The 56,852-nt window shown below is 44.5% G+C and carries 49 protein-coding genes, 1 riboswitch and 2 other annotated features; of the genes, 40 read left to right on the forward strand and 9 right to left on the reverse strand.

What is annotated here, in order from left to right:
• Positions 1 to 300: 300 nt before the first annotated feature.
• The 19 genes from ACIPK1_RS12430 (at position 301) to ACIPK1_RS12520 (ending at position 22,950) form a co-directional block, all read left to right on the forward strand.
• On the forward strand, positions 301 to 444 hold the full coding sequence (locus ACIPK1_RS12430) for a hypothetical protein (RefSeq protein ID WP_194199319.1): 144 nt from the start codon (positions 301 to 303) through the stop codon (positions 442 to 444).
• A gap of 13 nt (positions 445 to 457) precedes the next feature.
• Positions 458 to 1,060, forward strand: coding sequence for a DUF624 domain-containing protein (locus ACIPK1_RS12435; RefSeq protein ID WP_301389416.1), 603 nt, complete (start codon positions 458 to 460; stop codon positions 1,058 to 1,060).
• Positions 1,053 to 1,967 carry an acetylxylan esterase gene (locus ACIPK1_RS12440; protein ID WP_086316813.1) on the forward strand — a complete coding sequence of 305 codons (915 nt, stop codon included), beginning with the start codon at positions 1,053 to 1,055 and terminating at the stop codon, positions 1,965 to 1,967. The genes ACIPK1_RS12435 and ACIPK1_RS12440 overlap by 8 nt, the downstream gene beginning before the upstream one ends.
• The gene (locus ACIPK1_RS12445) at positions 1,964 to 2,743 is read left to right on the forward strand and encodes an endonuclease/exonuclease/phosphatase family protein (protein ID WP_301389415.1); all 780 of its coding nucleotides are present in this window, start codon (positions 1,964 to 1,966) and stop codon (positions 2,741 to 2,743) included. Before ACIPK1_RS12440 ends, ACIPK1_RS12445 begins: the two co-directional genes overlap by 4 nt.
• A gap of 6 nt (positions 2,744 to 2,749) precedes the next feature.
• A complete protein-coding gene (locus ACIPK1_RS12450; protein ID WP_005232371.1) occupies positions 2,750 to 4,900 on the forward strand; it encodes a glycoside hydrolase family 3 N-terminal domain-containing protein in 2,151 nt (716 codons plus the stop codon).
• A gap of 15 nt (positions 4,901 to 4,915) precedes the next feature.
• The gene (locus tag ACIPK1_RS12455; RefSeq protein ID WP_301389414.1) at positions 4,916 to 8,206 is read left to right on the forward strand and encodes a GH36-type glycosyl hydrolase domain-containing protein; all 3,291 of its coding nucleotides are present in this window, start codon (positions 4,916 to 4,918) and stop codon (positions 8,204 to 8,206) included.
• A 13-nt stretch (positions 8,207 to 8,219) separates the two neighbouring features.
• Entirely contained in the window at positions 8,220 to 9,179 is a 960-nt protein-coding gene (locus ACIPK1_RS12460; protein ID WP_005227180.1) for a LacI family DNA-binding transcriptional regulator, read from the forward strand.
• A gap of 633 nt (positions 9,180 to 9,812) precedes the next feature.
• Complete coding sequence (locus ACIPK1_RS12465; RefSeq protein ID WP_301389311.1) at positions 9,813 to 14,708, forward strand: hypothetical protein; 4,896 nt, start codon at positions 9,813 to 9,815, stop codon at positions 14,706 to 14,708.
• 14 nt (positions 14,709 to 14,722) lie between these two features.
• Entirely contained in the window at positions 14,723 to 15,091 is a 369-nt protein-coding gene (locus ACIPK1_RS12470; RefSeq protein WP_194199317.1) for an LPXTG cell wall anchor domain-containing protein, read from the forward strand.
• The gene (locus tag ACIPK1_RS12475) at positions 15,024 to 15,737 is read left to right on the forward strand and encodes a WxL domain-containing protein (RefSeq protein WP_016609549.1); all 714 of its coding nucleotides are present in this window, start codon (positions 15,024 to 15,026) and stop codon (positions 15,735 to 15,737) included. Before ACIPK1_RS12470 ends, ACIPK1_RS12475 begins: the two co-directional genes overlap by 68 nt.
• Positions 15,738 to 15,782: 45 nt before the next feature.
• Positions 15,783 to 16,583, forward strand: coding sequence for a WxL domain-containing protein (locus ACIPK1_RS12480; protein ID WP_301389310.1), 801 nt, complete (start codon positions 15,783 to 15,785; stop codon positions 16,581 to 16,583).
• A gap of 11 nt (positions 16,584 to 16,594) precedes the next feature.
• On the forward strand, positions 16,595 to 17,335 hold the full coding sequence (locus ACIPK1_RS12485) for a WxL domain-containing protein (RefSeq protein ID WP_016619635.1): 741 nt from the start codon (positions 16,595 to 16,597) through the stop codon (positions 17,333 to 17,335).
• A gap of 67 nt (positions 17,336 to 17,402) precedes the next feature.
• Positions 17,403 to 18,485: a DUF916 and DUF3324 domain-containing protein gene (locus ACIPK1_RS12490; RefSeq protein WP_061053665.1), complete on the forward strand. Its 1,083-nt coding sequence runs from the start codon at positions 17,403 to 17,405 to the stop codon at positions 18,483 to 18,485.
• On the forward strand, positions 18,475 to 19,275 hold the full coding sequence (locus ACIPK1_RS12495) for a class A sortase (RefSeq protein WP_275855272.1): 801 nt from the start codon (positions 18,475 to 18,477) through the stop codon (positions 19,273 to 19,275). The genes ACIPK1_RS12490 and ACIPK1_RS12495 overlap by 11 nt, the downstream gene beginning before the upstream one ends.
• A 44-nt stretch (positions 19,276 to 19,319) precedes the next feature.
• Complete coding sequence (locus tag ACIPK1_RS12500) at positions 19,320 to 19,811, forward strand: hypothetical protein (RefSeq protein WP_301389309.1); 492 nt, start codon at positions 19,320 to 19,322, stop codon at positions 19,809 to 19,811.
• A complete protein-coding gene (locus ACIPK1_RS12505) occupies positions 19,789 to 21,249 on the forward strand; it encodes a helix-turn-helix domain-containing protein (RefSeq protein ID WP_139959848.1) in 1,461 nt (486 codons plus the stop codon). The genes ACIPK1_RS12500 and ACIPK1_RS12505 overlap by 23 nt, the downstream gene beginning before the upstream one ends.
• A 208-nt stretch (positions 21,250 to 21,457) precedes the next feature.
• Positions 21,458 to 22,027: a TetR/AcrR family transcriptional regulator gene (locus ACIPK1_RS12510; RefSeq protein WP_005227190.1), complete on the forward strand. Its 570-nt coding sequence runs from the start codon at positions 21,458 to 21,460 to the stop codon at positions 22,025 to 22,027.
• Between the two features lie 3 nt (positions 22,028 to 22,030).
• Positions 22,031 to 22,489, forward strand: a complete 459-nt coding sequence (locus tag ACIPK1_RS12515; protein WP_005232347.1) for a low molecular weight protein-tyrosine-phosphatase — start codon at positions 22,031 to 22,033, stop codon at positions 22,487 to 22,489.
• 107 nt (positions 22,490 to 22,596) lie between these two features.
• Positions 22,597 to 22,950: a hypothetical protein gene (locus ACIPK1_RS12520; RefSeq protein ID WP_005232346.1), complete on the forward strand. Its 354-nt coding sequence runs from the start codon at positions 22,597 to 22,599 to the stop codon at positions 22,948 to 22,950.
• Between the two features lie 63 nt (positions 22,951 to 23,013).
• On the opposite strand, the gene ACIPK1_RS12525 is transcribed toward ACIPK1_RS12520, so the two are convergent.
• The 6 genes from ACIPK1_RS12525 to ACIPK1_RS12550 all read right to left on the reverse strand — a co-directional run bounded on the left by ACIPK1_RS12525 (position 23,014) and on the right by ACIPK1_RS12550 (position 29,990).
• Positions 23,014 to 23,373: an iron chaperone gene (locus ACIPK1_RS12525; protein WP_301389307.1), complete on the reverse strand. Its 360-nt coding sequence runs from the start codon at positions 23,371 to 23,373 to the stop codon at positions 23,014 to 23,016.
• A 360-nt stretch (positions 23,374 to 23,733) separates the two neighbouring features.
• Complete coding sequence (locus ACIPK1_RS12530) at positions 23,734 to 25,239, reverse strand: helix-turn-helix domain-containing protein (protein ID WP_005232342.1); 1,506 nt, start codon at positions 25,237 to 25,239, stop codon at positions 23,734 to 23,736.
• Positions 25,240 to 25,357: 118 nt separating this feature from the next.
• Complete coding sequence (brnQ, locus tag ACIPK1_RS12535) at positions 25,358 to 26,710, reverse strand: branched-chain amino acid transport system II carrier protein (protein WP_008376239.1); 1,353 nt, start codon at positions 26,708 to 26,710, stop codon at positions 25,358 to 25,360.
• A gap of 205 nt (positions 26,711 to 26,915) precedes the next feature.
• Positions 26,916 to 27,650, reverse strand: coding sequence for an amino acid ABC transporter ATP-binding protein (locus ACIPK1_RS12540; protein ID WP_005227196.1), 735 nt, complete (start codon positions 27,648 to 27,650; stop codon positions 26,916 to 26,918).
• Positions 27,651 to 27,661: 11 nt separating this feature from the next.
• Positions 27,662 to 29,251, reverse strand: a complete 1,590-nt coding sequence (locus ACIPK1_RS12545) for an ABC transporter permease subunit (RefSeq protein WP_008376235.1) — start codon at positions 29,249 to 29,251, stop codon at positions 27,662 to 27,664.
• A gap of 115 nt (positions 29,252 to 29,366) precedes the next feature.
• Positions 29,367 to 29,540: riboswitch (Lysine riboswitch) on the reverse strand.
• A gap of 147 nt (positions 29,541 to 29,687) precedes the next feature.
• Positions 29,688 to 29,990 (reverse strand): hypothetical protein, encoded by a 303-nt coding sequence (locus ACIPK1_RS12550; RefSeq protein WP_005232333.1) that lies wholly within the window; start codon positions 29,988 to 29,990, stop codon positions 29,688 to 29,690.
• Positions 29,991 to 30,296: 306 nt separating this feature from the next.
• Between ACIPK1_RS12550 and ACIPK1_RS12555 the strand changes: the two genes are divergently transcribed.
• The gene (locus ACIPK1_RS12555) at positions 30,297 to 31,214 is read left to right on the forward strand and encodes an ABC transporter ATP-binding protein (protein ID WP_301389306.1); all 918 of its coding nucleotides are present in this window, start codon (positions 30,297 to 30,299) and stop codon (positions 31,212 to 31,214) included.
• A 1-nt stretch (position 31,215) separates the two neighbouring features.
• Positions 31,216 to 31,977: an ABC transporter permease gene (locus ACIPK1_RS12560; protein WP_008376229.1), complete on the forward strand. Its 762-nt coding sequence runs from the start codon at positions 31,216 to 31,218 to the stop codon at positions 31,975 to 31,977.
• 73 nt (positions 31,978 to 32,050) lie between these two features.
• On the opposite strand, the gene ACIPK1_RS12565 is transcribed toward ACIPK1_RS12560, so the two are convergent.
• Positions 32,051 to 32,956: a sensor histidine kinase KdpD gene (locus tag ACIPK1_RS12565; protein WP_005232328.1), complete on the reverse strand. Its 906-nt coding sequence runs from the start codon at positions 32,954 to 32,956 to the stop codon at positions 32,051 to 32,053.
• Positions 32,957 to 32,970: 14 nt separating this feature from the next.
• Positions 32,971 to 33,639 carry a response regulator transcription factor gene (locus ACIPK1_RS12570; protein WP_005232327.1) on the reverse strand — a complete coding sequence of 223 codons (669 nt, stop codon included), beginning with the start codon at positions 33,637 to 33,639 and terminating at the stop codon, positions 32,971 to 32,973.
• 157 nt (positions 33,640 to 33,796) lie between these two features.
• On the opposite strand from ACIPK1_RS12570, the gene ACIPK1_RS12575 reads away from it, so the two are divergent.
• The 7 genes from ACIPK1_RS12575 (at position 33,797) to ACIPK1_RS12605 (ending at position 40,513) form a co-directional block, all read left to right on the forward strand.
• Positions 33,797 to 34,489, forward strand: coding sequence for an NAD-dependent protein deacylase (locus ACIPK1_RS12575; RefSeq protein ID WP_005232325.1), 693 nt, complete (start codon positions 33,797 to 33,799; stop codon positions 34,487 to 34,489).
• A gap of 13 nt (positions 34,490 to 34,502) precedes the next feature.
• A complete protein-coding gene (locus ACIPK1_RS12580; RefSeq protein WP_061053669.1) occupies positions 34,503 to 35,351 on the forward strand; it encodes a chorismate mutase in 849 nt (282 codons plus the stop codon).
• Positions 35,348 to 35,872, forward strand: coding sequence for a transcription repressor NadR (locus ACIPK1_RS12585; protein WP_016611442.1), 525 nt, complete (start codon positions 35,348 to 35,350; stop codon positions 35,870 to 35,872). The genes ACIPK1_RS12580 and ACIPK1_RS12585 overlap by 4 nt, the downstream gene beginning before the upstream one ends.
• Before the next feature lie 120 nt (positions 35,873 to 35,992).
• Positions 35,993 to 36,231 (forward strand) — a binding site (T-box leader).
• A gap of 51 nt (positions 36,232 to 36,282) precedes the next feature.
• Positions 36,283 to 36,523, forward strand: a binding site (T-box leader).
• A 69-nt stretch (positions 36,524 to 36,592) separates the two neighbouring features.
• A complete protein-coding gene (locus ACIPK1_RS12590; protein ID WP_008376218.1) occupies positions 36,593 to 37,669 on the forward strand; it encodes a methionine ABC transporter ATP-binding protein in 1,077 nt (358 codons plus the stop codon).
• The gene (locus tag ACIPK1_RS12595) at positions 37,670 to 38,350 is read left to right on the forward strand and encodes a methionine ABC transporter permease (RefSeq protein WP_008376215.1); all 681 of its coding nucleotides are present in this window, start codon (positions 37,670 to 37,672) and stop codon (positions 38,348 to 38,350) included.
• Between the two features lie 52 nt (positions 38,351 to 38,402).
• Positions 38,403 to 39,242, forward strand: a complete 840-nt coding sequence (locus ACIPK1_RS12600) for a MetQ/NlpA family ABC transporter substrate-binding protein (RefSeq protein WP_008376213.1) — start codon at positions 38,403 to 38,405, stop codon at positions 39,240 to 39,242.
• Between the two features lie 62 nt (positions 39,243 to 39,304).
• Positions 39,305 to 40,513: a M20 family metallopeptidase gene (locus tag ACIPK1_RS12605; protein ID WP_005232314.1), complete on the forward strand. Its 1,209-nt coding sequence runs from the start codon at positions 39,305 to 39,307 to the stop codon at positions 40,511 to 40,513.
• Positions 40,514 to 40,606: 93 nt separating this feature from the next.
• Here the strand turns inward: ACIPK1_RS12605 and def are convergent, their stop codons facing one another.
• Complete coding sequence (gene def, locus ACIPK1_RS12610; RefSeq protein ID WP_008376209.1) at positions 40,607 to 41,170, reverse strand: peptide deformylase; 564 nt, start codon at positions 41,168 to 41,170, stop codon at positions 40,607 to 40,609.
• Positions 41,171 to 41,416: 246 nt separating this feature from the next.
• On the opposite strand from def, the gene ACIPK1_RS12615 reads away from it, so the two are divergent.
• The 12 genes from ACIPK1_RS12615 (at position 41,417) to ACIPK1_RS12670 (ending at position 56,672) form a co-directional block, all read left to right on the forward strand.
• Positions 41,417 to 42,481 (forward strand): DUF871 domain-containing protein, encoded by a 1,065-nt coding sequence (locus ACIPK1_RS12615; RefSeq protein WP_301389305.1) that lies wholly within the window; start codon positions 41,417 to 41,419, stop codon positions 42,479 to 42,481.
• Entirely contained in the window at positions 42,474 to 43,382 is a 909-nt protein-coding gene (murQ, locus tag ACIPK1_RS12620; RefSeq protein WP_400451055.1) for an N-acetylmuramic acid 6-phosphate etherase, read from the forward strand. The genes ACIPK1_RS12615 and murQ overlap by 8 nt, the downstream gene beginning before the upstream one ends.
• Complete coding sequence (locus ACIPK1_RS12625) at positions 43,382 to 45,397, forward strand: glucose PTS transporter subunit IIA (RefSeq protein ID WP_301389303.1); 2,016 nt, start codon at positions 43,382 to 43,384, stop codon at positions 45,395 to 45,397. The genes murQ and ACIPK1_RS12625 overlap by 1 nt, the downstream gene beginning before the upstream one ends.
• Positions 45,398 to 45,526: 129 nt before the next feature.
• Entirely contained in the window at positions 45,527 to 46,558 is a 1,032-nt protein-coding gene (locus ACIPK1_RS12630; protein ID WP_142437174.1) for an LPXTG cell wall anchor domain-containing protein, read from the forward strand.
• A gap of 266 nt (positions 46,559 to 46,824) precedes the next feature.
• The gene (locus ACIPK1_RS12635; protein WP_005232294.1) at positions 46,825 to 47,493 is read left to right on the forward strand and encodes a TetR/AcrR family transcriptional regulator; all 669 of its coding nucleotides are present in this window, start codon (positions 46,825 to 46,827) and stop codon (positions 47,491 to 47,493) included.
• Positions 47,486 to 49,213, forward strand: a complete 1,728-nt coding sequence (locus ACIPK1_RS12640; protein WP_008376197.1) for an ABC transporter ATP-binding protein — start codon at positions 47,486 to 47,488, stop codon at positions 49,211 to 49,213. Before ACIPK1_RS12635 ends, ACIPK1_RS12640 begins: the two co-directional genes overlap by 8 nt.
• Complete coding sequence (locus ACIPK1_RS12645) at positions 49,210 to 51,090, forward strand: ABC transporter ATP-binding protein (protein ID WP_061053672.1); 1,881 nt, start codon at positions 49,210 to 49,212, stop codon at positions 51,088 to 51,090. The genes ACIPK1_RS12640 and ACIPK1_RS12645 overlap by 4 nt, the downstream gene beginning before the upstream one ends.
• A 204-nt stretch (positions 51,091 to 51,294) precedes the next feature.
• Positions 51,295 to 52,440: an acetylornithine transaminase gene (locus tag ACIPK1_RS12650; protein WP_301389301.1), complete on the forward strand. Its 1,146-nt coding sequence runs from the start codon at positions 51,295 to 51,297 to the stop codon at positions 52,438 to 52,440.
• A gap of 146 nt (positions 52,441 to 52,586) precedes the next feature.
• Positions 52,587 to 53,609 (forward strand): N-acetyl-gamma-glutamyl-phosphate reductase, encoded by a 1,023-nt coding sequence (gene argC / locus ACIPK1_RS12655; protein ID WP_005232288.1) that lies wholly within the window; start codon positions 52,587 to 52,589, stop codon positions 53,607 to 53,609.
• A 78-nt stretch (positions 53,610 to 53,687) separates the two neighbouring features.
• Entirely contained in the window at positions 53,688 to 54,878 is a 1,191-nt protein-coding gene (argJ, locus tag ACIPK1_RS12660; protein ID WP_034878112.1) for a bifunctional glutamate N-acetyltransferase/amino-acid acetyltransferase ArgJ, read from the forward strand.
• 35 nt (positions 54,879 to 54,913) lie between these two features.
• Positions 54,914 to 55,675, forward strand: coding sequence for an acetylglutamate kinase (gene argB, locus ACIPK1_RS12665; protein ID WP_005232286.1), 762 nt, complete (start codon positions 54,914 to 54,916; stop codon positions 55,673 to 55,675).
• A 175-nt stretch (positions 55,676 to 55,850) separates the two neighbouring features.
• Positions 55,851 to 56,672 carry a VOC family protein gene (locus ACIPK1_RS12670; RefSeq protein WP_005232279.1) on the forward strand — a complete coding sequence of 274 codons (822 nt, stop codon included), beginning with the start codon at positions 55,851 to 55,853 and terminating at the stop codon, positions 56,670 to 56,672.
• The last annotated feature ends 180 nt before the right edge of the window (positions 56,673 to 56,852 follow it).

A 56,852-nucleotide genomic window follows, 5' to 3' on the forward strand; every position in this document is an offset into this window, starting at 1 on the left:
CACTGCGATTGGCTCACGTAGTGAGACAGAGCAGATGATGAAAAGTACTAGGCGACCGCAGGGAGCGTAGTGTCCATACAAAGAAGCACTGCGATTGGCTCGCGTAGTGAGACATGCAAGCTGCACTTAGTGTGTTTTACTTAGTGCAACTGTAGGCGAAGCGAAAGCGGAGACGAGCAGATGATGAAAAGTACTAGGCGACTGTAAGGAGCGTAGTGACCAACCAAAGAAACACAGGTTTTGCGCGCACTTTGCGCAAAATCTGATGTTTCAAAGTACTAGGCGACTGCAGGGAGCGTAGTGTCCGTACAAAGAATCACTGCGACTGGCTCACGCAGTGAAACCTGCAACCCAGAAAACCGTACGTTGAGAAACGACCCAAAATCACAAGAAGGCAAAAAACAGGTTTACGCAGCACCCGCAGCACAAATCAGCAAGTTTTGATTGGAGGATCATAATGAATCGACTATTTTCTTATGAAGGATGGTACTATCGGGTCTTTGCTTTTCTAGCAGATATGATCATTGTTAGTTTTCTCTTTATGATTCCAGCAATGACGCTGATTCTCGCAGGGCCAGCATTGATCGCGCTGTATCGGACGATCGATCAATTGTACAAGGAACGAGATGTCCCGATTTGGCAACGATACAAGCAAGCATTCTTAAGCAACCTCAAACGTGGTCTCTTCTTAGAAGGTCTTGTTATTGCGTATGTCGCAGTCTTTGCCGGTTTGATCTATTCCTTGATGATGCTTACACCTTACTTTGGCGTTTTAGCCGTGATCCTCGTCAGCTTGGCTGCGCTGTATCTCGTCGTGTTCGTTCTCTTGTACAGTTTGTTTGCGCAATCATTGCAAGAAACAGCGAAAGAAACGGCATATGCGGTTCTTAGCAGTACGGCGAATGCGATCATTTTACTGGTGATCCCAATCATTGTTTTTGTATTGTGCAGCAAAGTAAACCTATTCTTATTTGTTTGTTTAGGCATTTCAGGCTCAGCCTTTGTACAGGTGTTGTTTTTCAATAAAGTATTAGCGAAGGGGGGAGAGGCAAATGACTGAATCGACCGCAACTGATCGATCCTGTTTTTGGGCTTCGGTCCAACAAGAACTTGACGCCCTTCCGCTAGCCTTTGAAAGAACCAAACAAACACCTTTGCTAAAAGGGATCGATTGTTTTACGATTTCTTTTCAAAGTCTTGGTAATGAAACGATCTATGGGCATCTGCTGCTGCCAGAACAAGCGGCAGATTGTCCAATCGTGATTGATTTTTTAGGCTATATGAATCATGTGCAAGAACCGTTCCAATTCGCTCATTGGTTACTGATCGGCTGCGGCTGTCTTGTCATCGACAATCGTGGACAAGGGGGACGCACGCAAGATCAGGTTCCCTATGAAACCACGCAGCATGAAGCACCTTTTGGACGCGGCATCTTGAAAAAAGAAGATTTTTATATGAAGCGATTGGTCGCAGATAGTTTGCGCACACTAGAAGTCCTTCAACAGATACCGGAAATCGATCCGCAGCGGATTATTTTAAGAGGCGGCTCGCAAGGAGGCGGCATCGCCTTATTGGTCAACGCATTAACGAACGTCCCGATTTTTGCGACGTTTGCCGATGTGCCAAGCCACTCCAATCTTGTCCATCGGATCGAACAAAAAACAGGAAGTTACCAGGTGATTCAAGAGTATATCGAACAATTTCCAGAAATGCGGGAAACGATCTATCAAGTCATGAGTTATTTTGATTTGAAGTATTTTGCTCATCAGATAACTGGTCCTGTTTATACATCGGTCGGCAGTGCTGATCCGATCTGTCCCATGGAAGATTTCTTCGTTTCCTATAAAAAGATTCCTGGACCGAAAGAATTGCGTATTTACTTAAATAAAGGGCATGGCGGCGGCGAAGCGAAACAAATCCGTCGTGAAATGCAGCAAATCAAAAAATTACTCAAAGGAAATGAATGAAGATGAAAGTAGCAACCTACAATCTACGAGTCGATACCGACTATGACCAAGAATGGCAATGGCACTATCGATCGGAGGCGGTTTGCTCCTTGATCGATTACTACGACTGGGATGTTCTGGCGATCCAAGAAGCTCGTCCCAGCCAATTTGCAGATTTAGCAAAGTTAGCGCAGTATGCTTCCGTCACGGCTGAACGAGATGGTGATGGCTTAGGCGAAGGCATCGGACTGTATTATCAAAAAGAGGCTTTCGAGTTATTAGCTTCAGGTTCGTTTTGGTTGTCATTGACACCGACTGAACCAAGTATTCATCCAGAAGCTGCCTATTCACGCTTATGTGTTTGGGCTGTCTTACAGGAAAAAAAGAATCCGCCGTTTCTTGTCATCACGACCCATTTAGATAATATTTCAGAAATGGCTCGTTTTGAAGGGATGAAAGTGATCTTTGAGCAGCTGGCAGATCAAATCGAACGCTATCCTGTATTGCTGATGGGCGACTTGAATGCGGAACCAACCGAGCGGGTGCATCGGTACTTAGAGCAGCGTTTTCGAAATGCCAAAGAACACGGACAAAAGCCTCATCACGGACCCAAAGGCTCCTATCAAAATTTTATTTATACGTTACCATGGCAAGAACTAGAAGAAATTGATTATATCTATACGAAAGGCTTCACGGTGGTCAAAACCGCCTGTCTAACGGATTCTTGTGATCGTCGTTTTCCTTCCGATCATTTCCCTTTAGAAGCAGAAGTCCAATTTGAAGAAAGCAAAGGATGAATAAAAATGGAACAGCAGAAATTAACCGAACTACTTTCAGAAATGACCTTAGATGAAAAAATCGATCAGTTGCTGCAACTGGCGGCGGCTTTTTATTCAGATAAAGCAGAAGAGAAAACCGGCCCAATGGGCGACTTAGGACTGACACAAGAGAACATCAACAATGCGGGAACAACGCTAGGTGTTTCTGGTGCAAAAGAAGCGATCCGCGTCCAAAAAGAGTATATCGAAAATAACCGCTTGAATATCCCGACGATATTGATGGCGGACATCATTCACGGCTTTCGGACGATTTTTCCGATTCCATTAGGATTAGGTAGTTCATGGGATTTGGCAGCAGCGGAGAAGATGGCGGAAGTATCTGCCAAAGAAGCAGCTGTTTCTGGCTTGCATGTGACCTTTTCACCGATGGTGGACTTAGTAAGAGACCCACGTTGGGGCCGTGTCATGGAATCGACGGGGGAAGATCCTTACTTGAACAGTCGCTTCGCTGAAGCATTTGTCAAAGGCTATCAAGGGGATGATCTGCGAACAGATTTCAACCGCGTAGCTGCGTGTGTCAAACATTTTGCGGCTTACGGTGCGGCTATCGGCGGTCGCGATTACAACACGGTCAATATGTCAGAACGCCAACTGCGAGAAAGTTATTTACCGGGCTATAAAGCGGCCCTTGATGCCGGTGCCAAACTGGTGATGACCTCCTTCAATACGGTGGACGGTATTCCAGCAACAGCCAATCGCTGGCTTTTCCGCGATGTTTTGCGAGAAGAATTCGGGTTTGAAGGCGTTGTGATCTCTGACTGGGCAGCAATCAAAGAAGTGATCGCCCATGGCGCAGCGGAAGATGAAAAACACGCCGCTGAATTAGCCATCAAAGCTGGGGTCGATATCGAGATGATGACGACTTGCTACACTGATAACTTGAAAGAGCTGATCGCAGAAGGCACCGTTGAGGAAGCCTTAGTCGATGAAGCCGTGCTAAGAATCTTGACCTTGAAAAATGAACTAGGTCTATTTGAAAATCCATACCGCGGTGCTGATGAAGCCGCTGAAGCAGCCACTGTTCTGTCTCAAGAACACCGAGAGATCGCCAGAGATATCGCAAAGAAATCAATGGTGTTGTTGAAAAATGAAGGTGTCCTGCCGTTGCAGAAAACCGAAAAAGTGGCGATTGTGGGCCCGGGTGCTCACTCCCGTGATCTATTAGGTGCTTGGTCTTGGCAAGGGAAACAAGAAGAAGTGGTGACGTTAGTGGCGGGGGCTCAATCCTTGGGTGCGGATCTGTTGATCGGTCAAGAGCCCTTTGATTATTTTGCGCCGTCTGAAGCAGCGATCCAAGAAGCGATCGAATTAGTGAAAGAAGCGGATAAAGTTGTCTTAGCGCTAGGAGAGCAAGAATGGATGAGCGGTGAAGCTGCCAGCCGCAGCGACATTCGTTTGCCGCAAGCCCAATTGTCCTTGGTTGAAACCTTGAAAGAATACAACGAGCAATTGATCGTAACCCTTTATAACGGTCGTCCTCTTGACTTGCAAGGGGTTGATGCAGCCAAAGCGATCGTCGAGGCTTGGTTCCCTGGAACCGAAGGCGGAAACGCACTTGCTCAGATCTTGTGGGGAGAATACAATCCAAGCGGCCGCTTGAGTATGTCATTCCCGGAAACCGTTGGACAAGTCCCTGTGTATTACAACGTTGACAATACCGGTCGTCCATATGAAAGTGCACCGGATGAAAAATATGTCTCAAAATATTTGGATGTCTCCAATTATGCCAAATATCCATTTGGCTTCGGCTTGAGCTATAGCCCAGTTGCGTATTCTACGGTGACGTTGGATCAGCCGACCATGACCAAAGATCAAACAGTCACGGCATCCATCACTGTTACGAACCAAGGAACAGCAGCAGTCTGGGAAACGGTCCAATGCTACATTCGCGATTTAGTCGGTGAAGTGGTTCGCCCAGTGAAAGAACTGAAAGGCTTTAAGAAAATTTGGCTAGAAGCTGGCGAATCAACAACCGTTCAATTTGAGATCACGGAAGAACTGCTGCGCTATGTCCACAGCAACCAACAAGCAAGCAGTGATCCTGGGAAATTCCACATCATGATTGGTGGGAACAGCCGAGACACCCAACAAACAACCCTGCAATTAGTTAGGTAAGATAGGAAGGTTTCTATGACGAAAAAAATAGTGATGAATAATGCAAATACGACCGTGACGTTTTTACCAAACGGTGATTTATATGAGATCCAAAGTCACGATGTGATGATCAATCAATTGAATGGGAATGCGCTAGATGGCAGTTTGAATCAAATCTATCTACGACTGCGTGAAGCGGGGGAATGGCACTTCATTCCCTTGATCGGCTCAAATGCTGACAGTGCCTTTGCTTACTCAGACAAACAGCTGACTTGGACTGGAACGTACCAGTCTATCAGTTACCAAGTAGATTTCCAATTGGCACAAGATTGCTGGTTCTGGCGAGTTCAATTGAGTGGTTCTGGGGAAGCGGAATTGGTTTACGGACAAGATCTTGGTAACGCAGCCAAAGGGGCTGTTCAATCCAATGAAGCCTATGTTTCGCAATATATCGACCATCATGTTAGCCATGATAAGGATCGAATCGTGCTATCTTCTCGCCAAAATCAACCACAAAATGGTCAATTTCCATTGGTGGAACAGGGCAGCTTCCAAGCCTTAAAAGGCTTCTCGACGGATGGCTATCAATTTTTCGGTCGCAGCTACAAAGAAACGAATCAACCAGCTGCACTCAGCCAAGAGACATTAGCCAATGAAGTGTATCAATACGAATTTGCCTATACGGCACTGCAAACGCAATGGTTGACAATAAGTGAGACACCTACGGAAATCGTTTTTTACGCAGCGGTCAAAGCCAATCAAGCGACGGCAGTCAATGAACCGCAGTTTGCACTTGAAACGTTGAAAGAAACGTATCAAGCCTTGTCCTTTGACTCGTTGCAGGCAACGGCGCAGGCTCGAAAAAACTTCGGTCGACCGCTCACAGGGCTGACATTTACCACAGAAGAAATCAACGAGCGATTTCCTCAGCAAGAAGCAGTGGAAATCGTTGACCAACAGCTTTATTCCTTTTTTACCCCTGATTATCACCATGTCGTGTTGAAGGAAAAGGAAGGGCAGATGGAACGCTCCCATGGGCATATTTTGATGAGCGGACAAGAGTTGATCGTCGATCAACCCATTTTGAGCACGACTGTTTACATGACGGGGATGTTTAACTCCCAAATCGTATTAGGCAATACGAACATGAACAAATTGTTGAGTAATAGCCGCAACTCATTGAATCTTTTCAAACGTTCCGGTCAGCGGATCTATCTGAAAGACGGCGATCAATGGCGGATTTTAACGATGCCATCTGCCTTTGAAATGGGCTTAAATTCGGCGACGTGGTACTACAAAACAGCGGATGATGTCATTCAAGTAACGACCTTCACGAAAGCAAATGGACGCACGATTGCAACCACCATCACTAGTGAACAAGGTCGTGCTTACACCTGGGCCATCACTAATCAATTTGTGATGGGGATCGATGAAGCGGTACCGACTGTTACCATTACGCAAGACCAGCAATTGCTCACCATCAAAGGAACAGCGGATTCACCGATTGCGGAAACTTATCCAGAATTGACGTATTATCTCCATGCAGCACAACCTTTTGAACTGACCGATGAAGCGATCTTCAATGTAGCAACCAGCGATAGCACGACCGTATTGACCTTCGCAGAACAGTCGACGGTTTCCTTCGTGATCCAAGGCACATTGACCGGTGAACCCTTTGTTTTGGAACCGTTAGATCGCCAGCAAGAAGACACTGCCTATACGGCCTTTGTCGATGATTTGTTGAATCAGTTTGAATTGAAACATTCGCAGGCGGACGTCGTATCCTTCAATCACTTGGCACGTTGGTACACCCACAATATGCTTGTTCATTACTTGTCTCCTCATGGCCTTGAACAGTACGGTGGTGCTGCTTGGGGGACTCGAGACGTTTCCCAAGGACCGACTGAGTATTTCTTAGCCCTCAATCGTCCTGAGATGGTGGCATCCATCATCGAGCATTTGTTTGAAAATCAATTTGCAGATGACGGCAACTGGCCACAATGGTTTATGTTTGATCGCTATGAGAAACAAAAAGCTGATGAGAGCCACGGAGATGTGATCGTCTGGCCAATGAAAGTCGTTAGTGACTATCTCGAAAAAACTAAAGATTTCGCGATTTTGGAAAAAGAACTGCCTTATACGGATCGCGCGACCTTCTTGAAAACCAAGACCAAAGCTTCTTTGTTTGATCATTTGAAAAAAGAAGTGGCGTATATCGAAGCGAACTTCTTGGAAGGAACGTACCTGTCTTGTTATGGTGATGGCGATTGGGATGACACCTTGCAGCCAAATAACAGTAAGTTAAAGAAACAAATGGCCAGCAGCTGGACCGTTGCCTTGACCTATGAAGTATTGAAAAAATTAGCCAGCCAGTTGCAGTCAGTTGACCCAGAGTATGCCAAACATTTAACGGAACTGTCTGCGGGAATCAAACATGACTTTGAAAAATACATGTTAGCTGATGGGACTTTGCCAGGATTTGTCTATATGGAAGATAGCGAGCACGTGGAACTGATGGTCCATCCGACTGACAAGAAAACCGGTATCCAATACCGCTTGCTGCCGATGCAGCAAAGCATGATCGGCGAGCTGTTATCTCCCGAACAAGCCGATCATCATGTGGCGATCATCAAGGAGCATTTGCAATTTCCAGATGGGGTGCGCTTGATGAATCGTCCAGCGACTTATGCGGGTGGTGTCAGCACCAACTTCAAGCGGGCAGAACAAGCAGCCAATTTTGGACGAGAAATCGGTTTACAGTACGTTCACGCCCACATCCGCTTTACAGAGGCCATGGCGAAATTAGGTCGAGAAGAAGAGACTTGGCAAGCACTTGGGGTCATTAATCCGATCCAAATCGCTCAACGGGTCGAAAATGCGGAAATCCGTCAAGCAAATGCGTATTTCAGTAGTTCTGATGGCGATTTCAAAACAAGGGTTGAAGCCCAAGAAAATTTTGGTAAACTTAAGGAGGCAACAGTCGGCGTCAAAGGCGGCTGGCGCATCTATTCTAGTGGACCGGGGATCTATATGAATCAGTTGATCAGCAATGTGTTAGGCATTCGTACCTTTGTTGATCACGTTGAACTTGATCCTGTCTTGCCAGCGGAATTAGCAGGATTGACTCTGACATATCGACTCTTTGATCGGCCAGTCGAAATCGTCTATCATTCGGCAAGTACGCCGAAAGTATTGATCAACGGGGAAGAAATGTCCACTGAGTTTACGGAAAATCGCTACCGTCAAGGTGCGTTTGTCCTGAAGAAAGCAGCGCTTTGCGCCCAATTAAACGAAAACCAAACCAATACGATCGATATCTATCGTTAAGAAAGGAGAAGCCATGGTAGGAATCAAAGATATTGCCCAAAAAGCGGGTGTCTCCATATCCACCGTTTCGTATGCATTGAATGGCAGTCCAAAAGTGACCGAGGAAACCCGTGCGCGGATTCAAGCGATCGCAAACGAATTGAACTATGTTCCGAACATGGCTGCTCGCACACTGAAACGCAGACAAACCAACATCATCGGTGTTTATCTCGCCGATTATGCCGGAAGTTTTTATGGGGAATTGCTAGATGGCATCAAGAAAGGGTTGGAACTTTTTGGCTATGAAATGATCGTCTGCAGCGGCAAGAAATCACACTTGTTTATTCCTGAGCGGATGGTGGACGGTGCCATCATTTTGGATTGGACGTTTCCAGCAAAGGAAATCGAGCAATACGCCCAACGAGGACATCAAATCGTCGTGTTAGACCGTGTCTTGTCTCATGAAAATATCCATCAAGTCTTGTTAGACAATAAAGGAGGGGCGGCGCTGGCGATCGATCGCTTGATCGCTGGACAAAGCCAAAAAGTCTTCCTCTTAGCAGGGCCAGAAAAAGGCTACGACAGTCGGGAGCGCTTGGAAGCCAGTACGAAAGAATTGACGCGCTTTGGTATTCCTTATGAAGTCATTCCTGGTGACTTCACGGAACCTTCTGGTTATCGAGCGGCAAAACAGCTCTTAGCAAATGATCCCCAGTTTCCCATTGATATCTTTGCCTTCAATGATGAAATGGCGATCGGTGTCTACAAATATGTCCGCGAGACCGACTATCGCATCGGAAAAGAGATCCGCATCATCGGGTTTGATAACACGGAATTAGGCGCTTTTGTGCAGCCGCGCTTAGCGACGATCTCCTATTCGAAACATCGATGGGGGATGGTTGCAGCTGAGAAAATCGTACAATCGATCCAAGGGGAACCAGTGGCGGACGAGCATATTTATACCACTTTTGTGGATGGTGGATCATTTATTTAATTGATCCATTAAAGGAAAAATAGTTGAAAAAGCCTCAAACAAGGTACGCTGTTTGAGGCTTTTTTTGCGTTATTTCAAACGATAACACTCCTTTTTTTATCGAAATCAGTGATTTATAAAAAAAATAATATTTTTTATTTTGTTATTTTATGTGTGCTGAATTTTTTAAATAACGTTTTTTATTCATTTTTTGATTATAACATTATCATTAGCTACGGAGAGAAGACGGGAAGCGTTCTTTTAACTTACTATTTTTGGCTTATATAAAAGACCTTTGGAACATTAGTTTTTGTCAAATATTTTAACTTTCTATTTATTTTTCTCATTTAACTTTAATTTTTAGTGTTGATTTATCCTTCGTTTTTTGTATGATTTATGAAGGAGAAATCATATTTTAGAAAATAATTGATTTTTATATTTATTATTTGGATTTTTTTCGATGGATTAGAAAAAAGTAACTGTAGGTTAAGTAAATCTCATAAATAGAAATTATGAAAAAAAAATTATAATCATAATTTTGAATGAAAGAAAAAAAGAATTATAATTCTCTTTCGTCAACTCGCTAGACTAAGAGTTGTAACACAGGGCGTGCACTGCGCGATACGTTTATTTTTTTTAGATAGGAGGGATAAAGTGAAACGGTTTTTAACAACTTTACTTGTTTTTCTACTAACATCAGGTCCGTGTTTTTCATATGCAATGGTAGTGGCACAAGCCGAAAGTGTTACAAAAACAAGTGAAGAACAAAGTATGTCTTCTTCTGACCCCGTCGTTTCATCGATCGACAGTCTGGAAGAGACGAAGGAAACGGAAGTGCAAGAATCTAGTGGACCTACTTCGACAGATTCGTCTACAGTAGCCACTGACACAGCTTCAGCTGAAACAGATGCTTCATCGGAAGCTGCAGAAGAAGTACAGGTGACCTTTCTGACAGACACGGAGCATGTATTTGCTACCGGGGAAACCCGCACTCAGATCAGCAAAAACAAAGGGGAAGCACTAAAAGAAAGTGATTTGCCAGTTTTTGAAGATGATACTGCTTTTGAAGGTTGGTCGTTAGATGGCACGGTCTATACAAGTCAAGTACTGACCGAATTGATTCTCACGGAGAATCAAACCTTGACTGCTGTTTTTAAACCGTCGGTTAAGGCAAGAGCGGCGAACATCTCGTTGGCAGAACAATCGATCAAAGAGATCATTGCAGAAGCCGATAAAACGAAAGTGATCGCTGTACCAAGTCCAGCTGGAGATGATTCAGCATATGCGGAATATACCAATAGTGCTGAAGGGATTCGTCAAGCGTTGTTTGATATGTATCAAAACGGCAATGGTCAAGAATTTGCTTTGTATGTTGGTTCGGGTGGATCGTTGTCACTGCCAACGAATCTGACTTCAAAGACGATTCCTGACACAATCGATAATACGAACATGACTTTTTATGCGCTACAAGGAAAAGTCAGCCGCTTGATCATCACAGGACATGGCGATGATCCCATCACAGATGCAACAACCGTTACTTCTGGAAGCCGAACGGTTGCACTTGGATCGGCAATCTACTTCGGTTCTGATGTAGTGATTCGAAACCTCATTTATACGGGTACGACTATGTACATGAATGGGCATAGTCTTTCATTGAACGGTGGTTCCACCGGCAATGGCCTTGCAATTTATGGGGGAAGCAACAATGGCGACCTTACTGGAAATCCGACGATCACTATAAATGCGACAGGTTCAGGAACTTGGAACATCTATGGTGGGAATCAAAGCGGTGGTACATTGACTGGGAATCCAACAATTGTAATCAATAACACTGTTTCTGGAATAAACACTATTACAGGTGGAGCAAATATCGGTACCGTTGTAGGAAATGTCACCAATATAATCAAGAGAATCAATGGGACATTGACAAACTTCTATGGTGGCGGTGTTGGTACCAATAGTTCGAATACTGCGAATGTAACAGGAGAAATCAAAAATACCTTTGAAATTGATAGTTTAGGTAGTTCATTTCGCTTTAGTAACTATTATGGCGGTGTTTTGTATGGCGATGTATCTGGATCAATAACCAATGACTTATCAGGTAGCGGTGGTTGGGCTAACAGAGGACCGTTTGTCGGCGGATCAGGTTATGGAAATATTGGTTCTTCCACAGGTGAACCTGCTATAACGAATCGATTAGATGCAAGTCAATATGCGACATATGGTCCTAATTTTGTTGGTGCTAATAGGTACACAGGAGTTGTTACTGGGAACATATCAAATACTGTTAAGGCAGGTCTCAATCCGACACAGGGCGGTATGGGGAATTTTGATGGTGGTGGTGGTACCGATGCATCAAGACTGACTAAAGCTTTGTTAGGCGGGTCTAATGAAACAATTTATGATGCATATTCACCACAAGAGCGTGCAATTTTAGCATTCAATAATGCACAGTACAAGATTATAGGCGATATTCACTCACATCTGGTAAGTGGGTCTTTTGGTAATCAAGATTTATGGCGAACGACAGCTGCTGGAGTAGGTGGTTATGTTGAAGGAAACGCCACCATTGAAGTAGGTTCCAGCAATGAAGATGGTTCTTTGGGCGGAGAAGGGCTTGTTTATACTGGAGCACAAAGAAGTGCATCGGAGTTATATTATTCATCAACCCGCAATAGTTTTGCCAATCAGAGAGACTTTGATATTGCTGGCGGCGGCTTAGTTATAGGTCGAGATACATGGACGATCTATATCAAAGGAGATACGCATACAGTAATCAACAATGCTATAGCCAGAAGAACCTATGGTGGTTTGTTTTCAGGTGTAGTTGAAGGGAATACGAATATTACGCTAAAAGCCGGGATCGTAGACACCTTGGAAGGTACAGGGTATGAAGGCGGCCGTGTATTTGGAAATGGAACTGCAACTGTATATGATGGACAAGTTGACTGGTTTTTATCCGGTGGTGGCTGGAATGACAAAAAAATTGTTGGAGATGTTTCTGTAACAGTCCATGATGGAGTTATCAATGCTTCAATGGGAGCGTCATATGGTTCTAGCTCAGATCATACGGTCACTGGAGACTCAAATATGTTTGTCTATGGTGGGGATTTTTCTGGCACGCCTAGAACTGGTTCCAATGGATTTTCAGGAGGAATCACCAGTGTGGGATCTTTACTTGGAAATGCCAATTTAACGATTGATTTGAGAAACTATCAAGGGCAGTTCCGCTTGCCTTCAGGAACAAATATTTCAGGTGGAAGACCACCAGGTAACAATACGACGTTAGGAACTGATGAGAATAATACGATTACTGTAAATATTCTTACCGCTGCTGGCTCTGATGTTTTAAATGGTGCGATAATCTTTGGTGATGGAGGACCAACAGGTTCAGCAGGGAACGGACGAAGTGGGAAGATTAATATGAATATTCAAGCAGAAGGGTCAAGTATTGGAACCCTTTATGCTACAAATTATCCCAATGTAGCTAATAGTCGTATCTTAAAAGATGTCCTTGTGAATGTTCAAGGTGCGAAAAGTATCAATGGTATCTCTGGTGGTAATTCTGCTACAGCAAGTGACTTAACGAATACCATCGTAAATAACAGTACGAATCAAATACGAATGAGCTTTGGTGAAAATGTTGATGGGACAGCTTCTTATCAAACTGATCCAATCGCTGTGACGGGTCTGGGAATCGTCAACTTTACCGAATTGAATGTGACAAACGGCATCAAGCTAATGGCCAATGGGGGAGACATCAAAAATGGCCGTTCAGCCACTGCTGCGAATCACGCAACGACCTATCATCAGTTCGGTGACATCCATCTTTCCAAGGATGCCGGTATCGGTATTTCTTCCGCAACGAATTTGATTTCAGGCGCGAAGTTAACGGTGGAAGACAAAGGGACGATTGAGTCACCGCCGGGAACGGGGCGAATCAATCTTTCAGATTTCGCAACACCAGATGCGGACAAAGATCATTTAACGTGGCTGAAAACGACGACCAATGATGCAGGTTCTCGAGTCAACAGTCAAGGGACGTGGTTTGGTGCGGTTAGTGCCTATCAAGTACTGACTATAAATCCAACTGCTGCTAATGCTGCAGCGATCACGCCAATCAACTTCAGCGGGATCGAAAAAGCGACTGGGAAAACCTTCATCGGGGACAACGATGTGACCAATGCAGCCAACGGGTACGGTATTGCGATACCAGGTTCGATCATTAACTACGAAGTCGAAACACCGGGAGTCGCTAACGGGATTGGCGCCATTAGTCACAATGTAACGGCAGTCAAAGAGAACAATACGCCGCTGACCTTGCAAGCATGGGGAACTGAGCAGGCGGGGACACAGGTGCAAAAAGGGCGTTTATTGATTCCCTACACGGTAACGGAATTGCCAACATTGACGTTTACACCAGAAACCCAAACGTCCGGTTCATGGGTCTATGCCGGTCAAATCAAATCCAGCAAGCTGGATAGCACGGATCAGCAGTTGACGGAACAACCAGATTCAGAACCAGTTGACTGGACGAGTCCTGATGGGGAGTATAGTTACGATATCAGTGTCCGCTACTCAAATAAGGCGGAAGTCCAAGCCCGCAATGTGATCATTACAGAACAAGAGGCACAATCGCTGACCAAAGAACAAGCCGTGACTTATCTCGAAGCCAGCGGGCGTCCTTTCTTTAAGGATACGCTGACAGATGAGGTCTTAGCTGCGATTCAAGAACCGTTAGAAACAGCGGTCTACCGCAAACAAGCGATCACTTTTTCAGTAGGGGAAAACGATCAGAATCAGGCAGAAACTACCGTGAATCTGGTGGTGGTCAAAAATGAAAGTGTCATTTCTGCTGATCGGCAATTTGCCGTCTATGCAAAAGATGTCCGTTTGACCTTACCAGAAGCAACGGCGCTGACAGATGAAGCCGCTTTGGCAGACTATACCCAAGCAACCACGATTTTTGCAGATAATCGGGCAAATGTACCACCGACTGTCGATCCGCAAGCTTTTGCCGCGATCCAGCAAGCAACGGAAGATGAGCTGTTGAAAAATGTATCAACGGCTTACCATTATGAAACAGGCAGTCAACGGGCAGAAAAAGTCGTCAATGTCGCAGTTGTCGGCGAGCTTATTTTAAGCAGTGTGCCAACAGACTTTGATTTTGGGCAGCAGAAAGTTGCCACAGAAACACAAGATTATTGGCCAACGATCACAGGCGAGCTAGCGGTGAAAGATACGAGAGGGTCCGAACGGAGTCCATGGCGCTTGACGGTCAAAGAGCAACAGCCATTAACGGATGGGACAGATCAATTAACCGATGTCTTCCGCTTTGTGGCAAACGGTCAAGAACAGATGATAACCAGTGGGGAAATGATCATCGAGGAAACGGAATTGACAGAAAATGGCACATACGTCGTGAATCAGCACTGGGGCGAAAGTCAGAATGAAGGAATCAAGCTTACCGTTCCAGTCGAACAGCAAAAAGTCGGGGACTATCAAGGAACCTTGAGCTGGCAGCTGGTTTCGGCACCTGGCAACCCATAAAGGCAGGAAAATAAATGAAAAAAATCATGATCGGTATTATTGCTGGCTGTCTATTAATGTTTCCTCAGCTCGTTTCAGCAGCCGAAGCAGGTGCCTATGACAGCAATGGCATTACTTCCTTTTTCGGCGTCTATGAAGAACCAGTTGAGGAGCCAGAAGAGCCCGTAAAAGAACAGCCAGGGAATAAACAAGTAAATCAAACAGGCAACAACATTCTGCCTGCAACAGGGTCGGATCACTTTAATAGCTATCAAAGCAGTGGTCTCGTCGTTTTGTTGGCAGCAGGAATCATTTTAATCAAAAGGAGAACAAAAAATGAAAAAACTTTTCTTGACGGCAGGCATTCTATTGATGAGCACTGCTCTGTTACCAACAACCGTTAATGCCGCTGAATACACCTCAAATGGAGCAATCACTTTTGAAGCGGACCCGAATCCAACCAATCCAGTTGATCCGACCGATCCAGAAAAACCAGTGGATCCCGTCGATCCAACCGATCCAGATGGACCAAACCCTGGAACAGCTGGACCATTATCGATCGATTTTGCTTCAAGTTTTCAATTTGGCAACCAACTGATCACTTCTGAAACAAAAGATTATTACGCACAGCTGCAAGAGTTCACAGCTGGCGCTGCTGGACCAAACTATGTGCAAGTAACAGATAAACGAGGAACACAAGAAGGTTGGTCATTGAGTGTTGTGCAAAACGGACAATTCAAAACGGCTGATGACGAAGAGCTAGTTGGCGCTTCATTGTCGATCGCCTCAGGTGCAGCAACTTCAGTCACCGATATGCAGTATGCACCAACAGTTACTGCAAGTCATACCTTTGTACCCGATAGTGAAATCACCTTGGTCAACGCACCTGTCGGAAAAGGAATGGGCACTTGGATCTACAAGTTTGGGAACGATGCAACGGAAGGGTCAACAGCAGTAAAATTAAACGTGCCAGGCAGTTCCGTAAAATTAGCCAAAGAGTATCGGACGACATTGACTTGGAATTTAAAGAATGTCCCTGAAAGCAATTAGAATCACTGATTTTCAGTAAAAAAGATAAAGGAGTGTCAAATAGAAATGAAAAAAACAGCATGGGTCTTTTTAAGTCTTGCCGTATTGGCAGCAGCGAGTGCAGCAACCGAGGTTTCAGCAGCCGAAGCGGCTTCTTACACCTCAAATGGGGCGGTTGATTTTATTCCAAATACCGATCCGACGAACCCAGTCAATCCAGAAAACCCAGATCCAGAAAACCCGGTCAATCCTGTGGATCCAACCGATCCCGATGGACCAAACCCTGGAACAAATGGCCCGTTATCGATCGATTATGCCTCTAGCTTAGATTTTGGTGTCAATAAAATCTCCAATAAAAACGAAGTTTATTATGCACGAGCACAAGGGTACTTGAATGACGATGGCACAGCTTCTGCATTAAAAACTGCCAATTATGTCCAAGTAACTGATAATCGCGGTAGTAATGCCGGTTGGCGGTTGTCTGTGAAGCAAAATGGTCAATTCAAAAATGAATCGACGTTGAATCAAGAATTGACTGGTTCTGTCATCACTCTAACAAGCCCTGCCGTTAAATCAAATGCGATTGGCGTCACTGCTCCAGTGGCAGAAGCAACGATCACGTTGGATGCAGCCGGTGCTGAATCAGTGGTGATGACCGCAGCAAATCAAACAGGTGCTGGGACATGGGTCAATGCTTGGGGAAGCGTTGAGTCGATCACTGAAATAGACAAAGATGATCAAGAAGTACAAGCCGATATTACCAAAGCAGTCGCACTTTCTGTACCAGGCAGCACCCCAAAAGATGCCGTTAGCTACACAACCACATTGACTTGGGTATTATCAGATACACCAGGAACGGAAGGATAAGGAGTATAGACATGAAAAAAACATTAGCATTTCTCTCAGTATTAGGCTTAAGCCTAGCAGCACCAGTGCTGGCACAAGCAGCGGACAGTGCAGATTACAACTCAAATGGACAAATCACCTTTGAACCAAATACAGATCCAACCAATCCAATCAGCCCAACAGATCCAGATCCAGAAAATCCGATCAAACCAGTGGATCCAACGGACCCAGATGGACCAAATCCAGGAACGAACGGACCGCTATCGATTGATTTTGCTTCAAGCCTTTACTTTGGCACACAAAAAATCACCTCAAAAACAGAGATCTACCATGCGGAAACTCAAAAATATGTGGATTCAGTTGGTGATAATCAAGAAGGACCGAATTTTGTCCAAGTGACAGACAATCGGGGAACAGAGAGCGGTTGGACATTGAATGTTCGCCAAAATGGTCAGTTCAAAACAGCGGAAGATCAAGAATTGACTGCTGCGCAAATTCGTTTGACGAAGGGAACTGTAGTAACTCCTTCATTGTCACCAAAACCATCAAATGTGAGCGCAACGATCACATTGAATCCAAACGGTGCCCAATCCTTAGTGATGAGTGCCCAAGATGGCGAAGGGGCAGGGACCTATTTAATGAGCTGGGGCGATAGTTTAGCTGCAGCCATGGATAGCATTGAGTTGGAAGTTCCAGGCTCAACGACGAAATATGCCAGCCAATACAACACCACGTTTACTTGGTTACTAACAGACACACCAACCAACCCATAAGTACCAGCTTTCTCCTTGAACCCTTTCGAGGTTCAAGGAGAATACATAGAAAGAAGGGACATCCATCATGAAAAAAATCAAACAGCTTTTGGCGCTCCTATTCGCAAGTATTTTCTTTTTTGTACCAACCATAGGAACCGCTTCTGAATTTAACTTTGCCGTCAATCCAGTGATTCCAGAGAATCAAATCGATAAAGAAAAGACTTATTTTGACTTGAAAATGGAGCCGGGAGCGGTTCAAACTGTAGAAGTCCAATTGCGCAATGACACCGATCAAGAGGTCGTCATCGCGCCAGTGATCGCTTCAGCTACCACGAATCTAAACGGGGTCGTGGAATATGGCGAAAACGACATTGAAGCGGACGAAACCTTGCCTTATGATATGGCTGATTTGATTGAAGTGGAGGAAGAGATCACGATCCCGAAACAATCCCAAATCACCTTGCCCTTAAAGATCACCATGCCTTCAGAACCGTTTGAAGGGGTTATTGCCGGTGGTTTGACCTTGAAAGAAACGACAGAGGAAACCGATACTGCTGACAGTGAAGAAGACCAAGGGTTAGCCATCAAGAATGAGTATGCCTATGTCGTTGCGATTTTACTCCGTCAAAATACAACAGAAGTCACGCCGGATCTAAAACTGCTGGATGTTGGACCGGGACAAGTCAACGCCCGCAATACCATCAATGTTACGTTGCAAAATCCTGAAGCAGCTTACTTAAATTCCTTGCGGTTGATCAATGAAGTGAGGAAGAAAGGTGATAGTGACGTCTTGTATGCTTCAGATACCTCACGAATGCAAATGGCACCTAATTCAAACTTCTCGTACCCAATCTCCTTGGAAGGACAACGTTTAGAAGCAGGGACCTATGTGTTGACTTCCGTGGCCTACGGTGGGAAAAGCGATGAAGGACAATACAAAGTGGAGAATGAAGAAGGCGAGGAAGAAAGCTATCTCTATAAATGGAGCTTCGAAAAAGAATTCACAGTGACGGGAGATGTCGCTCGTGATCTTAATAAGAAAGATGTGACGATCGAAACAGATTACACGTGGCTTTACTTCTTGATCGGCGGTCTGTTGCTGCTGCTCGCCTTACTGCTGCTTTTATGGTACCGACGAAAGAAAAAAAATGAAACGGATGAAGCGTGAGCACCTTGAGAAATACTTGATCGATGGCTTGATCATCGCAGGTATCCTCTTGTTGGCACTTCCTTTTTTAAAAGAAAGCATCGTCAGTTGGCAATTACGCACAAGCGAATTGACGATAGCGACCCAGCTGCCGACAACGATTCCAGAAGAAGAAACGATTCAAATGCCGGCTCTAGGGGATGTATTGGCTCCGCAGTCGGCAACGATCACCGGGTACGGCTTTGTTGCAATTGAAGCGATCGAGTTCCAGCAGCCGCTATTGGTGGGGATAACCAATCAGCAGTTGCTGAAAGGCGGTGTCGTGATGTTTCCGGAACGTTTGTTAAAAAATAACAATTTTGTCGTTTTAGGGCATCATCTCGGTAGACAAAGTTTGTTATTTGGTCAATTGCTAGAAGCACAGGTGGGGATGGAAGTGTCCGTAACCTACCTCGAGGAACGCCAGCAGTATATTATTATCGATAAAAAAGTCGTAGATGAATCCGACTTGTCGGTTCTAACAGATGACCAGACACCAAAGTTGACATTGATTACTTGTCCCACACCTACTCGAACAGAAGAACGCTACGTGCTGACAGCGATTCCTGTTGAGCAAGCAACTGCCGGACAGTCGCAAAACACAGCGACCATGGGCAGTACGTCACAAGACGCGAGAGTGATGGCTAAAAAACAAGAAATGCTATGGAGACAACAATCTAAAAAAAATTGGTTTCTTTTATTTGTTATTTTATTTATAATTAGTGGATGTCTGCTTGGCGTTCACAAACTGTTGAAACGTTCAGCGCCGTAGAAAGAGCATCAAAAAGAAGCTCTGTTGATAAGGAGGGTGAAGAAATGAAACGCAGATTTGGTTTTGTCATTGGTGCCTGCATGATTATTGGAATGATCGATCTTGTCACAGAACAAGTTGTTTTTGCGACTATCTATAATCCGCTAGACCCCTCAGAAGAAATCGTCCCAAAGGATCCGCCAGAAGAAATTACGGAGAAAGCAGATGAACCGCCTGCAGAAAAGAAAGAATCCAAAGAATCACCGGCTCCTGAACCGGAACCTGTTCCGAAAAAAGAACAGGAACAATCCGCATTTCCAGAAAGCAGTTTTTTGGAAAAACAGAAGCACTTAGCACAACGAGTCATGTTGGAAGATGTTTTTGCGTCGGATCGTTTGGCTGTCGATTTAGCACTGCCGGGAAATAATACGGATGGTGACGGGGATGACAAACCTTCGTATCTTGCCAGCTTATGCTATTTATTTTCAGGAAACGTTCTTTATGGCCAAAAAAATAACGGAGGCTTGAAAACGCATGTTTGTGACATTTTTGAATAAGGCGGACAAACGAAAATTGATGATGCTACAATATTTGGAAAACGCAGTCGCTCTTTCTGAAACGAAGGAAACATTGATGGACCAATTGACCATGTCGGAATTTCTGATCAACAAAACCGTTCAAGAATTGAATCTTGATTTTTATGAACTAGGATTGAATGAGGAATTTGAGATCGTGACCGATGGGACGGTCATTAAATTGAATGCCTCCGGGCTGGCAACTTCTGACACACTACTGACCTATTATCTAGATCAAGCGTTAAAATTTTCTATGTTGAAAGAATGCTTTTTTGAGCAATTGTCTTCTTTATACGAATTTGCTACCAATCACTATCTAAGTCATAATCCCGTCTATAAAGAATTTAAACAATTCAAACTGATCTTGAAAGAATACGACATTGAAGTGACGAAAGAGTTTCAGCTGGTGGGTGAAGAAAGTGAGATTCGGGAGTTTATTTTTCTCTTTTTTATGAAGGAATATTATTTGAACCATTCCCCTTTCCCAAAAGGTATCTTGGACAAAGAAAAGACGTTTGATCGATTCAATGAAAGTACTTGGCTGAATCCAGAACAGTCTGCCCGCATGCGGATTCGCAAGAAACATTATCTAGGCATTGTTTTGGCGCGGATGTCTAAAGGACATTACATGCAAAACAATGTGGAAAATGATTTAGTCTTACCCAAACATTTAGTGATTATTGAAGAATTGAAGCGCTGGTTACAAGAGATCTTGACGATCACCGATCAAGAAGTCCTAGAACGTGAGGCACGAGATATTTTGCGCTTCTTGATCGTTGAAGGCTGGTTGATCGACAACAATAGCTACATCGACCAAGAACAAACCTATATCCAACAATTAAACGAGCAGTTTATTCAGGCAGTCCAACAGCAGTTTTCGCTAACCACTGACACGTTGGCGCTGCTTCATGTCGAAACGACTACGATTCATTACCAGCTCTTGTCGTTTTCTTTTAGTTCTCGTTATGAATACCAATACATGGATGTCACATATTTTCTTGAGACGTATCCTGAATATGCTGCGTTTTGCCGCAACTATCTGGAAGAAAGTCGTAATCGACCGATCTTATGGAACAATAAAGAGTTTTTGTTTTTTAGATACCTAATTTTATTAGTTTCTACGATTCCACTAAAAGAGATTTTGGTTCCTTTATATGTCTGTGTTGATTTTTCGTTTGGTGATTCCTACAACCAGATGATCAAAAAGAATATTGAAAAAATTCTCGATTTGAATGTGCAATTCCAGAGTTACCCAGATGATCATACGCACCTGATTCTTTCAAACCTGCCATTTTATGGTGCGTTGGGGATCGACCATATTTTATGGCTAGCACCACCTAGACCCATCGATTGGGCCAATTTTACTGAAAAAATCAGCGTGATTCGCAGAGAACAATTTCAAACCAAAACGGCACAGTGAGCATCTTGCCGTTTAACTATCGAAAGCAGCGTCTGCCTCAAATGAAGGCAGGCGTTTTTTGCAGAAATCTACCATATGCAAAAAGCACACAGGGATCTATTGCCCTGATGAAGTGTTCGGATAAGGTCTGTGAAAAAGGACCATTTGATAGGATTTTTTTTTAGTAGAAAATTTGGTATGATAGAAAGAGAAGAAAAAGAGGTGCCCTATGATGGATGGGAAACAAACGAAGGCTGTGATTGGCCAGACATTGATCACCCTTTGTGAGACCAAAGAAGTGAATAAAATCAGCGTACAGGAGATCGCCGAAAAGGCGCAAGTCAATCGGCAGACGTTTTACTACCATTTTCCTGATAAAAAAGCTTTGATCCAATGGATCTATCGGCAAGATGCCCTGATTTTTTTGACGACAGAAGATGTCTCCCTTGATAACTGGGAAGAAGCCGCCTTGCGCATGCTGAAAGCAATGAAACAAGCGCCGGCCTTTTACCGCAAATCACTGGCTTATGACCGCGAGATCTTAATGAACGGTTTTTTACAGATCACAGAACCGCTTTTTCAGCGCTTGTTCTTGGAGGTCGATCAAGAGCAGCAATTGACGAAACAAGACATTCTATTTTATAGCCGATTCTTTTCCTACGGCTGCGGAGGCATTTTGGAAAATTGGATTCACAACGACTTTCCAGAGACCCCATTAGAGATTGCGACGCAATTGTTTCGTTTGGCGAAGGATGTGGAATTTTTTGGCCACCAAATCTATGAAAAAGAGGAGCAGTAAGCGATGACGAAAGTTTTATTTGTTTGTTTAGGTAATATTTGCCGTTCCCCCATGGCAGAAGCTATTTATAAAGCAGAAATAGCAAAACACAAGTTGGATTGGCAGATCGATTCGGCAGCGACCAGCTCATGGGAAGTCGGACATTCTGCTCATCCCGGAACCAAAAAAAGACTGCGTCAAGCAGGGATCTCTAGTGACGGTCTTATTTCACGGCAGATCACTGAAGCGGATTTTGCCACATTTGATTGGATCATCGGCATGGATGCGAACAATGTTGAAACACTTCAAGCGCTAGCACCTGCCGATACGACCGCAAAGATCCGTTCGTATTTGAGTGTTGTTCCTGGCAAAGAGGCTGAGGAAGTACCAGATCCTTATTATACAGGAGATTTCGAAGAGACCTATCAACTGCTGCAAGAGGGGATTCCTTATTGGCTAGAGGTTATTTCTTCTGAAAAATAAGGCGTGTTCGCTTGTATTTTATCAAAAATTTGCTAAAATAGAACCATGGAAATGCGAACGTATGTGTGGTTTTAGAAACTGCTGCAACGCGCAGAAAGGAATGTCCAATGGAAAAGAAACCATCGCCCATCAAACAATTGGGCAAACTCATTGTGATGACATCCACAACGTTGCTGGATACCTTTTTCAGTGATGATGCTGACAAGAAGAATCAGTCTGAGAAAGTCAAAGAAATCCGGCGAACGCTGCAAGAGGCAGCCGCTGCCAAGCATCTGGTCGTGCTGCAAGTAAAAACAGAGAAATTGGGTGGTTTTGAAACCGTTACCGGCTGGATCGTCGGCAAAACGGTAGCAAAAGAACAAGTTGTCTTGAAATTACAAAGCGACCGTCAGCAGCTGCGGATTATTCCCCTGCATCATGTGCTGAAAGTTAGCACCTTGAATACAAAACCCGGCTTGTAAACAAGCCTGTGCATAGCAAAAAAACCGCTGCGTCATTAGACATAGCGGTTTTTTAATTGCTAGTTACGCGTGCTTGTTTTTGACTTCTGCGAGTCGCCAAGCGGTCATCACAGCGATCAGTTCGTAAGGGATCGGCTGTGCAAAAGAAAACTGGACCGCCCCTTTACTGGTCTTGTATGGTTGTAAGTCCTCTTGGAAGGCCGTGATCGCAGAAGGCGTGGGATAAAAGCCTAGATGCTGTTTGGCGCAGGCAAAATGTACGATAGTTTCTCCCTGATGATAAGTAGGCATTTGATAACTGATCTTTTCAACCGCTTCAGGTAAAACGGCTTTGATGGTTTGACGGACCTTTCTTAAAATCGCTTGTCGTTCTGCTGGAGCTGCTGCAATGTATTGGTCAACTGTCGTAATGGCTGTTGTCATAGGCCACCTCCTGCCTTTAGTATACGGCAAACCCCGTAAGAAAAAAAGGAGCCTGTCAGTGGGTAGCTGACAGGCAAGGAGTAAAAATGAAAAGTGTTAGTTAGGGTTGTTTGTTGGGTTATGTATACTATACTGTCCAAATATGAATTTTTTGTGGAGAAAAGATTGGAAAGTGTTTAAGTTTGCTGGCTGCGAAAATAAGTAAAAAAAGACCCGTCGGTGGGTGGCCGACGGGAAGGAGTTAAAAATGAAAAAGTGTTAGTTAGGGTTGTTTGTTGGTATACATAGAGTATACGAGATAAATATGAATATTCTGTGACAAATCTTTTCGGAAGTTCTTAAGAAACCGTAACGGTTTGGTTACAGAGAAAGGTTCTTTTCATCAAAACGGTTTTTCAACGTACGATACAAATCAATGTATTGCCGATCGTCTGCCGCATAATCCCAAATATAACTCATTTTTTCTGGTTTGAGTTTTTTCATCAACTGATTGGAACTAACGATGACATCATAATTTTCTTGCTGGTTTAGATCATAAGGTTCTGCTGCTACGAAGGTCAAGTCATGTAGGAATTGATTCAATCCTTGAACGACTAAGAAATTATCTTCTAACGCAACCCCTACCCGTAAACGATTCGAATAACGGATTTGATCATAAAACGGCAGCAGGGCGTGGGTATACATCGTTGCCATCTGCTCTTGGTTTTCATCATTGATATAGTCCACCGCTGATTCTTCGCGATAGTTCGTTAAGAATTCATCGATTTTTTGCTGCAGCTGCTCTTCAGCAGACCCGCGATTGATCGAGGGTGTCAGCAAGCGATAGATATTTGGAAACGGCTGACGGAAAACGTAGTTGCCGAAAGTCACATTGATTAAATTACCCACGACCAATGGCTCGTCTAACAGGCCAGGCTGTGAAGCAAAGAAGGTTGCTTTCATCTCTGCTAACAAGTCTGCGACTAACGGATAAACTGGGTTTTGTTTGCTTGAAAAGAATTGCAAGGTTTGTTGCAAAGCTTCTTCTTCAGGACTCAAGTAGAATGGGAAGATTTGCGCCATCAAATAAATAAACCCTGATTCGCCTTTTAATTGTTTGTCTGTCATTGAAACTTCAGGATCAACGACTTGTGTCAAACGCTCAAAATCGAAATATGGATTATTTTTCATCAGGAAATTGTACCGCTTGTCGTATTTGGCAAAATTCCCTTTTTTGATTCGTAAAAGAATCAAGGCGGCGAAATACTTCAACTCTAATCGGCCAAGATAAGAATGAGTCATTGGGAAATACTCCGTGAATCGATCCACCATTTTTTCTGTCTCACTCTCAGCGATCGCAAATGGCCATTCTATTCCACGAGTACCTAACCAAATGATATTGAATAGGGAGAGCCGCACAAGACGCTCATCGCCCACTAAGTTTGATTCAGTGTACGTAAAGCGAAGCTGAAATTGCTTCAAATGTTTTTTTAGATGTTCAAATTTGCGAGACACCGTTGAACGACTGACATCGTATTTTGCACAAAAATCCGTGATCGTAGGATTGTCTTCATTCAGCATGTAAAGAACATATAAGAACGGAACGCTTTTATTCAATAAATAGAAGCGGTATTCATCGATCGTTACCGCGATATTCTGAGGCTGTAATTTACCGCCACGACCGAGTATCGACATATGATCCGGAGTTAACTCAGTTAGATCTTGGTCGATCTCAGTCAACTCTATAAAAGCTTGTTGGTAGCTTAACTCCATTTCCTTTGCCAATTGTGCGATTGGGTGGCTAGGGTTTTGCAGAGTCAGCATACGCCGGAATATTTTAAATTTAATTAATGTTTGCGGGTCCATCATAAGTTCTTCATAAAACATAGGTATCCTCCTTTGTGGCTCTATTGTATCTTTTTTTTACGAAACTGTCAGTCTTTTTAATCAAAAAAATAGCCTACCCTTTAAAAAAAGGTAGGTTATTTTCATCTTTTTAACTAATTTAGGCTGAAACAGGGTCTTTTTTGAACCACGACCATAGCAAACCGATCAAAAATCCGATCGCAGCTGGTACGACCCACCCCATCCCGATTTGGAAAAAGGGCAGATAATCTGACGCAAAAGACAAGATTCCTTGCACGAAAGCGTTGTTGGTAATCACTGCAGGACTCGCATTTAAGCCGTCGATGATTGCAGCGATCAACGTGAAGTATGTCGTCATTCGATAGACACTGGCACGATGGTTAAATAATGGACTGATGATCGCCAACAAAATCAAAGTGATCGCCAGTGGATAGATAAACATCAAGACTGGAATAGAAAACTCGATGATATTGGTCAAGCCGACATTAGCGAAGATCGCTGGTAAGATACTTGTCAAAGCGATAAAGAATCCGTAGCTTTGCTTTGGAAACAATCCAGCAAAGGTTTCGGAAAAGGCCGTGATCAAACCAATGGCGGTTTTTAAGCAGGCAGAGATGACGATCAATGCCAATAGCAGACTGCCGACAGTGCCAAGGTAATGGTTGGCGATTTGTGCCAAAGCGATCCCACCGTTTTCGCTGATGGGAAACTGGCCTAAACTTTTGGTTCCCATATAAGAAAGTAAGGTATAGATGATCCCCATCAACACGATGCTGACAGAGCCGGAAAGGATCGTGTCTTTTGCGACCGTCGCAGGTTTCTCAACCCCCATATTGCGAATCGTTGAGACGATGATGATCCCGAAGGCTAAAGATGCCAGCGCATCGAGAGTATTGTAGCCGTTTGTGAAACCAGTAAAGAAAGCATCGCTTTGATAGCTAGGATAGATCGGCGCATCGCTGATGGTTCCTAGTGGTTGCCAAAAGGCAAAAAAGAGCAAAACTCCTAGTAAGACCAGAAACAAGGGATTTAGAAACTTCCCTACATAATCTAAGATTTTGCTAGGTTTGCGTGAAAACCACCAGGCAGCTCCAAAAAATAGGGCAGAGAACAACGCCAATAACCAAGTTTGCATGTCTGATGAAACATGGGGAGCGATCCCGATCTCATAAGAAGTAGTAGCCAAACGAGGCAGAGCAAAGAATGGCCCAATCACTAAATAAAGCAAAATCGTAAATATCATTGCATAGCGGCGATTGATCCGAGAAGCTAATTCAAAAACACCGCTGCTTTGGGAAACGCCAATAGCAATGACCCCTAAAAATGGCAAGCCGATCCCTGTAACTAAAAAGCCAAGGTTGGCTAAGCCGACATTCGCGCCAGCTTCTTGTCCCATGTGAACGGGGAAAATCAGATTTCCGGCACCAAAGAAAAGACCGAAAAGCATTGATCCAACATACATGTAATCCTTAAACTGTAACTTTTTTTCCATAAATGAAAGCTCCTATAATTCCTTAGTTTTAAAAAAAAATAACAAAGTTTCTAACAAATAGCAATGGTTTTTTGTGATTTTTTGATAAATTCTGACAATTACTCCTCCTGCAATAAAAAAACACTTAGCATTGAATTCTTCCAAGCTTACTGAAAAAGGACGAAAAAGCTCGGAAGAAGACCGCTAAGTGTTTCAAGACAGAAAATTAATTCAACACACGGGAAAGGAATTCTTTGGTGCGTTGCTCTTTTGGATGAATAAAGATATCTTCAGGCGTCCCTTGTTCGGCAATGACACCTTGATCCATAAAGATGACCCGATCAGACACTTCTTTGGCAAAGCCCATTTCGTGGGTAACGATCACCATCGTCAAGCCAGTATGAGCTAACGTATTCATGGTCTTCAACACTTCACCGACCATTTCTGGATCTAGCGCAGAAGTCGGCTCATCAAACAACATGACATCTGGATTCATCGATAAGGCACGGGCAATGGCTACCCGTTGTTTTTGTCCACCTGAAAGCTGGGAAGGCTTGGCATTGGCATATTGAGCCATACCGACTTGCTCCAGATTTTCTTTGGCAGTCGCTTCTGCTTCTTTGCGATCACGTTTCAAAACAGTGACTTGGCCCGTCACGCAGTTTTCTAATACATTCATATTGTTGAATAGGTTAAAGGATTGGAAAACCATTCCTAGATGCGTACGGTATTTCGGCAAGTCATAGCCTTTTTCCAGCACATTTTCACCTAAGTAGATGATTTGCCCACTGGTTGGTTTTTCTAATAAGTTGATGCAGCGAAGAAGTGTAGATTTTCCTGAACCAGAAGAACCGATGATCGTGACAACTTCTCCTTTATTAACAGACAAACTGATGTCTTTTAAGACTTCGTTGTCGCCAAAACTCTTTTTTAAATGGTCAATTTCAATGATTGCTGACATGTTCTTCCTCCTTATTCGTTCGGGTTGATGTCTTCTAATTTGACATACGCACTGGGACCATCCATTTTGCGTTCAACAAAGCGCAAGATCTGGGTGGCACTGATGGTCAAGACTAAGTAGATCACACCGATGATCGCAAATGTTTGGAAGTATTGGAAGTTCGTTCCAGCGGCTGATGTACCTTGGAAGAAGAGGTCTGCAACACTGATGACACTTAAGACGGCAGTATCTTTGATATTGATAATGATCTCATTTCCGGTAGCTGGTAAAATATTGCGCATTACTTGCGGCAACACGACTTTGATCATGGTTTGCCAATGAGTCATTCCGATGGCTTGAGCTGCTTCAAATTGGCCGTCATCTACAGCAAAAATCCCCCCACGAACGATTTCAGACATGTAGGCACCGGTATTGATGGAAACGATCAGCACGGCTGCCAGCGTGCGATTCATGGAGACACCAAAGGCCAAAGCGGTTCCGTAGAAAATAACCATTGCTTGAACCATCATTGGGGTGCCGCGGAAAACTTCGATATAAATGGTCAGTAAACCATTGACGATGCGTTGGAAGAAACGTCCTACTGGATTTTCTGAAAGCGGCAATGTCCGGAAGATACCGACCAAAAGACCGATGATCAATCCGATGATCGTTGAAAGGATCGCGATGAATAAGGTCAAGCCAGCGCCTCGTAAAAAGAGCATGCCGTAATCATCAATGATTTTTTTAAAATCAGCGACCAGACCTTGATCCGCCGTTTCTCCGCTAGCATCTGCAGGTTGATCTAAGACTGCTTGATCCATCAGGGAAACCCGTTCTTCTTCAGAAATTCCTGCAAGAATCTCATTGACTTTTTCAACATCGGGATCGCCTTTGCGCATCCCGACTGCTACTTGGACGTCTTCTGGGTTGGTTTCAAAACCGGCGCCTTCATCGAACTCGACCATCTTCAAATCAGGATTTGCCCCGACGGCAGTGACGCCTTCTGGACGTTCGCTGACGTAGCCGTCAATGATACCCGAAGCTAAAGCAACGCGCATGGAGGAGAAGTCCCGCATGGCTTGTTCTTTTTGGACCTCAGGGATTTGATCTATGACCGTATAATGGAAAGTATTCAGCTGGGCAGTGATTTTTGCCCCCGAAAGATCAGCGAGGCTTTTGGCATCGGCGAACTCGCCATCTTTACGAACCACTACCACCAAATCTGATTCATAGTAAGGATCGGTAAAATCAATTTGCTCGCGACGTTCGGCAGTTGGTGACATACCAGCGATCACAGCATCGATAGTCCCCGCTTGCAAAGCTGGCGGCAAACCGTCCCATTGAGTTTTGACGATCACTAATTCTTTGCCTAAGCCTTCAGCGATTCGTTTGGCGATCTGGACATCGTAACCGCCGGCAAACGCCGAGCCTTCTTCCCCAGAAATCGGCACGGCACCATTGGCGTCCGTCGTTTGCGTCCAGTTAAATGGGGCATAGCCTGCCTCCATACCGACACGGAATTGTTCCGCAGGCGTTTGGTCATCCGCTTGCACGGTTAGGGGCAGCTGAATGAGGGTTAGACAGAGGGCGAAGACTGCCCAGATCCAATTATTTTTTTTCATTTTTTCTCTTTCCTTTCACGAGTTGGACAAGCAGGTAAGGATGAAAAAGCAAAAAAACAGCCGTACTCCATGATTGGAAAACGGCTGTTGACAGGTCATCGTCGACAAACCTTTCACAAAACATAGCGCAACTTAGACAAGCTAAGACAGTCCGCAAATTGTTCATTTGCGGCCCAACAAAATCGATGCAAGCAAAACCGACCTTGTTTCGGCGATGTTCCCTAGCTCTGCTGTAAACGTGTTGCTTCACTCAGCAGGATTAATGAACCTCGCGACCTCTACCTAAATGTTAAAGGGTACTCGTATTTAATTTGATTCTTCTCAGAGTTTAGAAGAAAAGCACCCAAATGTCAATTCTTTTTAACAAAAAAACGACCATTTCCCTATTTTTATCAAAGAGAAAGCGGATCGTTTTTACGAGTGTCTATTGGAACCCTTAAGCGACTTTCGCTTTTGGTTCACGGCCTAAAACAGCTTGGATGACTGTCAAAGCAAGCAATAAGCCAAGTGCTAGATAGATGAGGCTTGAGTATTGTGTAACGCCCCAATCTTGTCCGAAGGTACGGTAAACCACAAGGACGATGGCTTGAATGATTGCTGTGATGACATTTAAAAAGCCGAATGCCCATAAATTGCCATTTTCTTTACGTGCTAAATAGAAGATAGAGAAATATAAGCTGACTGCCAACCAACCGAAACTGATAATGATCATTGCCCAATAAATAATAGCTGCTACCAATGTATTTCACCTCACTTTGATTCGTGACTAGTTTACCACGTTTTTTGTTCCTTGTCATGAAGGAATCTCTTTCTTTGTGAGGCAAAAAACAAAGAGCAAGAGCAGTAATGAAAAGATCATCTGCTATTGGTTGGTTTGCTGAAAAGGGACGGTTTTTCTAGATCGGTTCATTTTCAGCTGTGTATAATAGAAATAAACTGTTTTTTGCAGAAAACTACGAGTTAAGAATCAATTAATAATTAGTTAATAGCTGATTTAGATCTGCTTGCTAGAATGAGCACAGAAGCAAGCAAGGAGGAAGTAAAAATGGAAAATGTTCTTAAAATCAAAGGATTAAACAAACGTTACGGCAAACAGCAGGCGTTACATGATGTCGATCTAACGATCGCTAAGGGAGATATTTATGGATTGGTGGGGAGAAATGGTGCTGGGAAGACGACCCTATTAAAAGCGATCGTTCAGTTGATCCAACCAACTAGTGGCAGTCTGCAGTTGTTTGATGTTGAAGGCGGCAAAGCGTACACTCAGATGCTGAAACGGGTCGGTAATGTGATTGAGACCCCAGTCGCTTACGACCAATTGACCGCTGAACAAAATTTGAACTATTATTGCAAAATCTGCGGGGTGGTGGAACCTGAGGCGGTCAGTAAAGCATTGGCGTTTGTCGGATTGACCAATGTTGGCCACAAGAAATACCGTGATTTTTCTTTGGGTATGAAACAAAAGCTAGGCTTAGCCATCGCTTTATTGAACCAACCGGATTTTCTAATACTAGATGAGCCGATCAATGGCCTGGATCCTGTAGCGATCGTTGAGTTTCGGGAGCTGCTTTTACGATTGAATCAAGAACGCGGCATGACGATTTTGATTTCCAGTCATATTTTAGAAGAGTTGTACTTAGTGGCTACACGTTTTGGGGTCATTAGTGAGGGGCGTCTGATCAAAGAGATGACCAAACACGAATTCGATCTGATGGCGAAACGGTTTATTCAATTAGAAGTGGATGATGTAGCCACAGCTAGCCGCTTGCTAGAGAGTCAGCTGATTTCCGAATATAAAGTCGTCAGTGACCACAAAATTCATATTTATCAAGAGAATGTGTTGATTCGTGACCTGGTCCGTCAGCTGGTTTATGAAGGGATCGCTATCGACCGGATTTCTTTTGAAGGGGAAAATCTAGAGTCGTATTTCAAAGAGTTAGTAACAAGTGAAGGGGGAAATTAAGATGTTGAATTTTATTCGAGCCGATTTGTATCGTTTATCAAGAAGTAAAAGTTTTTGGATCACAGAAGGAATTATTTTATTGTTGGTGATTTTATCCGTTGTTTCCAATGGTAGTGTAGGGGTCACTCTTGGGGATAGTACGCAAACAGCAGGCAGCCTTACGGAAATGACTGGCTTTCTGGCGATCCAGACCAGTTTGTCTTCCATGTTGCTGTATTACTCCTTGCCATTGGTGATGCAGGTCTTAGGCAGTGAGTACACGAAAGGGACCATGAAGAATATCATTACCGTTGGTGTCTCCAAACCCGCTTATCTTTTTGGGAAATTCTTGGTTTATACATTGGTGCTGGTCTTACAGATCGTCGCGATTTGTTTGGTGAGCTTTGTAGCGGGAACGGTTATTGGGGGGATTGGTTATAATGACCTTTCACAGATAGAAAACTTGTTGTATTATTTCGTTAGTTTTGTACTGATTTTATTAGCGACTTCCTCTTTTGCAGTGCTAGTTTTGTATTTGACCAAAAATACAGCGGTCAGCGTGTTGGCGACGATTTTTATTCCGATGGCCTTTGCGATTGCCCGAATCTCTTTACCCAACTGGAAGTTTTTACAATACTTGGACTTTCAAGGCGGTTTAGAGATGGTGACCATGACTACTTTCCAAACATGGGAAACAGTCCAACCCATTTTTCTTGGGAGCCTGATCAGTTTATTGCTTTGCCTCTTGGCTGCGCATCTGGTGTTTAAGAGACAAGAATTGTAAGAGCAGAAAAACGCCCAACCGTATCGACTAGTGAAGGTCGAGCGATTGGGTGTTTTTTGTGTATAGCCATGAGTTAGTGGGATTCAACGGACTGCTGCCAAAAAAGGGTCAAACGAAACGTCTCTTCGGTTGTATCCAATTGGATCTTGCCGTCTAATGCATTAGTCAATGCCGCGATGATATACAGACCAAGTCCGGCTTGCTGTTTATGCCGTGAAAGGTCTTCGGTATAAAAGCGGTGGGTCAATTTTTCTGGGTGCTGGATCGGTGATCTCAGCTGATTTTCCTGTTGGAAAACGATGCGATCTCCTTGCTGATTCAAGCGGATCGTCCCCGTTTCACTGCCATGTTCCAGCAGGTTACCAAGGACATTTTGGAAAATTCGTTGCCAGCTTTTTTTATCTGAAATGATCATGATGTTGGGTTGGATCGCAACCGTCAGTGATAAATGGTTTTCCTCAAAAGAAGGATAAAGCTGGAGCAGTTCTTCTTCCAATAAACGAGAAAGATTGAATTCTTCCAAAGTCAAAGCGAGCTGATTGTCTTTGAGACGCTGATAGGTCAACAACTGTTCCAGATGATTTTCGACTTTTTCTAGGTTGCTGCTGACTTTATCCAGCAGCTGTAGTTGTTGCGGGGTGAGGGTCGCATCGGCTTGCAGCAGTTGTGTGTAGCCGCTGGCGACCGTCAAAGGTGTGCGTAAGTCGTGAGAGATATTTTGAATGGCTTGTTCCAACTGCTGGTTTTCTTGCAGCATTTGATAGTGTTGCTGCTTATTTTTTCTAAGTATCTGATTGTTTAACAAGGCGATCGCTTTTAAAGCGGGGACGCGGGTCTGTAAATGGATCTCTTGATTTGTTTCGATTTCGCTGATTCTTGTTAATTGCTGGTGGTACTTTTTTAGATCATATAGTAAGAAAAACCAATAGCCAAACAATAACACAACGATCAGAGCGGCGAAAAACTGAAGTATATGCATGAGGTTCCTCCTTTTTAAGCTAGCTTGACGCCGATGCCCCAGACAGTATCGATATACGCTTCATCTGGATCGAGTGTTTTGATTTTGCTGCGTAAATGGCTGATATGGACATTGATCGTGTTTTCTTCACCGTAGTAAGGTTCTTGCCAAACAGCTTCATAGAGCATTTCTTTGGTATAAACTTTTTTGGGGTTCGCTAAGAGCAGGGAAAAAATCTCAAACTCCTTTTTCTTTAACTGAACCGTTGCCTCTCCTCGTTGCAGCTGAAACGAGTCAGGCAACAGTTGAATGTTTTTATACGAGTGGCTGCTGGCAACTGGAGGGGGTTGTTTATTTGTTCGCAATTGAACAATGATACGTGCCTTTAATTCTTCGACATTGAAGGGTTTGGTCAAGTAATCATTGGCCCCCGCCAGCAAAAGGGTGGAAACATCGGCTGGTTCATCTAAGGCAGTCAAGATAATGACGGGGACCGTGGAGGTTTGGCGAATCTCTTGCAAGACTTGTGTCCCATCTTTACCGGGGAGCATTCGATCTAGCAAAATCAAGTCGAAAGCATCTTGCTGAAAAAGCAGCAGACCTTCCGTGCCTGAATAGGCTTGCTGGACGGTATAGTCAGCTGCTAAAATAGTAGCCAACATTTCGCTGATCTCATTGTTGTCTTCGATAATCAAAATTTTCATTTGGTTTTCCCATTCTTCTTGTATTTATTGCATTTATTATAAGCAATTCCGCAAGAAAAAGCATTAGTTGCTTTTAAAAAAGAAAATGGCTGATTTTTCGCAAAAACGGTTCTTTTTCGGTTAGAATAAGAGAAAAGCCATAAAGGAAGTTAGAACGATGAAGGTATCTATTGAGCAAGCAATCGCAACGGTCACCGCCGCATCATCCGTGACCTTTTTGACGGGTGCCGGTGTTTCAACCCCATCGGGCATTCCTGATTACCGTTCCTTAAAAGGGGTCTATCAAGGACTGGCCCAGCCAGAGTATTTGTTAAGCCATGACTGTTTAGAAAACGAACCGGAAACATTTTATCAGTTCGTCAAGCACCTCTACCATCCTCAGGCCCAGCCGAACATCATTCATCAAAAAATGGCTGCGCTGCAAACGAAAAAAACAGTTTGGGTCGTTTCACAAAACATCGATGGACTGCATGAAAAAGCGGGGAGTCACCAAAGAATCGATTTTCACGGCTCCTTGTACAACTGTTATTGCCGAAAATGCGGTAATCCGGTACCTTGGCAAGCGTATTTGCAGGATTGGCACCATGCAGGATGTGACGGTCAGATTCGGCCGGCGATCGTGCTTTATGGGGAAGGATTTACGGATGAAACCATTGAGGGAGCCATTCAAGCCGTTGCTCAAGCCGACCTGACGGTGGTCGTGGGGACTTCGCTGCAAGTCTATCCTTTTGCAGGGCTAGTCGATTACAGCCAGCAGGTGTTGGTCATCAATAAGGAACCATTGGCGATCCCGAATGAATATGGCATGTTGACCGCAGCAGCCGAAACGTTTTTCCAGAAAATTGAATGAAGGAGTTTATGATATGACACAACGTACCGAAAAAGAGAAAATGATTGCTGGCGAATTGTACTTTTCCCCAGATCCAGAATTGGTGGCAGACCGGAAATATGCCCGTGAACAAATGAACCTGATCAACCAAGAAACTGATACAAAAATCAAAGAGCAGTTACTAAAAGAAACTTTCGGCTCTGTGACTGGTCGAATCTATATCGAACCGAATGTCCGCTTTGATTATGGCTACAATATTTCTGTCGGCAAAAACTTCTATGCTAACTACGACTGTGTGCTATTAGATGTTTGTCCAATTACCTTTGGTGACAACTGTATGCTGGCACCCAATGTTCGGTTGTTTACGGCGACTCATCCATTGCATCCGGTCAAACGAAATAGCGGCTTAGAATTAGGGGCACCGATCGTGATTGGCGATAACGCGTGGATCGGTGGCGCGGCCACGATTTTGCCGGGGGTACGCTTAGGTAACAATGTCGTGGTGGGGGCTGGCAGTGTGGTCACAAAATCATTCCCAGACAATGTTGTGCTGGCGGGAAATCCGGCACGGGTCATCAAGACGATCGACTTGGAAGAAGAAAACAACCAGCAAGATCCTTTGGCTGTTCAGCGAGCGGCAATCGATGACCTTGATTGGCAGCTCACGCATCTTTTAGAAAAACGCATGAGTACAGTTAATGAAATCGTGCAATTGAAGAAAAGTAGTCAGTTGCCGGTTTTAGATGAAAATCGTGAAGAGAAAGTGCTGAAAAATATTCGGCAGGCGATTTCAAATCAAGCCTATGAGGAAACGATTTTAGCCATGTTTCAATCAATTATGAAACACTCAAAAACCTATCAAGAGAATCAATTGGAGGAATGAGTATGGATGGAGCAACACGTCGAGAAACGATTTTAGCGGCATTGAAGCAAGCGGACAAAGCGATCAGTGCCAGCAAACTGGCAGAATCACTAGGAGTCAGTCGCCAAATCATCGTTGGGGACATTGCCTTGCTGCGAGCAGCCGGTGAAGCGATCGCGGCCACTGCTCGCGGCTATCGACTGCAAGCACTGTTGAATGAGGCGGGGCATGTCAGCAAGCTAGCGGTGCAGCATCGGCCTGAACAAACCGAAGAAGAATTGCGGATTTTTGTCGCTTGTGGCGTGGAAGTGGTCGATGTCATCGTTGAACATGAAATCTATGGAGAGATCACTGGCAATTTGCAGATTCAAACAGACCAAGACGTGACTGATTTCATCAACAAAACCAAACATGCAGAAGCCCGCTTGCTCTCAGATTTAACCAATGGGGTACACTTGCATACGTTGCGTTACACCGATCCTGCGGCTCTGGAAAAAGCCAAACAACAGTTAGCAGAAAAAGGCATGCTCTATCAAAATTGAGGCGTAAACCATTCTGGCAAGGACGCTATCGGCAGTCTTGGGGAACACTTAGATGAAAAAATTGTGATTTTTTGTTGACAAGGCGTTCATTTTCCAGTAAAGTACAACTCAACAAGAATAATGAATCTGTTGAGAAGGAAAGTAACCGCGGATACTTTAAAGAGAGACTCTGGTTGGTGGAAAGAGTCAAGTCAGAAGCGATGAAAAATGGCCTTGGAGGATTGATTGTCGATAAGTAGGCAATCACGGATGCGCACTACCGTTACAAAGTGCACCAATCTCTAGCACGGCTAGACGTTGAGTTGAGGGAAGGGAAACCTTCTAAACAAAAGGTGGTAACACGAGTATTCGTCCTTTTACTAGCAAACGCTGGTAAAAGGACTTTTTTTATACACAAAAATCAAATAGCACCACACACGAAGAATTGGTAAGTACAAAAGCACGTTTTTTCAACAGAGAGCTTCGGTAGCTGAAAAGAAGCATCAAACGACTTTTAGAAAATGGCCAAGGAGTGATTCGTTCCGAGCAGTAGTTTGCAAGGCGACGACGGTAGCGACCGTTATCTGGCTAGAGTATGATCGTACTCGAAAAGGAGCTGTATGCGAGTACAGCTTAAACTGAGGTGGTAACACGCAAAAAGGCGTCCTCAAACAAGTCACAGGTGACTTGTTTGAGGATGCCTTTTTTTTATTGAAAAAGACAAGAACTAGGGGGAAGACGATGATTTCATTAAAAGATATATCAGTAACATTCAATCAATCAAAGAAACCCGCGATCCAAGCGGTCAAAAACGTATCGATCGAGATCGACAAAGGGGACGTGTACGGCATCGTGGGTTACTCAGGCGCCGGGAAAAGTACACTCGTCCGTGTGATCAACTTATTGCAGCGCCCAAGCAGCGGCAGCGTCGTCGTCAACGGCACGGAGCTGACCACACTTTCTGCGAAAGACCTGCGAGAAAAACGGAAAACGATCGGAATGATCTTTCAGCACTTCAACTTGATGGACAGCCGCAATGTTTTTGATAACGTGGATTTTTCCTTGAAATATGGGGGACGGTCCAAACAGGAACGTCATCAAAAAGTAACCGAGCTGCTGGCGCTTGTTGGATTGGAAGAAAAAGCCCAAGCGTTTCCTAGCCAACTATCTGGAGGACAAAAACAGCGGGTCGCCATTGCCAGAGCTTTGGCAAATGATCCAGAGATCTTGCTGTGCGATGAGGCAACTAGCGCCCTTGATCCGAAAACGACCTTACAGATATTGGCTTTGTTGAAAAAATTAAATCGGACTCTCGGTTTGACCATCGTGATCATTACCCATGAAATGCAAGTTGTCAAAGAAATCTGCAACAAAGTGGCAGTGATGGAAGACGGTGAAGTTATTGAGCAAGGTTCGAGCGTTCAGATTTTTAGCCAACCAGAAAAACCATTGACCAAAGATTTCATCCGAACGGCGACGCACATCGACCAAGCCTTAGAAACGATCCTCGGCAGTTCGAAGTTTTCTTCCTTGGCACCGAATGAATGGCTGGTGGAGCTGTCCTACGTGGGGGATCAAACCAATGAACCACTGATCGCCCAATTGTACAGTCGCTACAAAGTGACCACCAATATTCTTTACGGTAACGTGGAGATCTTGCAAGAAGTGCCGATCGGCAGCTTGGTCGTTAGCTTATCCGGAGAGTACCAACAGCGCAAACATGCCTTAGAATATTTGAAGTCTCAAGGAGTGTACACCAATATTTTAAAAGAAAATCATGCAGAACCATTAAACAATGTGATTAAAGGAGGATTTTAGATGGCTGCCTTATTAGAAAGATATTTTCCCAATGTTGTTGCGATCCAAGATGAATTTGTCGCAGCAACGATCCAAACCTTATATATGGTTTTTTGGACCTCTTTGATTGCGGGCATCTTAGGCATCTTGTTAGGGATCGTCCTAGTAGTGACGCGACCGAACGGGATTTTAGAAAATCGACCGCTCTTTGAATTTCTCGATAAAGTCATCAATGTGGTCCGCTCGATCCCTTTCATTATCTTATTGACGTTACTAGGAACCTTTACCCGATTTCTTGTGGGAACGACGATCGGCGAAACAGCAGCATTGGTTCCTCTGATTGCTGGGATCATTCCTTTCTTTGCTCGGCAGATCGAGATTGCCTTGCTAGAAGTTGACCCCGGTGTCGTGGAAGCAGCCGAAGCGATGGGCACCAGTCCTTTCGGCATCATTTTTCGGGTCTATTTGCCAGAAGGCGTGGCGGGAATCATTCGGGTCTCTGCATTGACCGTGATCAATGTGATCGGATTGACCGCCATGGCAGGAGCAGTTGGCGCTGGCGGTTTAGGTAACTTAGCCATCACCCGCGGGTACAACCGATTCCAGACCGATGTCACGATCATGGCGACCTTGATCATCTTAGTATTCGTTTTTATCAGTCAATTTGTCAGCAACCTACTCATTAAACGAGTATCACACTGACCACCACTTACGTACAAATAAAAAAACAAGCAAGTCTATGGAGGAAGAAAAAATGAAAAAAATCGTACAATCAATCGTCTTAGGGGCAGCATTATTATTTATTACCGGATGCGGAAACAATGGCAGTGCCGCAGCCACTGACCAAGAAGAAGTCACTGTGAAATTAGGAGTGATTGGCGCGGACACCGATGTCTGGGATGATGTCAAAGATCGTTTGAAAGACGAAGGCATCAATTTAGAATATGTCCAATTCTCTGATTACAATCAACCCAACGCAGCCTTAGCTGATGGTTCCATTGACCTCAATTCATTCCAACACCAATTTTTCTTGGACAATTATAATAAAGAATTTGGTACCGATCTCGTATCGATCGGCAATACAGTCAACGCGCCATTAGGCATTTATTCCGACAAAGTGACGGATGTCAACGACTTGGCTGAAGGAGCTAAAGTTGCGATCCCGAATGATGTGACCAATGGTGGTCGGGCATTGCTCTTGTTACAATCAGCTGGATTGATCAAAGTGGATGAAGCAGCCGGACAAACACCAACGGTCGCGGATATTACTGAAAACCGTTTGAATTTAGAAATTTCGGAACTTGATGCAGCGCAAACAGCCCGGGCACTTTCCGATGTCGATGTTTCTGTTATCAATAGCGGCATGGCGGTAGATGCAGGATTTGTGCCTACCGAAGATGCAATCTTTTTAGAGCCTGTTGATGAAACGGCCCGTCCTTACGTCAACATCATTGCCGCCCGTAAAGAAGATGAAGACAATGAAGTTTACCAAAAAGTGGTTGCTGCTTACCAAACAGAGGATACGAAAAAAGTCATCGAGGAAACGTCAAAAGGATCAAGTGTTCCTGCTTGGGAAACCTTTGGAGCAAAATAAGTGCTATGTAATTTGATAAAAACACTGAAAAAAACCATGTAAGAAAAAGGAGAGATTTGATTATGACAACAGCAACTATTACAAAAGCAACGATTAAACCATTTATCCAAGAGCGTTTAGCCGCTTATCAAGCCTTGGCATTAGATATCCATAATCACCCAGAAGTCAGCAACTATGAGTTTTACTCAGCCGATGCCCTGATCGCCCAATTAGAAAAAGAAGGCTTTGCTGTTAAAAAGGATGTCGCAGGACATCGCACCGGCTTTGATGCTCGCTATGTCAGTGGGAAACCGGGCCCAACGATTGCCTTTTTAGCTGAGTACGATGCGTTACCAGGGATCGGTCATGCTTGTGGGCACAATCTCTTCGGGACTTATTCCGTCTTAGCAGCCAGTGCCCTGCAACCTTTCATCGATGAGCTAGGCGGGGAGATTCGAGTCTATGGGACGCCAGGAGAAGAAGGTGGGGAAAATGGTTCCGCTAAAGGCAGTTTTGTCCGTGAAGGGTTCTTCAATGATGTCGATGCCGCTCTTTGTGTCCATCCAGCCCATCGCTATGGCAAAACGACAGCGTCATTAGCCAATGATCCAGTGGATATCAAGTTCTATGGTCGAGCTTCCCATGCGGCAGCTGCACCAGAAAAAGGCATCAACGCGTTAGAAGCATTGCTGCAAGTCTTTAACGGGATCAATGGATTGCGTCTGCACTTACCAAAAGACGTCAATATTCATGGTGTGATCACCGATGGTGGCGTGGCAGCCAATGTCGTGCCAGAATATGCAGCCGGTCGTTTTTATTTACGAGCAGCCAATCGAGCGACCTTGAACGATGTCTACGAGAAAGTCGAAAACATCGTCAAAGGAGCCGCATTAGCCACGGGAGCGACCTATGAATTCGGCTTGTTCCAAAACTCCGTCGACGATGTGATCGTGACACCAAGTTTTGATGAGATCTTCTTTGCCCATGCCCAAGAAGCGGGCGTACCTGCCGATGAGATCGATACGGAAGCCAAAACAAGTCTTGGTTCTTCTGATGTCGGCAATGTCAGTCAAGTGATCCCGACGATCCAACCCACCGTTTCGATTTCAGATGACTACATTGCGGGTCATTCGGAAGAATTCAAAGCCGCTGCCAAGAGTGAAAAAGGCTTGCAGTCGATCGCTATCGCGGCTGAACTTTTAGCGCTGACCGCGTTAGATCTTTTTGAACAACCGGCGTTATTAGAAAAAATCAAAGCCGATCATCAAGAAAGCCTAGCAAAAGGCAATTAACGCCAAAACCTTGAAAGAAGATATCCAGAGGATACTCAATAATATAGAAGAAAAAAAAGTCTCTGCCGCAAAATGTCGGTAGAGACTTTTTTGTTAGTCGATGACTAAAATGCCTTCTTTTAATGAAAAAGGATTTTGTTGATTGATATGATCGTAGAACATGACTCCGTTCAAATGATCGATCTCATGCTGAACGACGATTGCAGGATAGTTCTTCAAACGAACTTTTTTCTTTTTGCCGTTGATGTCGTAATAGCTGATCGTGATCCGGGCATGGCGTACCACGTAGCCAGGGACTTCACGGTCCACGGACAGACAGCCTTCGCCTTCACCCAGACAAGCTTCTTGCACGGAATGACTTAGAATTTTAGGATTGTAAAGAACATCTTTAAAATCAGGTTCTGCTTTTTCTGGGTCGCTGCTAGGGACGAGGACCGCTGTGATTCGTTTTGAAATATCTAATTGAGGAGCTGCTAGACCAACACCACCTCTTAATTCGAGTTCTTCTGCCTTGACTGGGTCTTGGCTGTTTTCTAAAAAGGTCATCATTTCTTTTCCTAGTGCGATATCTTCTTCGCTCAAAGGAAAAGGTACTTCTTTTGCTACTTCACGCAAGGTTGGATTGCCTTCGCGAATAATATCATCCATTGTAATCATTGATGATGTGATTCCTCCTACTATGTAAAAATGACGAAAGCAAGTTTCGTTCCTAATAAAGTGTACCACAAGTGCAGAAAGAAGGGCATAAGAAAGTTTAAACGGTAAAGCTTTCTTATTAAATGAAACGATATTTCTATATTGATGATTTAATTATGAAATATAGTTGCGAACAGGGAGAGAATCAGTTATAATGCTTTTATAGAAAACGGTATCACGATAGTGACTCACCAAGGAGGCAAAGAGATGTTCGGCTTTTCTGTATTTATGAACGAAGACTTGACGGCAGCAGAACTTGAGCAGATGACTGCGATGGCATCAGGCTTTAAAGGGATTTTCACCTCCATGCACATACCAGAAGACGATCGCAGTACCTATCGGCAGCGTCTGACGGACTTAGGAGGTTTCGCACAAGACCATCAGCTGTCTTTAATGGTAGATATTTCTGGAAACGCCTTAGCAGAAGCGGGCTTTTCCATCGACAATCTGGCGGAACTAAGGGAGATCGGTGTCACTGGTTTACGAATGGACTATGCCATCGACAATCAACAAATCGCTGCTTTTTCAAAAGAAATGATCATTAGTTTGAATGCCAGTACATTAACGGAAAAAGACATTCGAGAGCTGCAGACGTATGGAGCCGATTTTACTCGTTTGGAAGCTTGGCACAATTATTACCCCCGACCAGAAACAGGACTGGATGCTGACTGGTTTCAGGAGAAGAACCGCTGGTTGAAAGCACAAGGCTTTTTCGTCCAAGCCTTTGTTCCAGGAGATGCCAAGAAACGCGGACCGTTATTTCAAGGATTACCCACACTGGAAAGACACCGCAACTGGTCGCCTTTTGCCGCAGCGATCGACTTGTTGGCTACTGGCTCAGTTGATGCTGTTTACATTGGTGATGGGATGGTTTCTGCAAAAAGTGCGCAGCAGTTTGCGACGTATCTGCAAGAAGCGCGGATCGTTTTGCGGGTCAAAGATCTTGGTTCTACTTACTTTGAACACGTACTAGGGGATCACCAGAATCGTTACGATGAAGCTCGGGATGTATTGCGCAGTGCTGATGCCCGTTTCAATGCCATTCCAGAAGTCAAACCTGAACTTAGTCAAGAGCGGCCAATGGGTGCTGTGACGATCGATAACCAAAAGTATTTGCGCTATATGGGAGAGATTCAAGTGTGCAAACGTCCTTTGCCAGCAGACCCAAAAGTCAACCTCGCCGCTCAGGTGATACCAGCTGATCTGCCTTTGATCCAACAAATCAAAGCAGGGATGCGATTTAAATTAGAAAGAGATGATTCCAATGAATAAAATCAATTTAGACAAATTAACGACTGAACGACGCAATAGCAAAACGAGTAATTTAGATGAAATGACAATTTTAGAAGCGTGTCAAAAAATGAACCAAGAAGATCAAAAAGTTGCCTATGCGGTGGAAAATGAAATTCCTAGTATTGAAAAAGTGATTGAACAAACTATCGCTGCTTTTAAAAAAGGCGGACGCTTGATTTATCTTGGCGCTGGGACAAGTGGTCGATTAGGCGTCTTGGATGCGGCCGAATGTGTCCCAACCTTTGGGGTATCACCTGAGATGGTGGTCGGTCTGATCGCCGGTGGCGAAGAAGCGATGACGGTTGCTGTAGAGGGAGCAGAAGACTCCTTAACGCTAGGGAAACAAGACCTTGTCGATCTGAAGTTGAACCCAAATGACATGGTGATCGGGATCGCTGCCAGTGGTAGAACGCCTTACGTGATTGGGGCTCTTGATTACGCCAATGAGCTTGGTGCCACAACGGCTACGATCGCTTGTAACAAAGATGCGGAGATCTCTCAACATGCCAGCTTTCCAATTGAAGTCGATTGTGGCCCAGAGTTTCTGACGGGTTCGACTCGTTTGAAATCAGGAACTGCCCAAAAATTAATTTTGAATATGATTTCGACGTTATCGATGGTAGGGATCGGCAAAGTCTACAATAATTTGATGGTCGACGTGAAAGCGACCAACGAAAAATTGGTGGAACGCTCAAAACGGATCATCATGCAGGCAACTGAAGCTGATTATGAAACAGCCGCCGCGGCATTTGAAGAAGCAGATCAGAATGTCAAATTGGCGATCGTGATGCTGTTGACTGATAGCACGAAAGACGAAGCACAAACAAAACTTGCCACGGCACATGGGTTTGTCAAAACGGCGTTAGGAGGAGAAAAGTAATGGCAAAAGAAACACTGACGGTAGAAGAGCTAGCGGAGAAGATTTTTCAAGAAGCCGGCGGAATGGACAACGTAGAAACAGTCAATCACTGTATGACTCGCGTACGAATGACCGTCCGCGACCACGACAAGGTCGATCAACAAGGGTTAAAAGAGATTCCCGGTGTGATGGGTGTCGTCAATGACGAGCAGCTGCAAGTCATTATCGGACCAGGGAAAGTCAACAAAGTAGCCAACGCAATGGTGGCAAAAGCCGGTGTTGATTTAGGGCAAGAGATCCCGCAGCAAAAATCAGGCAAAGAGGCGTTATCAGAAAAAACGGCAGAGATGAAAGCAGCCCAAAAAGCCAAACAAAAATCATCACCATTGAAGTCGCTGCTGAAAGACATTTCAAATATCTTTGTTCCAATGATTCCAGCCTTCGTTGGTGCAGGACTCGTTGCAGGGATCGCCTCCGTTCTGACCAACATGATCACTGCTGGAACTTTAGATGGAGATACTTGGAATTATTATGTCATGATTTTAAACGTCCTAAGAAATGGGATGTTCACCTATTTAGCGATCTTTACTGGGGTCAATGCTGCGCAGGTCTTTAAAGCCAATCCAACCCTTGGTGGAGTGATCGGTTCGATCATCTTGCTGACAGGTATGAACCCAGAAGCCCCGATCCAAAACTTGTTCACTGGCGAAGCTTTAGCTGCCAACCAAGGGGGGATCATCGGTGTGATCTTCGCTGTATGGCTTTTGGCGAAATTAGAGGCAGTGCTGCATCGAGTGATTCCTGAAGCGATCGATATTATCGTGACCCCGACGTTGTGTTTGTTGATCATCGGTTTGACGGAGATTTTCTTGATCATGCCATTGGCAGGTCTGATCTCTGACAGCTTAGTCGGTTCGATCACTTGGGTCTTGAATGTGGGCGGTGCGTTTTCTGGGTTTGTCTTAGGGGCGGCCTTCCTACCAATGGTCATGTTTGGTTTGCATCAAATTTTGACCCCAATCCACATCCAAATGATCGAAGCAACAGGCAGCACGCAATTATTACCGATTTTAGCCATGGCTGGTGCCGGTCAAGTCGGAGCAGCTTTCGCCTTATGGGTACGACTACGTAAAGACAAAGAGCTTTCTGAAATGATCAAAGGTGCATTGCCAGTTGGGATCTTAGGTATTGGCGAACCATTGATCTACGGAGTGACATTGCCATTAGGTCGACCATTTATCACTGCTTGTATTGGTGGTGGGATCGGTGGTGCGGTCATTGGCGCTTTGACAAATATCGGCGCAACGGCGATTGGACCATCAGGGCTAGCTTTGATTCCATTGATTGCCAACGGCCGTTGGATGGGTTATATTTTCGGCTTGTTAGCAGGCTATGCTGGCGGCTTCGTTGCCACCTACTTCTTTGGGATTCCTAAAGATCGCTTAGAAGCAGTCAAAGAAAGCGAGGCAGAGGAGGCAAAACCAGCTGCAACCGTCACTTCCGTGCAACCGCAACCAAAAGAAACGAGTGAAACGGCAGCAAAGGAAACGGCAGCAAATTCATCAGCAACAACGATCGATACACCCTTATACGCAGTAGCAACAGGCACGACAAAATCAATCAGTGCATCAAGTGATCCGGTATTTTCGCAAAAAATGATGGGCGACGGGTATTTTGTCTTGCCAGACAATGGAGCGATCTTTGCACCAGCAGCAGGAACGATCACGACGATTTTCCCAACGAAACATGCATTGGGGATCAAGACTGCCAGCGGGCTAGAGATTCTGCTACACATGGGTGTCGACACCGTGGAATTGCAAGGAGCACCTTTTGAAATCCTGGTGGAGGAAGGCCAAGCCGTGACACCAGCCACCCAAGTTGCCCAAGTCGATTTGGCGCAGTTGACAGCTAAAGGCAAAGCTTCTGAGATGCTTGTCATTATCACCAATATGGACCAAGCAGCCAACGTTGAACTGTTACCGATCGCGGAAACAAACGCAGGTCAAGCAGTCATGCATGTGGCAACGATAAAATAATGGTAAAACCTCTATCTGATAAAGATGGAGGTTTTTTTTTAAGAAGTTACTAAATTGATTGCGGAAACGAGGCCTTTATGTTACAGTTTCGTTACAAAGGGAGAAATCCCATTCGAGGAGGCAATGACGATGAAAAAAATAATTTGGTTCGGACTGATGTCGCTGGCATTTTCACCAATGATGGTTCATGCAGATGAAACGGCTACGAGTGGAAGTGACAATCCGGTTGCCGTTAGCGAGACGCTTTCATCAGAAGGGCAAACAGACAGTGAGCAGATTCAAAATTCTGCCCAAGAAAGTACAGATGAAAATCAAGAAACGGATCAATCCGCTACTTCAGAAACTACAGCTGACGAGAATCAAGAGCCAGTCGATTCCGAAGCCGTTATTGCCTCGATCCAAGCAGAGACAGGGACGCAAAACGTCAATGAGATCAACACGTTAGCCGATGAACCTAGTTCGCTTCGTAGCGCCTTAACCCAAGGGATCACTGAAGGCAGTGTGACCGCATTTACCCAAGAACAGTTGGACCAGTTGACAGATGAAGAATTGACCAATGGCAATCGCCTAGCGCTACGTTATTCTAGTGATGCGATGGGCTTTGATATTGCTTACTTGGCAAAAATCATCGGCGCCTTGTTTGTCGATCAGACGTTATCCTGGGAAGCCATTGAGCCGCAACTGGCTTTTGATGCGAATAGCTATGCCAGTTTTGCTGACTTGATTCCTGTCGTGGATCAGTTGCAGGAATATTTACGGGTCGTCTATCCAGCAGACGGAGTCTTTTTACATTTGAATCAAGCCGTTTCCAACGAATGGATGATTTCAATTTTGACCAATTTAAATCAGATGGAACAAGAGATGCAAGTCGATCCAGGTGCCTTTGTCCCAGGACGGATCTCTTATATCATTCAAGCGGCAAATGATTCCATGTATCTGCCTACAGGCACGCAAACGAGTACGACTGAAGAAGCGACGGCAACATCGACGACTGCTCAAGAAACAGCGACAACGACTTCTTCGAAAGAGGCCAACGCTACTGCCGATGGTGAAAAAACATTACCTAAAACCAATGAAGCGCCAAGTTATACCTTATTGATCGCAGGTGTTATCCTGCTGCTGATCGTTTTCTTGATTTTATGGCGCCGAAAGAAAAAATGACCGTTATTTATAATCGGCAGAATGAAAAAATAGCAACCTTCGTTTTCCATCAGGGAAACGAAGGTTTTTTGTTTTCAGAAATTTCACTCGTGATTTCTTTTCAAATAACGCCTTTTATAAAAAGACCAGAATCGATTCCTTCATAAAAAAGTCAAATTTAAATTCTTGCATTCTCTGGTGAGGGGTGTATAATGACACAGTGTCATATGACATCGTGTCATATTGAGGGCTGTGATTTATTTTAAATTAGAAAGGAGTTGCTTGTGATGCCGACCGATACATTTTTTCACTTGCCGCCGGAAAAACAAAAGCGCATCTTAAATGCGGCGAAAAAAGAATTCTCAAGGCTGCCGTTGAAAGACGCCTCGATCGCCAATATCATCAAAGATGCCGAGATTCCTCGTGGGAGTTTTTATCAATACTTCGAAAACAAAGAAGATCTTTATTACTATTATTTCCATACGTTGAAAAAAAATAGTCAGCGAGATCTGCTGAAATCGATCCAACATGAAAACGGGGATCTGTTTGCGGGGTTCGAATGGTACTTTTCACGGATGATCGCCGAGGTTTTCAAAGGCAAAAACGCAAACTTTTACCGCAATTTATTTATGAGTATGGATTATCGTTCCTTCCATAAAGTCGTTCCAGAGATGCAGCACAAGATGCATCAAGAACACAAAGCCGATCGGCAGAAGCAACAAGCCATCTTTTTGTCAGAGGTCGACAAAGATTTATTGAAAGTCAAAGACGACCATGAGTTGAAAATGCTGATCCAGCTGCTGATGCATACCGTCTTTTCGACGATTGCCGAAGCCTATCGCCAATCAGCATTCGATCCAGACTATGATCCTGCCGAAGCGATCGCTGATTTCAACAGTAAAGTCCGCTGGTTAAGAGAGGGCGCAAAAAAAGAAAGAGGGGAAACCTATGATTAAGCTGATAAAACGCGTATCCGTCATTTCCATAATCATGGCAGTGGTGTTTATGGTGATCCAAGTCGTTTCTGATTTGTATCTACCGACATTGACTTCCAATATTATCAACAATGGGGTGGCGACAGGGGACATTGATTACATTTGGAAAACCGGCTTTTACATGATCGGCTTTTCATTGATCAGTATCATCGCCGCTTTAGGAAATACGTATTTCGCAACAAGAGAATCACAAAAATTAGGACAAAAACTACGTTCGGACATTTACCAAAAAGTTGAGAATTTTTCTTCTCGTTCTTTCGATAAATTTGGGACCGCATCATTAATCACGCGGACCACCAACGACGTCAACCAAATTCAAATGGTGACGCAAATGTTTTTACGTATGATGATCAATGCACCGATCACACTGATTGGGGCGAGCTTCTTGGCCTACCAAAAAGATGCCCAGTTAACACGGATCTTTTTAGTCGTTATTCCTATCATGCTAGTATTAGTCGGCGGTATTATGTATTTTGCCGTTCCTTTATTCAAAAGTATGCAAAAGAAAACCGACCGTTTGAACTTAGTCTTTCGTGAAGGCTTGACGGGGGTCCGGGTCATTCGGGCATTTGACAAAACGGATTATGAAGCAAACCGCTTTGATCAAGCCAACAAAGATTACACCCACACCGCGATCAAAGTAAATACCATCGTGGCCTTGATGATGCCTTTGATGACGTTGATCATGAGTGGAACGAACATTGCCATCACATGGTTTGGTGGTCATTATATTGCCGAAATGACCTTAGAAGTCGGGAACCTGATTGCGTTTATGACTTATGCGATGCAAATTTTGATCAGCTTTATGATGCTGTCCATGATCTTCGTGATGGTGCCAAGAGCCCAAGCATCAGCTGATCGGATCAACGAAGTCTTAAATGAAGAAGATGAAATTCTCGATCCAAAAACACCAGCGACATTGAGCTTACAAGGGGATCAAGCAACCTTGACTTTTGACCATGTGGCGTATCGCTACCAAGGCGCTGAGAAATTGGCGTTGGAAGATATCGACTTCCAAGCAAAATCTGGTGATTTTGTTGCCATCATCGGTGGGACGGGCTCAGGGAAAACGACACTAGTCAATCTCTTGCCTCGTTTGTACGATGTGGAGTCTGGTGCAATCAAAATCAATGGGGTCAATATTGCAGAAATCACCCAGCATAATCTACGAGAAGTCGTGGGCTTTGTTCCGCAAAAAGCGGTACTGTTTTCCGGTACCATTCGTGAAAATATGAAATATGGAAAACCTGATGCGACAGACGAAGAAATCTGGCAAGCATTAGAGATCGCCCAAGCCAAAGATTTTGTCTCCGAACTGGCAGATGGCTTAGATAGCCGTGTAGAACAAGGCGGCGGCAACTTCTCTGGTGGACAACGTCAACGTTTAGCGATTGCTCGTGCGTTAGTGAAACAAGCAGATGTCTATGTCTTTGATGATTCCTTCTCCGCATTGGACTTCAAAACCGATGCAAACTTACGAGCAGCGCTGAAACGCGACATGCAAGACAGCATCATGGTCGTGGTTGCCCAACGGGTCAGCACCGTCATGGATGCCGATACGATCTTAGTATTGGATGAAGGACAACTCGTAGGGAAAGGGACCCATGAATCATTAATGGCAGACAATGAAACCTATCAAGAAATCGTTTCTTCACAATTGAGAGAGGAGGATCTTGCATGAGTGAAAAGAAAACAACAACACAACACCGTGGCGGACCAATGGGTGGCGGCCCGGGCCGTAACATCGGTGCCAAAGGACCAAAACCAAAAAACTTTTGGGGGACGGTCAAACGGCTTTTCGGGTACATGTCGAAACGCTCCATCGCTATCATTGCCGTCTTCGTTTTAGCGATCGCAGCCGTGATCTTCCAAATCCAAACACCGAAAATTTTAGGGGAAGCGACCACTGAAATTTTTAAAGGGGTCATGATCGGTACGCAGCAGATGCAAGCCGGCCAACAGGTGACAGAATTTCCTATCGATTTTGAGAAAGTTGGTCAAATCATTTTGATCGCGATCGGCATGTATGTGATTTCAGCCGTCTTCAACTTTCTACAACAGTTTATTATGACCCGTGTCTCTCAACGAACGGTTTATGAGCTGCGTCGAGACTTAGATGAAAAAATGAACCGCTTGCCGATCTCTTACTATGATACTCACTCAAATGGGGATATCATGTCACGGGCAATCAATGATATGGATAATATCGCAAGTACCCTGCAACAAAACTTGACCCAATTTATTACGAGTGTCGTGACCTTTATCGGGGTTTTGTGGATGATGCTGACGATCAGTTGGCAACTGACTTTGATTGCTTTAGCAACGGTTCCTTTAAGCTTGATCGTCGTGATGATCGTCGCACCAAAATCGCAAAAATTCTTTGCGGCCCAACAAAAAAGTTTAGGATTGCTCAATGACCAAGTCGAAGAAACTTACGGCGGTCATACAGTAGTCAAAACCTTCAACCATGAAGCTGCCGATCAAGTCGTTTTTGAAGAAGAAAATGACCGTCTGTATTCTGCTGGTTGGAAAGCCCAATTTATTTCAGCGATTATTATGCCCTTGATGAACTTCATTAAAAACTTAGGCTATGTCTTCGTGGCTGTCCTTGGTGGAATCAAGGTAGCGAATGGGAACATGACGTTAGGGGATGTGCAAGCATTCTTGCAATACACCAATCAATTCTCTCAACCGATCACTCAAATCGCTAGTTTGCTAAACACCATCCAATCAACCGTTGCATCTGCCGAACGGGTCTTTGAAGTCTTGGATGAAGAAGAAATGAATGATGAGCCTTCTGGTTTACCAGTGGAAGACAGTGAATACAAAGTTCGTTTCGATCATGTTCAATTTGGTTATGCCCCAGACAAATTATTGATGACCGATTTTAATTTGGATGTCAAAGCTGGTGAGATGGTGGCTATCGTAGGACCAACCGGCGCTGGGAAAACCACGCTGATCAATCTCTTGGAACGTTTTTATGATGTTTCTGGCGGTAGCATTCGTTATGATGGCAGAGATACCCGAGACTTGACTCGTGATGAATTGCGTAGTAATATCTCGATGGTGCTGCAAGATACGTGGTTGTTTACCGGCTCCATCTATGACAACATTCATTATGGAAATGAAAAAGCGACCAAAGAACAAGTGATTGCTGCGGCGAAGGCTGCCCATGTGGATGATTTTGTTCGCAAATTGCCAGAAGGCTATGATACGGTCTTGAATGAAGAAGCCAGCAACATCTCCCAAGGTCAACGTCAGCTGATCACGATCGCCCGCGCCTTCTTAGCGGATCCGGACGTCTTGATTTTGGATGAGGCAACTTCTAGTGTCGATACGCGGACTGAGATCTTGATCCAGAAAGCAATGGGGCGTTTGTTAGAAAATCGGACCAGCTTTGTGGTTGCTCACCGTCTCTCTACGATTCGTGATGCTGACAATATCATCGTGATGAATCACGGATCTATTGTTGAGACTGGAAACCATGAGGAATTGATGGCGCAAAACGGTTTCTATGCAGACCTTTATAACAGTCAATTTTCAGAAGAAGTGGCGTGATCCACTGTTTGTAATGAAAGAAATTCTTCCCCAAATGATGATAAACAGACCGCCAAAGGTTGACTGAAAGAAAGCAGTGATTGTCACTGCTTTCTTTTTTTTATGAATTTATATGGCTTTATTTTAAATATTTATTGCAATTATCTAGATAAAAATGTATATTAATACATAATTTCGAATGATCCAAGACAAGGAGTGAAACCAATGAGTCATCTTTTTCCTAATTACAGCCGTTTGCCCATCGATATCCAGCAAGGCAGCGGGAGCTATGTCGTAGATTCGCAAGGGAACCAATATTTAGATTTAACGAGCGGTATCGGGGTTGTCAATCTCGGTTATGGACATCCCAAAGTGCAAGCCGCTTTGATGACCCAAGCAGAGCAGATTTGGCATGTGCCGAATTTATATGACAGCCAACTACAAGAAGAAGTTGCCCAAAAGCTGACCCAAAACCAAAAGAACGTATCAGACGAGCCGTATCTGGCCTATTTTTGTAATAGCGGCGCTGAGGCGAACGAAGCAGCTTTAAAGCTGGCTCGCAAAGCGACTGGCCGTAGCAAAGTCATCAGTTTTGAACAATCTTTCCACGGTCGGACCTTTGGCGCGATGTCTTTGACTGGGCAAAGCAGTATTCACGATGGGTTTGGTCCGCTGGTACCAGAGATGGTGTATGTACCCTTTAATGACCTTGAGGCATTGCAAGCCGTTTTAGATGAGCATACGGCAGCCGTGTTTTTAGAATTGATCCAAGGCGAAGGCGGCGTGATCCCTGCTGAGGTGGCATGGGTCCAAGCCGTGGCAGCCCTTTGTCAGGAGCAGGGAGCACTGCTAGTGGTGGATGAGATCCAAACCGGGATGGGACGGACAGGAACGCTGTTTGCGTTTGAAGGATACGGCATTGAACCTGATCTTTTTACCGTAGCCAAAGGGCTTGGTAACGGGATCCCTGTCGGAGCGATGCTAGGCAAAAGTCATTTGCAAACGGCTTTTGGACCAGGTAGTCACGGTTCGACCTTTGGTGGCAATAAATTAGCGATGGCCGCTGCTAGTGCCGTTTGCAGTGTGTTGCAAGAAGAGGACATTCAAGTCAATGTTCAATTGCGCCAGCAGCAGTTTTTCGACGGATTGCAAGGATTATCTAAAGTGCAGGCGATTCGTGGGAAAGGATTGATGATCGGTATCGAATTAGCAGATTCGGAAAGCTTGCAATCCGTGTTGACCCAACTGCGGAACCAAGGCCTCCTCGCATTAAAGGCGGGAACCAAGGTTTTGCGCTTGCTGCCACCCTTAACGATCTCGCAAGAGGAAACGCAAGCAGCCTTGGCGATTTTACAAGCGATCTTAGCATAATTGTATAAAAATAGATTTTTTGAGCATTTTTTCTTATAAAAACCGAATAACAGCGAGTTTATTTTGAATAGTTTTATAAATAATCATTGACAGAGCGATGGGAGTTTCTTATAATCTTAAGTAAATTCTTTTGAGGAGTGACGTGTTTGAAGGCAGCAATCGTTGGTGTAACAGGGTATACCGGAATTGAATTGATTCGTTTGATCCAGCAGCATCCCCAATTGGAGGTGGGCACCTTGCATAGTCATTCTATGCATGAAAATTCATCAGTTTTGTATCCTCATTTAATTGGACTGACAGAGCGGTTGATCGAACCTTTTGATGCAGAAAAAATCCAAAAGGAAAATCAACTCGTGTTTTTTGCGACTCCTGCTGGAATCAGCAAAGAACTCGCAGCGACTTTTGTCGCAAATGACTTTCCAGTGATTGACCTTTCTGGTGATCTGCGATTGAAGGATCGGGATAGCTATCAAAAATGGTATCACCAAGAAGCTGCACCTGCCGAGTTGTTGGCACAAGCGACCTATTCGCTGCCTGAGTTTGCAACGACTTCTGGCAATTTGATCGCCAATCCAGGCTGTTATGCGACTGCTGCCATTTTAGCGGCTGCGCCGTTGGTTCAGCAAAAACTATTCAGCGGCACGTTGATTTTTGATGGCAAGTCGGGCTTATCGGGTGCTGGAAAGAAATTGACTGACAGCAGTCACTTTGCAACCGCTGCGGATAACATGACGATGTATAAGCCAAATCAGCATCAGCATATTCCCGAGATCATGCAACAGTTTCAACAATGGGATCAGGCAATGCCGCCGATCCAATTTTCTACCAGCTTACTGCCTGTCAAAAGAGGGATCTTTATGACGCTTTATGCCCCTACCAAAGACGCGATTTCGCAAGAGGACATCTATGAGCAGTACGTAAAAACGTATCAAGACCATCCGTTTGTCCGAGTGCAACCGTTAGGAAAGCTGCCCGAGCTGCGGCAAGTGACGGGAACGAATTTTTGTGACATTGGCCTATGTTTCAATCCGCTGACCCAAGTGTTGACCGTTGTCGCAGTGATCGATAATTTAGGCAAAGGGGCTGCTGGCCAAGCGATCCAAAACTTCAATCGATGGGCAGGGATACCAGAAACGACCGGTCTTATGCAAGCTCCGTTATACCCATAAAATAGCCAACAGACACGTGAGGATACTCGTGTCAGCCAGTGGACAATCCGCAAAAAGGTGGCAGTAGGAGGAAAGAAAATGAAAGAAATCGAAGGAACGATCGCAACCCCAAAAGGTTTTTTTGCCGACGGTCTGCATTGCGGTCTGAAGAAAGAGAAAGTCGATCTTGGTTGGATCGTCTCTGAAGTGCCAGCCAGTGCTGCGGCAGTCTTTACCACCAATCAAGTACAAGCGGCACCCATTCTCGTTACAAAGGAAAAAATGCAAGCAGGCACCTTGCAAGGCGTGATCGTCAATGCGGGCAATGCCAATGCTTGTACCGGGGAGCAAGGTTTAAAAGATGCACAAGAGATGGCAGAATTGGCAGCAGACCAGCTGCATACGAGTCCCGAAGCCTTTGCGGTAGCCTCCACCGGAATCATTGGCAAGAGCTTACCGATGGAAAAAATCACTGCAGGGATTCAGCAACTAAACAGGCAAGGGGATGCCCACCAATTCCAAAGAGCGATTTTGACGACGGATCTGACTGAAAAAAGCAGTGTCATCCAATCAACAATCGCTGACAAAACGGTGACTGTTGCGGGCTGTGCCAAAGGGTCTGGTATGATCCATCCCAATATGGCCACGATGCTGGCCTTTGTTACGACAGATGCGGCGATCGCTCCAGCACTCTTGCAAGCACTGCTGAAAGAATTAACCGACGTTACTTTCAATCAAATCACGGTCGATGGCGATACATCTACCAATGATATGGTGTTAGTTTTAGCCAACGGGTTAGCCAAAAATCCAACGATCGAAGCCGATACGCCAGCTTATCATGAGTTTAAAGGGATGCTTAAAGCAGTTCTGACCGCCTTAGCCAAAGCAATTGCGAAGGACGGAGAAGGCGCCAGCAAATTGATCGAAGCTCACACGAGTGGAGCTGTGACCGATGAAGCAGCCCGCATGATCAGCAAAACCATCGTCGGTTCGCCGCTGGTCAAAACAGCCCTCTTTGGCAAAGACCCAAACTGGGGGCGTATCTTATGTGCAGTGGGTTATAGTGGGCAACCCATCGATCCAGCAACGGTATCGATCGCATTAGCCGACATTCCCGTCTTTGTCCAAGGGACGCCGGTAGCTTTTGACGAAACCATCATGCAAGAACAGTTGGCGGAAAATGAAGTCAAAGTCGCTGTTGAGCTGAAAGAAGGGGCAGGTGTTGGCACCGCTTGGGGCTGTGATCTGACGTATGACTATGTGAAAATCAACGCACTATATCATACCTGAAACAAATCAGGTACTAGACAAAAAGGAGCGAGTAGATGGAAACGATCGTAGTAAAAATCGGCGGTGTCGCCTCAGAAAATTTAACCCCGTCATTCTTTGAGACGATAGCAGATTGGCAAGCTGCGGGCAAAAAAGTGGTCATCGTCCATGGCGGTGGTCACTACATCTCAGAAATGATGGAGAAAATGGCGTTGACAGTCAAAATCAAAGACGGCTTGCGGGTGACCGATCCCCAGACGCTTGAAGTGACTAGAATGGTCCTTTTGGGACAAGTTCAACCGCTGATTACGACTGCTTTCCAGCAAGCTGGCTTCCATGCCGTGGGACTGAATGCTGGCTGTGATCAGCTGATCCAAGGAGAAGTTATCGATGAGGAGAAATTAGGGCAAGTAGGGAAAGTTCAGCGAATCAACGCCGCCTTCTTGCAGCTCTTGACAGAGAAAAAACATGTCCCGATCTTGGCCCCACTAGGAATTACGCCAGAGGGGCAATGGTTGAACATCAACGCGGATGAAGTGGCTTGTCAGGTCGCAGCCAGCTTACAAGCCGAAAAACTGTATTTGTTGACGGATGTCCCTGGGATCAAGCAAGAAAGTAAGTGGTTATCCGCTGTTTCTTTTGAAGAGATCCCCCGCTTGATCACCGAAGAAGTAGTCACGGGCGGCATGCTGCCAAAACTAAAAAGTGCTCAGAAAGCCTTAAAAGCAGGGGTAGCTGCCGTTTGTATCACCGATCGGATCGATCGTTTAGGAACCCAGATCCTCGCGGCAAGTCCAGCAGCAGCTGGCTGTAGTTGAAGCCATTAGCGACACCCAAGCGCCTCCTCTCTACTCATAAAAATGCAAAATTCTGACTTTTCTGTGCGTTTCTTCTTATTTTCTCTAAAAAAAGAATAAAAGAGATAGGGATTTCATTTGCTAGAATTTCGTTTTATCAGTACAATGAGTACATATGTAAGTAGGGGGAGAAACAATGACAGATTTCTTATTGGGGAGCAGTACGAAGTTGCTGACTGTTGCAATTCGGGTAAAAGACCGCGATCAAGCGATTGCCTTTTATCGCGATGTACTTGGCTTTGAGCTGAAAAGAGAAGAAAATGAGTTGGCCATCTTTGGTCTAAAAGGATTAGATAGAGAAGTTTTATGGTTGGAAGAAAGCCCGCGTGCCAACGACCATTTCGGTGAGATCAAAAAGATGCAGCGCATCGTTTTAGCCGTATCCTCGCTAGAAGAAGCGGCAACTATCGCGAGCAATGCCCAACAAAAAGCGATTGCTTTCGAAGAAGCTCGTTATGAAGCGAATCAATTAGGCTTCCTGATAGCTGATCCAGAAGGAAACAAAATCGAAGTCTTATTTACAGCACCCGCAGGAACTGCGGTACCCAAAGACGAAGCAGAATTGATCAAAGCGGCACCTGCAAAAGCGGCTGGCTTATCAAAAGAAGCTCATTTTGGCAAGCTGTATTTAAACGTCAGTAATCTAGCCAAAGAGCAGCTTTTCTTAGAAGAAAGCTTAGGGTTGAAAACAAAAGAAGCCGAAACGAAGGAATTTATCCTCAATGATGGTGACTTCCAAGTTGGCTTGACGGAAGCACAAGGTGGTACGATCGATTTACCGACCCATGAGGTGCTTGGCTTAGACTTCTTGAAAATCTCCATCAGTCAAGAAGATATCGATACATTAGAAAAACACTTGTCTGAGAAGAAGCAAGAGTTTTTCATCGACAAAAAACGGCAATTGTTGACGACCTACGATGCGATCGGTATCGAATGGTGGTTTATCGTTAAAAAATAAAGTGTTTTGAAAGGGACTGTGACATAAGTCCATAGAAGAAAACCGCAAGAAATGACGAGAAATCGTTCATTTCTTGCGGTTTTTTGGCTCTACAATATTTAGTGTTGGTGGAAAATCTACGGATTTTCTACCAACACTTTTTTTGTAAAAAAAGATAGAAAAAGAGATAGCCTAACTGGT

This window comes from Enterococcus sp. NPDC086594, assembly GCF_044746145.1.
GTDB classification, from domain to species: domain Bacteria; phylum Bacillota; class Bacilli; order Lactobacillales; family Enterococcaceae; genus Enterococcus_D; species Enterococcus_D entomosocium.

Excerpts from the sequence above, each read along its gene's own strand:
- ACIPK1_RS12435 (WP_301389416.1), top strand. The coding sequence starts at position 458 with ATGAATCGACTATTTTCTTATGAAGGATGGTACTATCGGGTCTTTGCT.
- ACIPK1_RS12440 (WP_086316813.1), top strand. The coding sequence starts at position 1,053 with ATGACTGAATCGACCGCAACTGATCGATCCTGTTTTTGGGCTTCGGTC.
- ACIPK1_RS12445 (WP_301389415.1), top strand. The coding sequence starts at position 1,964 with ATGAAGATGAAAGTAGCAACCTACAATCTACGAGTCGATACCGACTAT.
- ACIPK1_RS12450 (WP_005232371.1), top strand. The coding sequence starts at position 2,750 with ATGGAACAGCAGAAATTAACCGAACTACTTTCAGAAATGACCTTAGAT.
- ACIPK1_RS12455 (WP_301389414.1), top strand. The coding sequence starts at position 4,916 with ATGACGAAAAAAATAGTGATGAATAATGCAAATACGACCGTGACGTTT.
- ACIPK1_RS12460 (WP_005227180.1), top strand. The coding sequence starts at position 8,220 with ATGGTAGGAATCAAAGATATTGCCCAAAAAGCGGGTGTCTCCATATCC.
- ACIPK1_RS12470 (WP_194199317.1), top strand. The coding sequence starts at position 14,723 with ATGAAAAAAATCATGATCGGTATTATTGCTGGCTGTCTATTAATGTTT.
- ACIPK1_RS12475 (WP_016609549.1), top strand. The coding sequence starts at position 15,024 with ATGAAAAAACTTTTCTTGACGGCAGGCATTCTATTGATGAGCACTGCT.
- ACIPK1_RS12480 (WP_301389310.1), top strand. The coding sequence starts at position 15,783 with ATGAAAAAAACAGCATGGGTCTTTTTAAGTCTTGCCGTATTGGCAGCA.
- ACIPK1_RS12485 (WP_016619635.1), top strand. The coding sequence starts at position 16,595 with ATGAAAAAAACATTAGCATTTCTCTCAGTATTAGGCTTAAGCCTAGCA.
- ACIPK1_RS12490 (WP_061053665.1), top strand. The coding sequence starts at position 17,403 with ATGAAAAAAATCAAACAGCTTTTGGCGCTCCTATTCGCAAGTATTTTC.
- ACIPK1_RS12495 (WP_275855272.1), top strand. The coding sequence starts at position 18,475 with ATGAAGCGTGAGCACCTTGAGAAATACTTGATCGATGGCTTGATCATC.
- ACIPK1_RS12500 (WP_301389309.1), top strand. The coding sequence starts at position 19,320 with ATGAAACGCAGATTTGGTTTTGTCATTGGTGCCTGCATGATTATTGGA.
- ACIPK1_RS12505 (WP_139959848.1), top strand. The coding sequence starts at position 19,789 with ATGTTTGTGACATTTTTGAATAAGGCGGACAAACGAAAATTGATGATG.
- ACIPK1_RS12510 (WP_005227190.1), top strand. The coding sequence starts at position 21,458 with ATGATGGATGGGAAACAAACGAAGGCTGTGATTGGCCAGACATTGATC.
- ACIPK1_RS12515 (WP_005232347.1), top strand. The coding sequence starts at position 22,031 with ATGACGAAAGTTTTATTTGTTTGTTTAGGTAATATTTGCCGTTCCCCC.
- ACIPK1_RS12520 (WP_005232346.1), top strand. The coding sequence starts at position 22,597 with ATGGAAAAGAAACCATCGCCCATCAAACAATTGGGCAAACTCATTGTG.
- ACIPK1_RS12525 (WP_301389307.1), bottom strand. The coding sequence starts at position 23,373 with ATGACAACAGCCATTACGACAGTTGACCAATACATTGCAGCAGCTCCA.
- ACIPK1_RS12530 (WP_005232342.1), bottom strand. The coding sequence starts at position 25,239 with ATGTTTTATGAAGAACTTATGATGGACCCGCAAACATTAATTAAATTT.
- brnQ (WP_008376239.1), bottom strand. The coding sequence starts at position 26,710 with ATGGAAAAAAAGTTACAGTTTAAGGATTACATGTATGTTGGATCAATG.
- ACIPK1_RS12540 (WP_005227196.1), bottom strand. The coding sequence starts at position 27,650 with ATGTCAGCAATCATTGAAATTGACCATTTAAAAAAGAGTTTTGGCGAC.
- ACIPK1_RS12545 (WP_008376235.1), bottom strand. The coding sequence starts at position 29,251 with ATGAAAAAAAATAATTGGATCTGGGCAGTCTTCGCCCTCTGTCTAACC.
- ACIPK1_RS12555 (WP_301389306.1), top strand. The coding sequence starts at position 30,297 with ATGGAAAATGTTCTTAAAATCAAAGGATTAAACAAACGTTACGGCAAA.
- ACIPK1_RS12560 (WP_008376229.1), top strand. The coding sequence starts at position 31,216 with ATGTTGAATTTTATTCGAGCCGATTTGTATCGTTTATCAAGAAGTAAA.
- ACIPK1_RS12565 (WP_005232328.1), bottom strand. The coding sequence starts at position 32,956 with ATGCATATACTTCAGTTTTTCGCCGCTCTGATCGTTGTGTTATTGTTT.
- ACIPK1_RS12570 (WP_005232327.1), bottom strand. The coding sequence starts at position 33,639 with ATGAAAATTTTGATTATCGAAGACAACAATGAGATCAGCGAAATGTTG.
- ACIPK1_RS12575 (WP_005232325.1), top strand. The coding sequence starts at position 33,797 with ATGAAGGTATCTATTGAGCAAGCAATCGCAACGGTCACCGCCGCATCA.
- ACIPK1_RS12580 (WP_061053669.1), top strand. The coding sequence starts at position 34,503 with ATGACACAACGTACCGAAAAAGAGAAAATGATTGCTGGCGAATTGTAC.
- ACIPK1_RS12585 (WP_016611442.1), top strand. The coding sequence starts at position 35,348 with ATGAGTATGGATGGAGCAACACGTCGAGAAACGATTTTAGCGGCATTG.
- ACIPK1_RS12590 (WP_008376218.1), top strand. The coding sequence starts at position 36,593 with ATGATTTCATTAAAAGATATATCAGTAACATTCAATCAATCAAAGAAA.
- ACIPK1_RS12595 (WP_008376215.1), top strand. The coding sequence starts at position 37,670 with ATGGCTGCCTTATTAGAAAGATATTTTCCCAATGTTGTTGCGATCCAA.
- ACIPK1_RS12600 (WP_008376213.1), top strand. The coding sequence starts at position 38,403 with ATGAAAAAAATCGTACAATCAATCGTCTTAGGGGCAGCATTATTATTT.
- ACIPK1_RS12605 (WP_005232314.1), top strand. The coding sequence starts at position 39,305 with ATGACAACAGCAACTATTACAAAAGCAACGATTAAACCATTTATCCAA.
- def (WP_008376209.1), bottom strand. The coding sequence starts at position 41,170 with ATGATTACAATGGATGATATTATTCGCGAAGGCAATCCAACCTTGCGT.
- ACIPK1_RS12615 (WP_301389305.1), top strand. The coding sequence starts at position 41,417 with ATGTTCGGCTTTTCTGTATTTATGAACGAAGACTTGACGGCAGCAGAA.
- murQ (WP_400451055.1), top strand. The coding sequence starts at position 42,474 with ATGAATAAAATCAATTTAGACAAATTAACGACTGAACGACGCAATAGC.
- ACIPK1_RS12625 (WP_301389303.1), top strand. The coding sequence starts at position 43,382 with ATGGCAAAAGAAACACTGACGGTAGAAGAGCTAGCGGAGAAGATTTTT.
- ACIPK1_RS12630 (WP_142437174.1), top strand. The coding sequence starts at position 45,527 with ATGAAAAAAATAATTTGGTTCGGACTGATGTCGCTGGCATTTTCACCA.
- ACIPK1_RS12635 (WP_005232294.1), top strand. The coding sequence starts at position 46,825 with ATGCCGACCGATACATTTTTTCACTTGCCGCCGGAAAAACAAAAGCGC.
- ACIPK1_RS12640 (WP_008376197.1), top strand. The coding sequence starts at position 47,486 with ATGATTAAGCTGATAAAACGCGTATCCGTCATTTCCATAATCATGGCA.
- ACIPK1_RS12645 (WP_061053672.1), top strand. The coding sequence starts at position 49,210 with ATGAGTGAAAAGAAAACAACAACACAACACCGTGGCGGACCAATGGGT.
- ACIPK1_RS12650 (WP_301389301.1), top strand. The coding sequence starts at position 51,295 with ATGAGTCATCTTTTTCCTAATTACAGCCGTTTGCCCATCGATATCCAG.
- argJ (WP_034878112.1), top strand. The coding sequence starts at position 53,688 with ATGAAAGAAATCGAAGGAACGATCGCAACCCCAAAAGGTTTTTTTGCC.
- argB (WP_005232286.1), top strand. The coding sequence starts at position 54,914 with ATGGAAACGATCGTAGTAAAAATCGGCGGTGTCGCCTCAGAAAATTTA.
- ACIPK1_RS12670 (WP_005232279.1), top strand. The coding sequence starts at position 55,851 with ATGACAGATTTCTTATTGGGGAGCAGTACGAAGTTGCTGACTGTTGCA.